This is a genomic window from Altererythrobacter sp. Root672 (assembly GCF_001427865.1).
In the GTDB taxonomy this organism is placed as follows: domain Bacteria; phylum Pseudomonadota; class Alphaproteobacteria; order Sphingomonadales; family Sphingomonadaceae; genus Croceibacterium_A.
Genome location: NZ_LMHH01000001.1, coordinates 2,246,684 through 2,304,354 on the forward strand (window position 1 = coordinate 2,246,684; position 57,671 = coordinate 2,304,354).

General features: G+C 64.4%; 40 protein-coding genes (2 of these 40 running past the window's edge). 14 read left to right on the forward strand and 26 right to left on the reverse strand.

Annotated features, from left to right (window positions below; genetic code table 11):
- The 3 genes in view from ASD76_RS10840 to ASD76_RS10850 are tightly spaced (at most 19 nt apart) and all read right to left on the reverse strand, a layout consistent with a single transcriptional unit that may run on beyond the window.
- Positions 1–797 carry the 5' portion of a polysaccharide pyruvyl transferase family protein gene (locus ASD76_RS10840; RefSeq protein ID WP_082553730.1) on the reverse strand. The gene continues 250 nt to the left of window position 1, outside the view, so only the first 797 of its 1,047 coding nucleotides appear in the window; the start codon lies at positions 795–797; its stop codon lies off the left edge, out of view.
- 19 nt (positions 798–816) lie between these two features.
- A complete protein-coding gene (locus ASD76_RS10845) occupies positions 817–2,310 on the reverse strand; it encodes a lipopolysaccharide biosynthesis protein (RefSeq protein ID WP_055922442.1) in 1,494 nt (497 codons plus the stop codon).
- Positions 2,304–3,416: a glycosyltransferase family 4 protein gene (locus tag ASD76_RS10850; RefSeq protein ID WP_055922445.1), complete on the reverse strand. Its 1,113-nt coding sequence runs from the start codon at positions 3,414–3,416 to the stop codon at positions 2,304–2,306. Before ASD76_RS10850 ends, ASD76_RS10845 begins: the two co-directional genes overlap by 7 nt.
- A gap of 234 nt (positions 3,417–3,650) precedes the next feature.
- Here ASD76_RS10850 and ASD76_RS10855 point away from each other — a divergent pair, with 234 nt between their 5' ends.
- On the forward strand, positions 3,651–4,352 hold the full coding sequence (locus tag ASD76_RS10855; RefSeq protein WP_055922448.1) for a serine acetyltransferase: 702 nt from the start codon (positions 3,651–3,653) through the stop codon (positions 4,350–4,352).
- Here the strand turns inward: ASD76_RS10855 and ASD76_RS10860 are convergent.
- Genes ASD76_RS10860 through ASD76_RS10880 form a run of 5 tightly spaced genes read right to left on the reverse strand, consistent with a single transcriptional unit; the run spans position 4,349 to position 10,901 of the window.
- A complete protein-coding gene (locus tag ASD76_RS10860) occupies positions 4,349–5,311 on the reverse strand; it encodes a glycosyltransferase family 2 protein (protein WP_055922451.1) in 963 nt (320 codons plus the stop codon). The two genes, ASD76_RS10855 and ASD76_RS10860, sit on opposite strands and share 4 nt — an antisense overlap.
- Complete coding sequence (locus tag ASD76_RS10865) at positions 5,311–6,660, reverse strand: O-antigen ligase family protein (protein WP_055922453.1); 1,350 nt, start codon at positions 6,658–6,660, stop codon at positions 5,311–5,313. Before ASD76_RS10865 ends, ASD76_RS10860 begins: the two co-directional genes overlap by 1 nt.
- The gene (locus ASD76_RS10870) at positions 6,657–7,631 is read right to left on the reverse strand and encodes an endonuclease/exonuclease/phosphatase family protein (RefSeq protein ID WP_055922456.1); all 975 of its coding nucleotides are present in this window, start codon (positions 7,629–7,631) and stop codon (positions 6,657–6,659) included. Before ASD76_RS10870 ends, ASD76_RS10865 begins: the two co-directional genes overlap by 4 nt.
- Positions 7,628–8,764, reverse strand: a complete 1,137-nt coding sequence (locus ASD76_RS10875) for a glycosyltransferase (RefSeq protein WP_055922459.1) — start codon at positions 8,762–8,764, stop codon at positions 7,628–7,630. The genes ASD76_RS10870 and ASD76_RS10875 overlap by 4 nt, the downstream gene beginning before the upstream one ends.
- Positions 8,765–8,768: 4 nt before the next feature.
- Entirely contained in the window at positions 8,769–10,901 is a 2,133-nt protein-coding gene (locus ASD76_RS10880) for a GumC family protein (protein WP_162249659.1), read from the reverse strand.
- 308 nt (positions 10,902–11,209) lie between these two features.
- Here ASD76_RS10880 and ASD76_RS18270 point away from each other — a divergent pair, with 308 nt between their 5' ends.
- Both ASD76_RS18270 and ASD76_RS18635 read left to right on the forward strand, forming a co-directional pair.
- On the forward strand, positions 11,210–11,347 hold the full coding sequence (locus tag ASD76_RS18270) for a hypothetical protein (RefSeq protein ID WP_156457644.1): 138 nt from the start codon (positions 11,210–11,212) through the stop codon (positions 11,345–11,347).
- 295 nt (positions 11,348–11,642) lie between these two features.
- Positions 11,643–12,938, forward strand: a complete 1,296-nt coding sequence (locus ASD76_RS18635; RefSeq protein ID WP_055922466.1) for a sugar transferase — start codon at positions 11,643–11,645, stop codon at positions 12,936–12,938.
- Between the two features lie 20 nt (positions 12,939–12,958).
- Here the strand turns inward: ASD76_RS18635 and ASD76_RS10890 are convergent, their stop codons facing one another.
- The 4 genes from ASD76_RS10890 to ASD76_RS10905 all read right to left on the reverse strand — a co-directional run bounded on the left by ASD76_RS10890 (position 12,959) and on the right by ASD76_RS10905 (position 17,703).
- Positions 12,959–14,020 carry a hypothetical protein gene (locus ASD76_RS10890; protein ID WP_055922469.1) on the reverse strand — a complete coding sequence of 354 codons (1,062 nt, stop codon included), beginning with the start codon at positions 14,018–14,020 and terminating at the stop codon, positions 12,959–12,961.
- A gap of 192 nt (positions 14,021–14,212) precedes the next feature.
- Entirely contained in the window at positions 14,213–16,309 is a 2,097-nt protein-coding gene (locus ASD76_RS10895) for a TonB-dependent receptor (protein ID WP_055922473.1), read from the reverse strand.
- Between the two features lie 39 nt (positions 16,310–16,348).
- Positions 16,349–16,540: a hypothetical protein gene (locus tag ASD76_RS10900; RefSeq protein WP_055922477.1), complete on the reverse strand. Its 192-nt coding sequence runs from the start codon at positions 16,538–16,540 to the stop codon at positions 16,349–16,351.
- Entirely contained in the window at positions 16,537–17,703 is a 1,167-nt protein-coding gene (locus ASD76_RS10905; RefSeq protein WP_055922480.1) for a PepSY-associated TM helix domain-containing protein, read from the reverse strand. Before ASD76_RS10905 ends, ASD76_RS10900 begins: the two co-directional genes overlap by 4 nt.
- A gap of 157 nt (positions 17,704–17,860) precedes the next feature.
- On the opposite strand from ASD76_RS10905, the gene ASD76_RS10910 reads away from it, so the two are divergent.
- Together ASD76_RS10910 and ASD76_RS10915 are read left to right on the forward strand one after the other, a co-directional pair.
- Positions 17,861–19,207, forward strand: a complete 1,347-nt coding sequence (locus tag ASD76_RS10910) for an aldehyde dehydrogenase family protein (protein ID WP_055923166.1) — start codon at positions 17,861–17,863, stop codon at positions 19,205–19,207.
- A gap of 247 nt (positions 19,208–19,454) precedes the next feature.
- On the forward strand, positions 19,455–21,299 hold the full coding sequence (locus ASD76_RS10915; RefSeq protein WP_055922483.1) for a hypothetical protein: 1,845 nt from the start codon (positions 19,455–19,457) through the stop codon (positions 21,297–21,299).
- A gap of 3 nt (positions 21,300–21,302) precedes the next feature.
- Here ASD76_RS10915 and ASD76_RS10920 read toward each other — a convergent pair whose 3' ends face one another.
- Both ASD76_RS10920 and ASD76_RS10925 read right to left on the reverse strand, forming a co-directional pair.
- Positions 21,303–21,779 (reverse strand): hypothetical protein, encoded by a 477-nt coding sequence (locus ASD76_RS10920; protein ID WP_156457645.1) that lies wholly within the window; start codon positions 21,777–21,779, stop codon positions 21,303–21,305.
- 11 nt (positions 21,780–21,790) lie between these two features.
- Positions 21,791–23,881, reverse strand: coding sequence for a toll/interleukin-1 receptor domain-containing protein (locus ASD76_RS10925; RefSeq protein ID WP_055922489.1), 2,091 nt, complete (start codon positions 23,879–23,881; stop codon positions 21,791–21,793).
- Positions 23,882–24,475: 594 nt separating this feature from the next.
- On the opposite strand from ASD76_RS10925, the gene ASD76_RS10930 reads away from it, so the two are divergent.
- Together ASD76_RS10930 and ASD76_RS17960 are read left to right on the forward strand one after the other, a co-directional pair.
- Entirely contained in the window at positions 24,476–27,874 is a 3,399-nt protein-coding gene (locus ASD76_RS10930) for a VWA domain-containing protein (protein ID WP_055922492.1), read from the forward strand.
- Positions 27,875–28,015: 141 nt separating this feature from the next.
- Positions 28,016–28,402: a DUF2501 domain-containing protein gene (locus ASD76_RS17960; protein WP_082553733.1), complete on the forward strand. Its 387-nt coding sequence runs from the start codon at positions 28,016–28,018 to the stop codon at positions 28,400–28,402.
- Between the two features lie 33 nt (positions 28,403–28,435).
- Here the strand turns inward: ASD76_RS17960 and ASD76_RS10935 are convergent, their stop codons facing one another.
- From ASD76_RS10935 to ASD76_RS10945, 3 genes are all read right to left on the reverse strand, one after another.
- Positions 28,436–29,731, reverse strand: coding sequence for an MFS transporter (locus ASD76_RS10935; protein ID WP_156457646.1), 1,296 nt, complete (start codon positions 29,729–29,731; stop codon positions 28,436–28,438).
- Positions 29,732–29,787: 56 nt separating this feature from the next.
- A complete protein-coding gene (locus ASD76_RS10940; RefSeq protein WP_055922495.1) occupies positions 29,788–30,594 on the reverse strand; it encodes a 2-keto-4-pentenoate hydratase in 807 nt (268 codons plus the stop codon).
- 93 nt (positions 30,595–30,687) lie between these two features.
- A complete protein-coding gene (locus ASD76_RS10945; RefSeq protein WP_156457647.1) occupies positions 30,688–32,199 on the reverse strand; it encodes an altronate dehydratase family protein in 1,512 nt (503 codons plus the stop codon).
- 90 nt (positions 32,200–32,289) lie between these two features.
- Here ASD76_RS10945 and ASD76_RS10950 point away from each other — a divergent pair, with 90 nt between their 5' ends.
- The 4 genes from ASD76_RS10950 to ASD76_RS10965 all read left to right on the forward strand — a co-directional run bounded on the left by ASD76_RS10950 (position 32,290) and on the right by ASD76_RS10965 (position 36,026).
- Positions 32,290–33,360 carry a LacI family DNA-binding transcriptional regulator gene (locus tag ASD76_RS10950; RefSeq protein WP_055923168.1) on the forward strand — a complete coding sequence of 357 codons (1,071 nt, stop codon included), beginning with the start codon at positions 32,290–32,292 and terminating at the stop codon, positions 33,358–33,360.
- A gap of 62 nt (positions 33,361–33,422) precedes the next feature.
- Positions 33,423–34,262, forward strand: coding sequence for a 5-dehydro-4-deoxy-D-glucuronate isomerase (gene kduI / locus ASD76_RS10955; RefSeq protein ID WP_055922501.1), 840 nt, complete (start codon positions 33,423–33,425; stop codon positions 34,260–34,262).
- Positions 34,262–35,017, forward strand: coding sequence for a 2-dehydro-3-deoxy-D-gluconate 5-dehydrogenase KduD (kduD, locus tag ASD76_RS10960; protein WP_055922504.1), 756 nt, complete (start codon positions 34,262–34,264; stop codon positions 35,015–35,017). The genes kduI and kduD overlap by 1 nt, the downstream gene beginning before the upstream one ends.
- Entirely contained in the window at positions 34,995–36,026 is a 1,032-nt protein-coding gene (locus ASD76_RS10965; protein WP_235506622.1) for a sugar kinase, read from the forward strand. Before kduD ends, ASD76_RS10965 begins: the two co-directional genes overlap by 23 nt.
- A 189-nt stretch (positions 36,027–36,215) precedes the next feature.
- Here the strand turns inward: ASD76_RS10965 and ASD76_RS10970 are convergent, their stop codons facing one another.
- Both ASD76_RS10970 and ASD76_RS10975 read right to left on the reverse strand, forming a co-directional pair.
- Positions 36,216–36,596, reverse strand: coding sequence for a cupin domain-containing protein (locus ASD76_RS10970; protein ID WP_055922507.1), 381 nt, complete (start codon positions 36,594–36,596; stop codon positions 36,216–36,218).
- The gene (locus tag ASD76_RS10975) at positions 36,593–37,942 is read right to left on the reverse strand and encodes a polysaccharide lyase family 1 protein (protein ID WP_055922510.1); all 1,350 of its coding nucleotides are present in this window, start codon (positions 37,940–37,942) and stop codon (positions 36,593–36,595) included. The genes ASD76_RS10970 and ASD76_RS10975 overlap by 4 nt, the downstream gene beginning before the upstream one ends.
- 225 nt (positions 37,943–38,167) lie before the next feature.
- On the opposite strand from ASD76_RS10975, the gene ASD76_RS10980 reads away from it, so the two are divergent.
- Positions 38,168–40,960 carry a TonB-dependent receptor gene (locus ASD76_RS10980; RefSeq protein ID WP_055922514.1) on the forward strand — a complete coding sequence of 931 codons (2,793 nt, stop codon included), beginning with the start codon at positions 38,168–38,170 and terminating at the stop codon, positions 40,958–40,960.
- A gap of 159 nt (positions 40,961–41,119) precedes the next feature.
- On the opposite strand, the gene ASD76_RS10985 is transcribed toward ASD76_RS10980, so the two are convergent.
- The 7 genes from ASD76_RS10985 to ASD76_RS17965 form a co-directional block, all read right to left on the reverse strand.
- Entirely contained in the window at positions 41,120–42,547 is a 1,428-nt protein-coding gene (locus ASD76_RS10985; RefSeq protein ID WP_055922517.1) for an efflux transporter outer membrane subunit, read from the reverse strand.
- Between the two features lie 8 nt (positions 42,548–42,555).
- The gene (locus tag ASD76_RS10990; protein WP_055922520.1) at positions 42,556–45,741 is read right to left on the reverse strand and encodes an efflux RND transporter permease subunit; all 3,186 of its coding nucleotides are present in this window, start codon (positions 45,739–45,741) and stop codon (positions 42,556–42,558) included.
- Between the two features lie 54 nt (positions 45,742–45,795).
- A complete protein-coding gene (locus ASD76_RS10995) occupies positions 45,796–47,064 on the reverse strand; it encodes an efflux RND transporter periplasmic adaptor subunit (protein WP_055922523.1) in 1,269 nt (422 codons plus the stop codon).
- Positions 47,065–47,298: 234 nt separating this feature from the next.
- Positions 47,299–47,898, reverse strand: a complete 600-nt coding sequence (locus ASD76_RS11000; protein WP_055922525.1) for a TetR/AcrR family transcriptional regulator — start codon at positions 47,896–47,898, stop codon at positions 47,299–47,301.
- 148 nt (positions 47,899–48,046) lie between these two features.
- Positions 48,047–51,352: an autotransporter outer membrane beta-barrel domain-containing protein gene (locus ASD76_RS11005; protein ID WP_055922528.1), complete on the reverse strand. Its 3,306-nt coding sequence runs from the start codon at positions 51,350–51,352 to the stop codon at positions 48,047–48,049.
- A 108-nt stretch (positions 51,353–51,460) separates the two neighbouring features.
- Positions 51,461–52,090, reverse strand: coding sequence for a class I SAM-dependent methyltransferase (locus tag ASD76_RS11010; RefSeq protein ID WP_055922531.1), 630 nt, complete (start codon positions 52,088–52,090; stop codon positions 51,461–51,463).
- 5 nt (positions 52,091–52,095) lie between these two features.
- Positions 52,096–53,787, reverse strand: a complete 1,692-nt coding sequence (locus ASD76_RS17965) for a DUF6065 family protein (RefSeq protein ID WP_321164429.1) — start codon at positions 53,785–53,787, stop codon at positions 52,096–52,098.
- A 276-nt stretch (positions 53,788–54,063) separates the two neighbouring features.
- Here ASD76_RS17965 and ASD76_RS11020 point away from each other — a divergent pair, with 276 nt between their 5' ends.
- Together ASD76_RS11020 and ASD76_RS11025 are read left to right on the forward strand one after the other, a co-directional pair.
- Complete coding sequence (locus ASD76_RS11020; RefSeq protein WP_055922534.1) at positions 54,064–57,504, forward strand: WD40 repeat domain-containing protein; 3,441 nt, start codon at positions 54,064–54,066, stop codon at positions 57,502–57,504.
- 5 nt (positions 57,505–57,509) lie between these two features.
- Positions 57,510–57,671, forward strand: partial view of a caspase family protein gene (locus ASD76_RS11025; protein WP_055922537.1) — the start only. 1,821 nt of this gene lie beyond the right edge of the window; the window shows 162 of its 1,983 coding nt (coding positions 1–162); its start codon is at positions 57,510–57,512; the stop codon falls past the right edge of the window.

Consider the following 57,671-nt stretch of genomic DNA (forward strand, 5'->3'; position numbering starts at 1 on the left):
AGCGTCAGCCGCCTGGCCGAGCGGGAGAATTGCGCGCGAAGCAGCGCCTCGACCCGAGCTTGCCGTTTCGCGTTCCTGAACAGGCCGGAGGGCTCCTCGATCCAATCGACGAGCTGGGAATTTTCGAGCGCTCCAAGCGAGCCCCGCTCCACGCCGGTGCGTTCGGAGTCGGTGCGGAGCAACAGGACCGTGCCGACTTGGGGAGACGCCCGTCGCTGCTGCGGCCCCAGATAGACGGCGCAATCGGGTACCAGCGGAGCCTCGATCCCGAGCGTTTCCCTCGCGAATTCACGGCTTGCCTCGTCGCGAACCATGAGCGTGAAGTTGCCGTGTTGCCGGCTAAGCTCCGCGAACTGCCGCGCGCGGCTCAGGTCCTGAAACTTGATCGATTGCGGCAGCTGAACGATCGGGCGACCCGGGAAGCGCCGGAGCAGGTCTTCGCGCAAGTCCTGATGCGCGGGCCACAGGTCGCCGAAGTTGCCGCCGCCGTTGATCAGGATCGGACCTGCACCGACCGCGGCATTGAGCGCCGCCTCATCAAACCCCTTGATCGTCGCGACATAGGCCGGGGGACGGCCGGCGACGTCCTCCAGCAATGCCCGCGCGCCGAGCCAGATGGCGCTGTCGCCGACATTCGAAAAGTTCGGAAAATCGACGAGCGCGTAATCTTGCCCTGGCGCGAGGATTTTCGTGATGGCTTCGCGCAGCAGCTTTCGCTGCCCGTCGATCAGAATCACGCTGGAACACGGGACAGTCCCTACAGCCGCCCCATCCTGCGAGCCGGGCGCTTCGGACATGTCGGTGACCTTCCTGGCGCTATTGTTGCGATGACTGGGCAAAGCGATTTCCCATTTGCTTAAAGATCTGCACGATTTCCTTCTCGGGCCCGTCGGGCATCCCCGCTGCGATCCAAAGGACCGCCAGGCTCCCGATGTAGAGGAACGCGCCAATCACGGTCAGCGCGATGAGTTCCATCAGTTGCCCCTGCCAGCTCAGCCCGGTCGATAGCTGCGCGTGCGCAAGCAAGACCCCGCCCGTCATGATAGCGGCCGCCGCCAACACTCGCAGGTTGTCCACCAACTGCGTTTTGTAACCCAGGCCGGTGATCGATCGGACGACGGCCATGTTGAAGCCGATCGCGATCGATCCGGTGATCGCGCGGGCCCACAAGATGCCCGGCAGGCCGGCGAGGAACATGCCGAGGACGATCAAGGGAACCCGCAAGCCGAAATTCTGAAGGTCCCGGACGAAGAGCATCCTCGTCCGCCCCGTCGCCATCGCGAGCGGTTGGGCCAGCGAGCCGATCGTCTGCAAGGCGAATACCGCCGAGAGCATCTGGACCACGAAGACCGCCGGCCGCCATTTCTCGCCAAGGAGCAGCGGGATCAGGGGGTCGGCGATCAGCGCCGCACCTACGCCGAGCGGGAGCACCGCGCAGGTCACGGTGGACTGGGCGCGGCGGTAGTTCCTTACCAGCCGCTCGGTGGAATCGGTGACACGGGTAAAGGCGGGAAACAGCGCCGAGAAAAGCGGCGTTGTCACTTCCTGCGTCGGCATCGCCGCAAGATTGCTGCCCATCGAGTAGTAGCCGAGTGCGGGCCTGCCAAGAAAACCGCCGATCAGCAGGTGGTCGATCCGCCAATTGGCGGTCCGCACGATGCTTCCAAGAGTCAGCCACACCGAAAAGCCGAGCAGCTCGCGGGCGTGCTTAAGCCCCGGCCGGGGCCGATAGGGCAGGACGGAATAAGAGACCACGACGCTAACGGCCTGTCCGATCACGGTCCCGAGGATCATCGCCCAATAGCTTCGGTAGATCAGCGCCAGCCCCACCGCGATCAGCAGCTGCGTCAGCTTCTTGGACACCTGGAGCATGAACTGCTGCCAGAAGATCAGATCTTTCGTCAGCAGGATCGATCGCGGATTGGCAAATCCGCTCAGCACGAGCGTGATCGACAGCACGTACATCACGTCGACCAGCCGCGGTTCCCTGAACAGGTCCGCAAGCGGGTTCGCGGCGAGCGCAAAAAGGCCTGCGGCGATCACCCCGCGGATGACCCCCATGGTGAGGATGGTGTTGCAGTGATCCTCTCCCGGATCCTCGTGCTGGACCAGAGCCGACGCCAGCGAGGTGTCGGTAATGGCCGACATCAGCAGGATCATCGCCATGGCCAGCGCGACGAGCCCGAAATCGTCCGGCGTAAGGATACGGGCAAGAACGACCGTGCTCAGGAACCCGAGCGCATTCACCGCGAGGCGCGAGGCGCCCATCCATCCGGCCCCGGCGAGGAGTTTGCCGCGGAACTCTACCATGCGGCCTCCCGATAGACGGCAAGCGTATGTTGGGCGATCTGGTCCCAGTCGAAGCGGTTGTTGAGGTCTCGCACATTCACGCCGAACTCAGCGGACGGTTGGCCCATCCTGTCGGCCAGCGCATCGATATCGCCCACCGGGAAGTAGTTCGCTTCTCCCAAGCCCAGATCGCGATTGGGCTGGATGTCGCTAAGCAGCATCGGGGCACCGCAGCGCCCCGCCTCAAGTGCCGTGATCGGCAAGCCCTCGTGAAATGACGGTAGAACGAAGAGGTCGGTGTTTTGATAAAGGGCCTTCAGGACCGGCCTCGGCTGCTGCCCCGTGAGGATGACGTTTCCGCCCGCCTCTTGCATGATCTTGCGGGCGTAGGCGGAACCGTGATCGGCCCCCCCGGCGATCACCAGTTTCCGCCCGGTCCCGCTCTTGCGGAACGCGTCGATCAGGTAGTCGAAGCCCTTCTCCGGCACGAACCGACCCACCGCGAGGATGAAGTTCCGGGCCGACACGCCGAAGCGCGACAGGATCTCGGACGAACCGAGGACATCGTCGCTCAACGCCGGAGCTCCGTTCGGTATGTAGCGGACCTTCGCCGCACAAGTCGGGTACTGGTGCGCCAGCCTTTCGGCCAGCGAGGGCGACACGGCGATCACGTGATGGGCGTAGTTCAGTCCCCATCGCTCGCCGGTCCGGAGCACCAACTTGGCGAACCGGCCCCATTTCGCGCGCTCGTAGTCATCACCGTGATGCGTCATCACGACCTTGAGCCCCATCAGCCTGGCCAAGGGCGTAAGGATCGCCGGGCCGATGGCGTGTATGTGAAGGACGCGGGCACCCTTCCAGCGAGCGTAGAACACCCCCACCGCGGTCGAGATGATCGCCTCCAAATGCGATTGCCGCGGCGACGGAAGCGGAGTGATCAGGACGCCCTGACACTGGTCCGGCGCCCCGTCGAGGTAGGGCCGGCGACCCAGCACTTCGATCTCAAACTCGGGCGCGCTTACCGCCACACGCGGGAGCAACTCCTCGCAGTGCGTTTCGACACCACCCATCACGCCGGGAATGCCGCGCAAGCCCGTCACGCACAGGCGAGAGCGTGCAGGATCCATAGCAACTCCTCGCCGTCCATTCGACGTTAACACAGCGGTACCGCAGCCTCCCTGTTGCAACGCAGCATACGGCCATGGGGCGGAATGCGTTCCGGCCATTTGAGGGCAAAGCGCCGAAGTGAGACTGGCTTGAGACGGGCTCACAAAACGCGCCAACTGAGGCCATGGCGCAGAACAAAAGGCGTAATAGACAGTTGGAAGTACGCAGATGCACAATGGTGCGGAAAGGTGGGTATGTCCGAGGTCTCGAAGATCCAACTACGGGAAGAGGAGGTCGATCTCGAAGCGCTCGCCAAACCCCATTCGCGCGGTTGCCTCAGATCGTTTCGGGCGCTCCGGCTCTATCTCACCGCCGACCTGCATCGCTACCACGCCGGACGCTTCCACTTCTGGCGCCACTTCCTGTTTACGCCCGGGTACAAGTACACCTTCTGGATGCGGCTGAGCGGCTACCTGAAGACTGGGCGCATCACTCGGCTGACGCTCTATCCGATCGCCAAGTTCATCCTGCTGCACTGCCGCTACAAATACGGGATCGCGATCCCTGAATACACCGAGATCGACCCGGGCCTGTTCATCAACCGCTTTGGCGGCATCTACATGCACGGCCACACCAAGATCGGGCATGACGTCACCTTGAGCGCGATGACCATGATCGGCCAAACCAACCGCGGTAAACGGGCCGGGACTCCCACGATCGGTAACCGGGTCTTCATGGGCGTCGGCGCGAAAGTGATCGGCAAAGTGACGGTCGGCGACGATAGCGCGATCGGCGTTTCCGCGCTGGTGACCCGAGACGTGCCCCCGAACAGCGTGGTGGCAGGTATCCCGGCCAAGGTGATTTCGGAGGAAGGCTCCGAAGGCTACGTCAATCGCACGGTTCCGGCCGAGCTTCTTGCGGCTTGCTACGCAGCGAACGGGAGGGCGCTGCCTTAGCTGGCGCCGATCCGCTTCCGTAAACGCATGACCTGCGCGGCAATCCAGTAGCCGGCCATCCTGATGCTGTCGCGCAGGCGGGGCGCGTATAGCGCCCGGAAGAACTCGGCCCCGAAGGGCACTCCGTTGCCGGCCGAGTGACGCGCGTAGAGCACCACTTCCTGGTTCGACAGGCGCTTGAGCAGCGAGCGTTGCTCGGGCGTAACGCCATCCAACAGTTCGGCTATAGTCGAGACGATGACCGGCACGTTCGAATGGCGCGTCGAACGTGTTACGCGATTGACCGTGTCCTGGTGGAACTCGGCGCTGGAGTGTTCGACGAACACCGCTTCTGAGAGCGCCAGCGCGCGAAGCCACATGTCCTTGTCCCCGCCACGCCTCGCGCCGTCTTCTGGAAACAGGCCGGCATCGACCAGAAGGTCGGTGCGAATGGCCGTGGCGCCTGTCCAGACAGGGCAGCGCTCGGTATCGAGCCAGGCCTGGATAAGCAGTTCAAGCGGAAGCGCCCTTCCTGGAACCAGCCGGTTGGAATGCCGGTAAGGCCGACGACCGGCCTCTTCGACTATCTCGAACCGGCTGAACGCGCACCCGACGGTTTCGGGACAGTCAGTGATCGCCGTGGAAAGCCCCTCGAGGTGACGATCGCTCCACAAATCGTCGGCATCGAGGAAGGCGACCCAGTCCCCCTTGGCCGCCCTGATCCCGAGGTTCCTCGCGGCATAGCCGCCAGGTCCGGGCGGGGAGCGCGTCAGAATGCGCACCCGTTCGTCCTGGATCGCGCGCACGATTTCTAGGCCGCCGTCGGTCGAGCCGTCGTCGATGACGATGATCTCTTCGGGTGGGCGGCTTTGACTCAGTGCGCTGCGTATCGTGGCTTCGACATGAGGGGCCTTGTTGTACAGCGGCGTGATTACCGAGAAGCGCGGTGCCGCGTTGCCGGGTCCTCGACCGGAAAGCATCACAAGCTACCGTTGAAGCGCAAGGCGCCAAGGTCGGCCGGATCGAACTCCCACTTCGGAGCTCGGCGGTAGTAGGCGTGCATCGTGTGACCCCAGAGATAGCCGTAGAGAATGAGCCCCTCAATCAACCAGAAGGGCATCGTCGCCATGTTGAGCAAGAGGAAGCTCAGATGCGCCGCCAGGAGCCGGGGCGCGAATTCGCCACTCCTCGCGGCAAGCACGAAACCGGTGCCGAGAAGCGTGGCGATGGCCCCCACGCCAAGCAGGCCACCGTCGAAAAGCATACCGACGAAGGTGTTGTGGGCGTAGATCTCAAAGTGATCCTCCCAGGCGTCCGGACCGAAACCGAGCAGGTGCTGGAGCGCGTTTCCGTCGGCCCAGCCGTAGAGATACTGGCTCCAGATATAGGCCCGGGCGCTCAGCAGGTCTTGGTCGGCTTGCGTGAAGGAGGCCGGCGGCTTCAGCAGATCGACTTCGCCCTGGAGCAGACTCTTGATCTCGACGAAGCGTTCGGAAGCTCCCAGCGCGTAAACCACGAGCGCGAGCGCAAGCATCGTCATCCCGATGATCACGGCCGCGCGCAACCTGGGTTCGACCCACCGGCCAACCCCCATCGCGGTGGCGTAAAAGCCGAGCGGGAGGATCCCGATCATGGCCGTGCGATAGTTGGCCACCCAGATGCCGGCGGCTGCAGCCACCATGGCTATGGTGCGGATCGTGAGGCTGGTGCCCTTGGCGAGGCAGGCCGCGAAGAACAGACCGACCAGCGCGACCGAGAAGGCGGCTTCGTGATTGTACCCGCCGATGTAGCTGATCGACCCGTCGGGAGCGACCTTGGGCATTCCCAGCACCACCGAGATCAGCTGCAGCAGCACGAGCGGGCTGAAGGCGAGCAGCACGGCGAGGCCGAATCCGCGGTCGCTCTCTCGGAGCGCCTGGTAGGTCGCGAGCGCGATCACCAGGAAATAGAGATACTTGATCAGCACATCGAACCCGGGAACCACCCGCGCGTTCGCCATGGCGCTGAGCAAGGTGACGCCGATGAGCAGGTAGATCGGCAACACCGCCTTGTTCAGCAACAGCGTCTTGCGGACGACCAGAAAGCCCAGCCCGACAACGAAGATCGAAAACAGCGCGTTGATCGACAGGCCCCCGGCGACCTGCGCGTAAGTGTAGACGTGCAACGCGGACAGCACGAGCCGCATCCAGATCGCAAAGACGACGAAGCGGGCCGCCAGCCCCTGCGCGATCCACAGCGCGAAAACGGCGCCGAGCGTGAGTACGCAGAGTGCCGGAAGCAGCGCGTAGGCCGGAAGCATCGGGGCTACGTCGGAGAAACTGTCGCTCATCCGCCTGCCACCGTCGGATTGGCGAACACCAGGTCGGCCCGGATGGCGTGATGGTCCGACCCCACGGCCGGCAGCACCTCCACGTTCTGCACCGACCACTGCGGCCCGGTGTAGACATGATCGATGGGCAGGAACGGAACCGGCCACGAAAGGCCAGCAAACCGCGCCGGGAAACTGAACGCCGCGCGGGTGCCCCGGCTGAGCGGTGCGAGATCGCTATCTAGCTGCCCCATGGCCGAACTCCACGGCGTCAGGTTGAAGTCGCCAGCCAGGATCAATCGCTGCGTCCCAAGCGCGGCGAGCGCGTCTGGCAGATCATTGCGCCATTCGGCCTGGCGCTCGGCGGGGAGCGGCCATGGCTGGTGATAAGTGACGATCGGAAACTGCGTCCCGTCCTCGAGCTTCACCGTCGCCCAGAGGAGCGGCGGGCCGAACGCCGCGCCATCGGCTGCCCGGGCGCGGTAGCGCGCTTCAGTGAGCGGCAGCCGCGAATAGATCGCGGCGGAGCAGCCTTCGCGGCAGGGGCTGTAATAGGGAAAGCGCTGCTTGAGCCGCTGGTGATAGGGCGCAACCGCGCCGTCGGTCTCCTGCAGCACAACGATATCCGCATCGCTGGCGAGCAAGGCGTCGATGGTCCCGACCGGATCGGAGTTCACCACGCCGACGTTCTGCGTAATCAGGGTCAGCCGCTGGCCTGAGGCGGCCGACGCATGCGCTCGTCCGGTAGTCGCAACCTCCGGGACTATCGCCACCGCCGTGACAACGAGGACGCAAGCAGCAACGCCCTGCATCAGGGCGGGCATCTTGCCCCGTCCCGGAATGAGGGCCGCCAGCGCGAACAGCGGAGCGAACGGCAGGAACGAGGTGAAGGCATCGATAGTCCCGGACAGCCGCCCGAGCGGCAAGGTCAGCACGATCGCGACGGCGATCATGAGGCACGCTTGGCGCCAGCGGATGCGCCCCGAAGTCATGACCGGATCGTTCCGTTCCCGATGACGGACTCGATGATCTGCCAGTAAGCCCCAACCGCCTTGTCGACACTGAACTCGGCCGCCCGGCGCCTGCCTCGCTCGCCGAACGCCCGGCTGACGCTCCGGTCCCCCATGAGGGCAATGGCTTCGGCCATCGCTGGAACATCATTGGCCGGGACCAGAAGACCGCCCTCACCCTCGGCCGCCTTGGCGCCGTCGAGACTTGTCGCCAGAACCTCCGACGGCCCAGAGCGGCAATCGGTAGCGACCACCGGCAGGCCGACCGCCATCGCCTCGACCAGCGCATTGGGAAAGCCCTCGGCATTGGAACTCAGCACGAAAAGGCCGGCGCGGGCCAGCAGTGCATAAGGGTTCTCGATGAAGCCGGGCATGACCAGCCGTTCGCCAAGGCCCACTCGATCGGCGAGCGCGCGTAGCTCCGCCTCAAGCGGTCCGGTGCCGATCAGCACCAGCCGCCCGCTCCGGCCGCTGCGAGCGAAGGCCTCAATCGCCAGGGCGAAGTTCTTGTTCGGAACCAGGCGCCCCATGGCGATGCAATCGTCGCCGCGAATGTCGATCGCAGGCTCCTCCGCAGCGAGCCTGGCAATCCTGTCGAGATCGACCGGGTTGAAAACGACGGAAATCCGCTGCCGCTCGACGCCGAAGTCGCGGACGAGCGTGTCGGCAACCCCGCTCGAGACCGCGATCACGGCCGCCGCACGCGGGTAGGTGAGCCGGACCAGGAACCGGCTCGCCCAAGCGAAGCGCCCAGTGGCGAGGTGAGCTGCCGTGTCGACACGTTCGCTGATGACGAAAGGCCTCCGTCGCACGATCATGGCGAAGGCAGCGGCAACGTTAGCTCGGGTCAGGAAGGAGACCGCAAGCTGGGCCTTCTCCCGCCTTGCCTCTCGGGTCAGCCCGGCGATGCTGAGGGGCAAGCTGTGCCGGCTGTCCAGTTGCCGGACGCCCATGTCGCGCGGCAGCTCGTACGCCCGGTCCTCACGATCGAGCAGCGTCACCGAGACGTCGTAATCGCGTCGATAAGGCGCAGACGCGGACAGGATGGTGCTGAACACTCGCTCCGCTCCCCCACCCGCCAGCGAGTTGATGACAAACACGACCCGTTTGCTCATCGGATCAGGCGGGTTCCTTCTCGTACTCACGGTAGAGATGCGTCTCGGCGCTCGATTTCGCCTGGGCGCGGATATCGACCATGTTGAGCACCGCCCCGGCCACGTCCGCCCCCGAACGCTCGAGCAGGTCGAGCGCCATGCGAGCGGTATGGACGGGCGTATCGCGCCAGCGCATCACGAACAGCGTCTTGTCGGCCATCGCAGCCAGCGCCCGTGCCTCGGCGATCTGCAGCACCGGCGCGGTGTCGATCACGACCAGGTCGAAGCGCTGCTCCAAGGTGTCGATCAGCTGTTGCATCTTGTCCGAGGCGAACATGTCGTAATCCGGATCGTCGCCGGTAAGTTGCGGAAGGACGCTCAACCCGGTTTCCAGGTCGATAATCAGCGCGTCCTCAAGCGTGGCGGTGCCGGCCAGGACTTGGGCCAGTCCGACGGGGCCAGGTCTGAACTCACGGCTCGACCCGCGCTGGCGCTCGTCGCAATCGACCAGCACCACGCGCTGGCCAAGCTTTGCGGTCGTCCGCGCCAGCGTCAGAGCGATCGTCGTCTTGCCTTCGTGGGGGATCGAGGAGATCACCGCGACACTGCGCGCATCCCGGTCGCCGCGGCCAATCCGCAGGACCGTGCGGATCGAGCGGAAGGTCTCTCCGAACAACGAGCCGCTGTTCGTGAGGGCATAGTCACTCGCCTCCAACGGCGCATGCACCGCGTGCGAGCCGCCGTTGACCGTAGCAAGATCAGGTGCCGACGCGAGAACTGGAACGCCGAGCGAGGTCTCCAGCTCGCGCCGGGTCCGCACGCCACGCTCAAGCATTTCAAGCAGCAGCACGATCACGGCCGACGCTGCCAGCCCGGCGAGGATGCCGACGAGCAGGTAGACTGAGAGATTAGGCGAAATGGCGGCGCGCGGAACCGGCGCGAGCGATACGATATAGGCGCTGCCGCGCTCGGTGCCCTGCGTCGCGATGGCTTGGCGGTAGCGCTCCAGCATGGCCGAATAGAGGACCCGCGCGGCCTCGGCATTGCGCTGCAGATCGGCCAATTGAACCGACGCGCGATTACCCGCCCGCACATTTCCGATCACTTCGCCGACCGAGCCGCTGAGCGAGCCGGCCTGGCTACCTACTGCCCTGGCCTCCGCTGTGAGGCTCCTGCTTAGACGTCCGGTTTCCTCGGCAATCTTGCTTCGGACTACTGCCAGCTCTTCGTGAAGCGGCGCCATCTCGGGATAGTTGGGCCCGTAGCGCACGCTCATCGAAGCTTCCTTGGCGACCAGTCGGGCTTCTTCGGTACGCAGCTGACTTATGACCGGAGAGTCGAGCACCCCGGCCACGTCGCCGGTGCGCCCGCTCGCGGCGCGCGAAGCGGCGGCGGCTTGCTGCGACTGAGCCTGGGCACGCATGCCGTTGATCGTGGCGATCTGTTGCTGCGCGGTGGCATTGTCGTTGTAGATATCGACCAAGTTGGTCTGGTCGCGATAAGTGGCGACGGCGGCCTCTGCCTGCTGGACATCTTCGCGAAGCATCTCGAGCCGCTCGGCGAGCAAGGCGACCTGCTCGTTGGTTTCCGCCGACAGACCCTGGCGTTGGGAGTCGAGATAGACCTTGGCCGCCGTGTTAACGATATCGGTCGGTGTCTGAGGGTCGCCCCAGGCAAAGCTGATCCCGATCGCGTAGGAGGTGCCCTCACGCCTGACGTCGAGGCCGTTGCGCACGACGTCGATAGCGCGGGCCCGCGCAGCCGGCAGGGCGTCCGCGCCAGGAGCCTGTCCATCGGCGGCGAAGCCGAAGCCCGGTCGCCGTGCGAGGTCGAGCTGGTCGACCACTCCAGCGGCGATGGTCGGCGATTGGAGGATCTGGACTTCGGTGTCGACCGTGGAGGAGTCGGTCATCGCAGGCCGCTCGCGTGTGGACTCCACGGGAACCAGGTCTTCCACCTGCCGCTCGATCGCAACCTGTGCCGTGGCGGAATAGGTCGGACTCGCGGCGGTATAGGCGATGATCGCGCTCAAAAAGGCGATCCCCATCACCGCAGCGATCGCAAGACCGCGCCGGCGAATGATCGAGGCGATTCCGCGAATATCGATCAGGCCGGGCTCAGGGGCTCGGCGACCGAAACTACTGGTGAGTGCGTCCATCATCGTTCCTTGAATGACGTCCGCCCTTCGACATCCTCAACTGACGCAAATCCTTGTGTCTCGCGAGCGTTCCACGGTCGGTCCAAAGGCGATGTTGCAGTGCGAAGGCGATCATTCTCGCTTTTTTTAGTTTCACCCCAGGAACTTAGTTTGGCCGCGCCCATTTCAAGCACAGAAGGAAATGCGACCAAGTGTTCAGCAATTCGGTTGAGCGCTTGAGCGAAGGGACGCTTGGGTGTATTCAAAACATAGGCCGCCGGTGACAGTGGTTTGAAAACGAGCGGCCAGAGGATGCTGGCAAAGATATCGTGAAGCTAGAAGACGTTAAGAGCCGCGCCGTGTTGTCGGCGCCCGATACCGTACCCAGGAAGTCGGTAATCGCGTTCGGCGCCGCGTTGGCGGTTGGCCTGCTCGCGTGGGTGAGCGTCTATCTGCTGATATTCTGACAGCCAGGATTAGGATCGGGGGCGCCGTTTTACCGGCCGAAGCGATCCGCTAAGTTGCTGTTACACGACGACGCCGGACCATTTTCGGCGTCGCGATTGTCGCTGATCGCACAATTTCCTCCGTTCGGCGCTACGCTCGGAACATTCCTGCCCATCGCTCGTGAAGGCCCCAACAAGGTCGGGGTCTTTTTCGGGTGCGTAGCTCTTGAACTTTCAAACTCTTCGCGATGGCTTCATTGAATCTCGGCAAGCCATCTCGCGGCGGCTGGAACCGCGGCGTCATGCGCGGGCGCAAATGGCGATGGTCCTGCTCGTCGGCGACGTGCTGGCGATTGCCGTCGCGCTCGGCCTTGCCGCGACGATCGGCGACTACTGGTCGCGCGGCTTCGACTGGCGGCCGGTCGCCCTTGCCGCGATACCGATCTACATCGTCGCGGCCACCAACCTTCGGGCTTACGCCATCGATGCGCTGCAATATCCCGGCAAGGGCCTCTCCAGGGCTGTCATAGCGGCCATCTTCACGCTGCTCGTCATTCTGCTCGTCGGATACTCGCTCGGAGGTATCGGGCGCTCCGGATTGGCCATCGCCTTGATCGTAATGCCGGCCGCGCTTGCGCTGTCCAGGCTGGTCGGAGGCACAATCGGCGAGCGCGTGTTCGAGAACCGCTACCTGACCGAACTGATCATCGTGGACGGGGAGGAAGTCGATGCCCCTCCCCACGCCATGGTGATCGACGCGCGCGATGTCGGGATCGAACCCAATCTGCGCGACCCTGTGATGCTGCTCCGCCTGGCCGAGGTCTTGGAAGGCGCGGATCGCGTCATCATCGCTTGCCGGCCTGAAGCTCAGTACGATTGGGCCATGGCGCTCAAAGGGGCGAATGTCCGCGCGGAAATCCTCAAGCGCGAACTGGAGATGATGGGCCCCATCGGAGTCGGCCGGCTCAGCGGCGGGTCTACCATGGTCGTTGCCTCGGGGCCGCTCGGTCGCCCCGACCAGATCGTCAAGCGCGGGTTCGATCTCGGCCTCACGCTTGCGGCGCTTATCATTCTGGCGCCTGTGCTGGCCGCGATCGCCGTCGCCATCAAGTTCGACAGCCAGGGGCCCGTGCTCTTCCGCCAGTCGCGCGTGGGCTGGGGCAACGCGCTGTTCACGGTCTTCAAGTTCCGCACCATGCGGACCGAGATGTGCGATGCCGATGGCACGGTTTCTGCCAGTCAGGATGACGAGCGGATCACTCGCGTCGGCAACTTCTTGCGGCGTACCAGTCTCGATGAGCTTCCCCAGCTGTTCAATGTCCTGCTGGGATCGATGAGCTTGGTCGGCCCCCGCCCGCACGCCCTTGGCTCGATGGCGGGACAGGAGCTGTTCTGGGATGTCGACGAGCGCTACTGGCATCGACACGCCCTCAAGCCCGGCATCACCGGCCTCGCCCAGGTACGCGGCTTTCGTGGAGCGACGCGCGAGCCCGCCGATTTGACTCGCAGGCTGCAAGCCGATCTCGAGTACATCTCGGGGTGGACGATCGGACGCGACGTCCAGATCCTCATGCGGACTGCGCTCGTCGTCGTTCATCCCAACGCCTACTGAGACGTCCTAACCCCGCGGGACTAGCTGGCAGTGACGATATGCTGCCGGTTCCGCGCCGGGACGAATTCAACCACCGGTGCGGGTCCGTTCTCCACGGTGATTAGCGCCGCCGACGGCGCCTCGATGTCCGCGCCCTCGATAGTGAGGCGCGCGACCGTATTGGTGTTGAAGAGGAAAACCGGCGCCGTGTTGCCTTCGCGGGCCCGGACCTTGGGACGGACGATGCGATAGGCGCCGACGTCGCCATGAAACGAGAAATGGGCCGTCCGCCCGCTGCCCCCGCGCGAGACCGGCTCGATGCTCTCGCAATCGTGCAGTTCGCCGCTGTTCCACAGGCGGAAATTGCGCTTGTTGCCTTCGGACTTGCAGCGCTCGAGCAGGACGGCAGCCGATTTGAGATCGAACCCGCCATCCGTGCAGCCGGTCGCCAGGCAATCGAGATAGCGGATCATGCTGTTGCCGCGTTCGTCGGTGAAGCCGTCACCGTTCCAGTAGCTGCCAGCCGCGCTTCCGGATTCACGAAATCCGTGAGCTGCCGCTCGCTGGTAGGTAATGTCGCGGGCTTGGTCGTCGAGCGCGAAGCCAACGCAATACGCATCGCCCCCGCTGTCCCTGCAGGTTGCGATCACATCCTCGATTACTCCGCGCGCCGATTGATAGCGCAAGCGACTGAAGCCGTGCTCGAGCTTTCCGGCCTGTACGTTCCGGATAACGAAATCGCTAAGCGACGCGTCGGCCACTCCGGACGCAACGGTGGTGTCCAGGAAGCGGTAGAGGTTGTCGGCCTTGCCGTTCTCGATGGTGAGCTGACTGATCGGCTTGGGAATACGCACCGCTGTCGCCAGGTTTTGAAAGACCCCGTCGACAATCCCCGTCCCGTCAGCGGCAATCCTGATGCCCTCCCCGCCAGCGCTACCGCTCGCCGATCCGCGAGTGCCGCTAAAAGTCTTGCCCTGGATGAGATTGGCGATGGTAGCTGCGCTGGCCGACGAATATCCGCCCCACTGGCGCGCGGTCAGTACGGCAGAGGAAACCGCTGCGATAGCGAGCAGGTTGCGTCGCGTAAGGCGTTCCCAGTTCACATCGCATCTCCTGAACCGCTCTTGGGCGCTGACGACGCAAGTCGTCGAACAGCAACGGCCGTCCTCGCAAAATGTTCTCGATTCAGGAAAACGGTCAGCCCGGCCGTGCCGTCAGGCCGACGCTCCGCACGGGAGCGCGAGGCATGCCGGCTTCGAAGATCGCTCCACGAAGCCGGCATCCCTGATCACACCTTAGAAGTCGGCCGAGATCGACGCCTTCACCGTCCGCGGCTGCCCCTGGAGAAGCGCATTGCTGAAGGTGTCGTAGGCCGAGGCCCAATAACGCTCGTTGGTCACGTTATCGAGCGTCAGGCGCAGGGTGACCGGGGTTTCGCCAGCAGCAAACACGTAGCGCGCGCCGAGATCGAACACTGTCCAGTCGTCGATCTTGAGCGTGTTGGCCGTGTCGACCCACTGGTCGCCGGTATGAGTGACGCGACCGGTTACGGTCAGGCCAGGCACGAAGGGCAAATCCCACTCGATGTCCGCGTTGCCAGTGAAGCCGGGCACGCCCTTAACCTCGTTGCCACCAATGAGTTCGGCATCGATAACCGATAGGCCCGAAATGATCCGCAGGCCCTTGGCGAGATCACCGTTGAAGGTGAGTTCGATGCCCTGGTGGCGTTGATCCCCGAGATAGCCGAAGCTGTCGTCGGGCAGCCGGCCTTCGCCGGGTCGTTCGATACGATAGAGCGCGAGGCCGGCGAACAGACGACCGAAACCGACTTTGCCACCGATCTCGTACTGCACCGACTTGCGCGGCGCGAGCATGGCGCCTGGATTGGTCAAAGTCTGATCGACCGGAGCCGTGGGACCCTGCTCGAGCGCTTCGATGCGGTTCGCATATAGCGAGAGCCCTTCGGTTGGCTTGACGACCAGTCCGATGACGGGAGTCACCGCGTCCTCGTTGTACTCCACGTCCAGAGCCGCGGTATCGTAAGCAAATGTCCTGGCGAGGATCGACTGCAAACGTAGGCCGCCGGTCAATAGGATGCGATCCTCCCACAGGCCGAGCGTGTCGGAGGCAAACAGGCTCCAAAGCTGGCTGCGCGTCCTCGGGAAGGGATCGTCGAGATTACCGCCGGGAAACACGGAACCCGGCAAGGGCACCTGCGTCGGATTGTAGAGGTTGCTGGCGAAGCCGGCGAGGAAATCGAAGGCATTGCGGTTGACCTGCCAGTTCGCGCTGCCGCCCAAGTTCACTTCGTTGGTGATGCTCGATCCGAACTTAGCGCGGATGCCGGCCTCGGCGGCTTCGTTGTTGTCGGTCCGTGGGACGTAGAGGGCACTGCCCGCGCCATCGCCGGTGATCGCATCCGTGACGGTGAGACCACCATAGATGCCGTCTTCACGGCCATCTCTAGCGCCAGCCCGAGCATAGAAGAGCAAATTGTCGGTGAGATCGTATTCGGCCGAGATCGTACCGAACAGGTCACGCATCTCGGTGTAAGTGAAGTCCTGGGCAAAGTTGCCGTCGGCTTCCGGAACCGCGGGCACCGCATTGACGCCCAGCGTGACCTTGGACCTCAAGCTATCGACCCGCACTTCCTGGTAGGCGAGGTCGAGCACCACGCGTGCCCGGTCGCTGCGCCAGTCGAGGGCTACTCCGAGCACCTGGTTGCGGCGATCCTCGCGGTCGATCGACACCTCGCCGTCGCGATAGGCGCCGTTGACGCGCAGGCCCCATTCGCCGTTGGTCCCGAAGCGACGGGAGACGTCGAAGCTGCCGCCAATGTGCGCATCGCCCGTGTAGCCCAAGGTCGCGCGGGTCAGCGGTTCATTGCCAGCACGCTTGAGCAGCAGGTTGACGCTGCCACCAAGGCCCGACCCACCCGGCGCCGCGCCGTTGAGGAAGGCGCTCGAACCGTTGAGAACTTGCACGCTCTCGAACAGCTCGGGAGCGATCAGCTGGCGCGGGGCGATGCCGTAGAGCCCGTTGAGCCCGATATCGTCGCCGAACAACGCAAAACCGCGAATGACAAACAGTTCGGCGGCATTGCCGAAGCCGAACGTCGAGCGGATCGTCGGATCGTTCTGCAGCACTTCGCCGAGCGTCTGCGGCTGCTGGTTGAGGATCAGCGATTCATCGTAGCTGCGGATCGAGAACGGCAGGTCTTCCGCCGGCCGATCGCCCAGCACGCCCGCGTTGCCGCCGTTGACTATGACCGTGGCGTTCTCAGCCTGCGCCGTGACGACAATCTCATCGCCCGCATCATCCTGCGCCCAGGCAGGCGTCGCCAGGACGGCCGCGATTACGAACGCGGGCAAGGCAGTGGAAAGTGCTCTCATTGGTTTAGACCCCTAGTATTCCAAGACGTTGAATGGTGTTCAGTTTCGGCGCGCCCAGGCCCACGTCAGCACGGCCGGCAAGGGGGCGAGGAGCAGCCAGGCAATCAGGTTGTGCAGGCCTTCGCCGGCGAGGCCGACGACCAGCCCGGTCAGCGTCATCACGGCGAGCGCGAACGGCACACCGAAGACGCCGGCAAGGCTGCGCGAGCGACGACGCGGCCGAACGGTCATGCCGCTTCTCCCGCAGTGCCGCCGCTATGTATCTCGACGATCCGCCGCTCGACCGCCCCTGGCTCACGCCGCAGCCAGAGCAGCACGCCGGTCCACAGGATCCACACCGTCGCCAGGGTCAGCACCGACCAGATCAGCTTGAGCGGCAGTCCGCCGTAGTCGCCAAAGTGCAGCGGCTGCGAAAAGAGCAGCGCCGTCAGGTACCAGGGGAGCGGCCGGACATCGGTCAGCTTGCCCGTCTCCGCATCGATCAAGGCCGGGGTCAGCATGCGCTCGGTCAGTGCCGTGTCGCCCTGCAGGAACACCGCATAGTGATGCTGGCTGCTGTAGGCCCCGCCTGGAAAGGCGATGAACTGCGGATTGTTGCCCGGTCGGGCGGCCCGAGCGGCGGCCATGGCCTTGTCGAGCGAACCGTAGCGCGAGGGCGGCAGCGGCTCCACGCCCTGGTAGGCGGCGGTCATCTCGGCCAGCTCCGATTGCTGCCAGAACTGGATCAGCGGGGTGGCGAAGGCGTTGATCACTCCCGTGCTTCCCACCACCACGATCCAGGCCAGCGCGACGATCCCGAGCAGGTTGTGATAGTCGAGGTGCTTGAGCCGCTGGCTACGAGACACGCGCAGGGTCCCGAACGGAAGCCGGCGCATGAACGGGGCGTAGAGGACCACGCCCGAAACCGTCGCCACGACGAACAGGATGCCCATGACGCCAAGGAACAGCATGCCCGGCAGGCCCAGGAACATATCGGTGTGGAGCTTGAGGATGAACCCCATCACGCCCTCGCCTTCGGAGACCTGACCGGCCGGTTCGCCCGTGGAGCGGTCGAACAATTGGATCGTCATGTCCTCGGCCGGAGAGTCGGGCGCCGGTCCAGTGGTGATGGTGAGGATCGGCGTCGTGTTGTCGAACGCCATGAACAGCGGCACCTCGCCCGGTCGCTGGTCGAGTGCCTTCTCCAGCATCGTATCGAGCGGCAGCAGGCCGGGCCCTTCACCCGAGGAGCCCTGCCCGGTCATCGCGGCGGGTTCATGGCCCAGCAGCCCGTCGATCTCGTCGTGAAAAATCAGCGGCAAGCCGGTGACGCATAGCATCAGCAGGAAGAGCGTGCAGATCAAGCTGGCCCACTTGTGCACCAGGTACCAGATACGGATGGTGGAGCTCTTCACGCGGCGCGCCTACTTGGTCGATAGTTCTTGCGTCAATGCTAATCATTCGCATTAAAGATAATGCCGTGAACGACGAGACCAAAAAGACACTCCCCGGCGGCCAAGAGACTCTCTAGAAGCCGCGCGTCCCCTAGGCCGAACACAGACGGAACCCATGATGTCCACCACAGCCGAAGCAGTCCTCGATACCTCCACCGAAATCTCGCGCGTGTTCGCGCTGCAGCAGGCGCATCAGTGGGATGTGAAGGCCTCGACCGCCGAGCAGCGCAAGGCCAAGCTCGCCAAGCTCAAGGATGCCGTCCTGGCTCATGCCGACGCCATCGTCGCGGCGGTGCAGAAGGACACTCGCAAGCCCGAGGGCGAAATCCGCATCACCGAGGTGCTCAACATCGTCGGCAACATCCAGCTCGCCATCGACAACCTCGATAGCTGGATGAAGCCGACCGAAGTCACCCCCTCGAAGAACCCCAACGACAAGGCCCTGATCGCCTACGAGGCGCGCGGCGTGTGCCTGGTCCTCGGGCCGTGGAACTTCCCGCTCGGCCTGACGCTCGGCCCGGTTGCCGCGGCGGTGGCTGCCGGCAATTGCTGCATGGTCAAGCTGACCGACCTTTGCCCGAACACCGCGCAGATCGCCGGCGTGATCATCCGCGAAGTGTTCGACGAGCGCGAAGTCGCGCTGTTCGAAGGCGATGTCAGTGTCGCCACGGAACTGCTCGAACTACCGTTCAGCCACATCTTCTTCACCGGAAGCACCCGCGTCGGCAAGATCGTGATGCAGGCGGCGGCCAAGCACCTCGCCAGCGTGACTCTCGAACTCGGCGGCAAATCGCCGGTCATCATCGATGACGGCGCCGACATCGAGAAGATCGCCGCCGATCTCGCCGGTGCCAAGCAGTTCAACGGCGGCCAGGCCTGCATCTGCCCGGACTATGTCTTCGTAAGGGAAGACCAGAAGCAGCGCCTGGTCGATGGCTTCAAGGCCAATGTCACCGCCAACCTCTACGAAGGCGGCGAGCTCAAGAAGGAGCGCATCGCCCAGATCGTCAACGGCGGTAACTTCGCCCGCGTGAAGGGCCTGTTCGATGACGCCGTGGCGCAGGGCGCGACGGTGGCAGCGGGCGGCGTGCTCGAGGCGGACGATCTCACGGTCCACCCGACCATGCTGACCGACGTCACTCCGCAGATGAAGATCCTGCAGGAGGAGATCTTCGCCCCGGTCCTTCCGGTGATGACTTACGAGAACCTCGACCAGGTGATCGAATACATCGAAGCGCGCGACAAGCCGCTGGCGCTGTACATCTACAGCAACGACGAAGCGAACGTGGACAAGATCCTCGCCCGCACGTCGTCGGGCGGTGTCACCGTCAACGGCGTGTTCTCGCACTACCTGGAGAACGGCCTGCCCTTCGGCGGCGTCAATCAGAGCGGCATGGGCAGCTACCACGGCTACTTCGGCTTCAAGGCCTTCTCGCACGAGCGGGCGATCTACCGCCACCAGTAACAACCGTTGATCAGATCCTCCCCGAGCTCGTCTCGGGGAGGTGGCGGGCGCCAAAGGCGCGTGACGGAGGGGTAGGCGGTCAGACGCCAGGTGGTTCGACAAGCTCACCACGAACGGGCCTTTGTTTAAACTCCGTTCGTCCTGAGCTTGTCGAAGGACTCCTCTCGCCATCCCGCTGCGTGGTTCGGTCGCTCACCCTCGCATTGACCCGGCGTTTCAGTTAGATTGAGCCCGCAGGGGGGCTCCCATGAACGACGGTCGAAGCGACGATGTGGCTGAACCTTGGGCATCGCTCCGACCGCAACTCTGTCTGACCGTGGGAGTGACGGGACACCGGCCAGTCAGGCTGGGGTCCGAGAACCTGGGCCAGTTGAACGAACTGGTGGCCTCGCTGCTGTCCGGCCTGGCGGACGCCGTGCAAAAGGTCGGGCGCGAGCATGGCGAGGCGTTCAGCGAGCAGCCCCTGTGCTTGCGGTTGGTGACTGGCCTAGCGGAAGGCGCCGATACGCTCGTCGCCAAATGCGCGGCCGAGCGTGGCTGGCGGATCGACGCCTGCCTGCCTTTTCCACGCGGCACTTATCTCGAGGATTTTGAGGAGCCGGAATCGAAGGAAACGTTCTCCCAGCTACTCGAACGCGCGACCGCGGTGTTCGAACTGCCCGGCGACCGCACCAACGAGGACGCCGCTTACGAGGCGGCCGGGCGGGTCATGCTGGAACAGGCGGATATCGTGCTCGCCCTGTGGGACGGCGAGCCCGCGCGAGGCCGCGGCGGGACCGCCCAGATCGTGGCCGAGGCGATCGCTCACCAGGTTCCCGTAATCCGGGTGGATACGCACAACGTCGAGCCGCCCATGCTCTACTGGTCGGGGTTGAGCGATCTCGACTTCGACCGACCGACCATCGACAGCGTAGCGCGAGCGCCCGCGGGGACCGTGCTGGCGGGAGTGGTCTCGGCCCTGTGCGCGCCACCGGACGACGATGTCGACCGACGAATGCGGGCAAGGTTCCTGCAGGAGCGCGACCACAAGCGCACGCCGGCCTGGCCCTATCCCCTTCTCCTCTCGGTAACCCGCGTACGGCGAATTCGGCGGACGGATCTGCGGCCTCCGCGGCCGGACCAGTGCGCGCTCTACTTGCAGGAGCGCTCCAATCCCTTCGGCAACGAGCGAGGGACTTACGCGAGCGCCTTTACGGACAGGCTTGTCCCGCGGTTCGGCACTGCCGACGCCTCGGCCACCTATTTCGCGCAGATCTTCCGCAGCGGGTTCATCGTCAATTTCGGGTTCGCCGTGCTGGCCGTGTTGCTGGCCACGGGCGGACTGCTGTTTCCCTCTGCCAAGCTGTTCCTGATCGCCACTGAGCTAGCCATCATCATCCTCATCCTGCTCAACACGCGGGTCGGCTCGCGCGCCGGCTGGCACGAGCGATGGATGGATTACCGCCACCTGGCCGAACAGTTGCGGGTGCTAGCGGCGACCGGGCTGCTTGGGGATCTCTACCTCCGCCACGGCGACGCTGGAGAGTCAGGCAGCATTCCGGGCTGGGTCCGCTGGCTCAGCCGCGCGACGGCGCGGGAGCTTGGCCTACCCTCGGTATGCGCCGACCAGCACTACCTCTCGCGCGTGCGAGCGGTGGCCCAGACGATGATCCAGGATCAGATCGAGTATCATTCCCACAACGCCCACCTGATGCACAAACTCGATCATCGGCTGCACAAGGCGGGCGAGTACCTGTTCGGCGGCACCATCGTCGCCTGCGCCGCGTGGATTACGCTCAAGCTGGGCGGCTTCGACGTGACCCACGGAAGAGGCGTGAACGTCACCTCGTTGGTGACCGCGGTCACCGCGGTTCTGCCGGCCATGGGCGCCGCGCTCTACGGCATCCGCATGCAAGGCGACTTCGCCGGGATCGCCGAGCGTTCGGCAGTCACGGTCAAGCGGCTCCAACGGCTCCAGAGAGTCGTTGAAGCCGATGTGCCTGACTTCGACCTGCTCTCCGCCCGACTCCGGCGGCTGCGCGAGATCGCCCTGGCCGACGTCGCGCATTGGCGCACGACCTACCAGGCACGACCCCTCACCCTGCCGGGCTGAGGATCAGCGATTGACGATCCGCGGGTCGAGGGCAACGAGCTGCCCATCCGGAGGAGCGGTCTCGACCCACAGGCTGAGGCAATAGCTGTAGGCCGCGCCGTCATCGTCGTTGTCGTCGATGATCACTTGCATGAGGCTGTTGCCGGGCAGCGCGTTGATATCGCTGTTGCCCCCGCCATCGCGGGTGATGGTCACCGCTTGTGCCGCTTGCTGCGGGAAGCTGAAATTCACCGAGTTGCCGTTGGTATCGGTGATCTGGCCGGAGAGGTTCACGGTGATATCCGTGTCCACGTTGTAGCTGCTGCTGTCGTAGGCCATGTTGTTAAGGTCGATGTCCCCGCTTGAGTCCACCACGTTGGAACTCACCGGGTTGGAGCCGGCTTGAGAATATATCGCGCTAACCGAAACGTTACCGCTGGCGTCGACGGTCCCTGTTACCGTCACGTCGAGGGTCAGGCTCATGTCGGGAAGGTCTGTCATGTCTGTCTCCATCAGGTTCGGAACAACTGGGGTAGAGAGTAGTCACTCTTCATCGACGACCCGTTGGGCAGGGCAGAGAGTTCGGATTTGTCCTTCAAGTAAGTGGCGGCGGCGATCATTCTTGAATCGGTGATCGTTGTGCCTGAGATCAGGTCTCGGGCGCGCGTAAAGTCGGCGCTGGCGCGGGCCCTGTTGCCGGACGAAGACCAATTGGCACCCGACAGCAGGTGGACCATGACGCGCGCCAGGCGCTCCTCATCCGACTGAGGGTTGGTGCCTACGCGGAAGTCGCGCTCGAAAGCCGTGATCTTGTCGCGGGCCGCGGCGCGATCGCCAAGCGCCTGGGCAATCGCGATCTCCCGCCAACGCGCCGGCATCAGGCAGTCCGAGCGCCATTCCATCACGCTGGCGTCGGTCGAGAGCAGCTGCTGCGCCTGCTGAAGCGCCCATTGGTTCGTTCCCTTGGCGCCGCGCCAATCCGCCAGCATCATCTGTGCTTCGGTCCGCACATTGGCGGACTTCACCGCCATTTCCGCCCACAAGCTGTTGGACGGGTCGCCGCGCTGCAACGCCTGCAGGGCCTCGAAGCTGGCATCGGCGAACTTCAGCGCCTTCGCCGGCTCCCCGGCCTCGAGATGGAGTTCCGCGATCCGCAACCAGGCCAGATAAAGCGATTGCCTGATCTCGCTGTTCTTGGGGTCGGCCGCGAGCACTTCGTTGTAGAGCTTCACCTCCTGCATGCGGTCGACGAGCGCGCCCGAGGGATCGAGCATCTTCCGCCGGACATCGGCCTTCCAGGCCAAGGCTTGCGCGATCAGGTAGGTCTGCTCGCGCTTGTCGGCCGACTTTTCGCGAAGCCGCTCGGAGGCAAGCTGGGCTTTCTGGAAGTAGCCCAGCGCCTGCGGCAGGCGGCCGTCATCCAGCTCCAGCACTCCGAGGGCCGAGTGCGCGTTGCTCAACTCCCCTTCCCACTCTGGCTTGAGCTGTTCGAGTTTGGCGAGCCTTTCTGCGTAATGGAGGTATTGGCCAAAATACTCGCGTGCCGTGGGAATATCGCCTCGCTGCCAGGCGACATATCCGATCCAGTAGACGCTTTGCGCATGGTCGAAGATGCGTTGGCCATTGTCCGGATCGCGGCGCAACTGTTCCGAGGTCGTGGCCGCCGCCTGCTTGTAGGTGGCGAGCGCCGCCTCCAGGTTGCCCTGCAAGTTCGCGACTTCGCCGACGAGGAGCAGCGCCCTCGCCCGGCGGCCAAGCGCATCGGCGTCGAGGCTACCGGGATTTTGCCTGGAATAGTACGTCAGCGCCCGATCACCGACGCTGTCGAGGACGTCCAGCCGACCGACCGGCTCGAGCTTGGAACGCAAGTCGGTCAGCATGTACTCGACCAGCCCGTCAGCTTCGGCCCGCTGGCGTTCGGCCTCGTTGCGCGACCTGATGGCGACGACCGTGAGCGTGCTCATCACTACCGCAAGCACCGATGCGGCCGCTGCGACGACGGTGAGGCGCCGGCTGCGCCGCTGGGCTTCGCGCTGGACGAGGTCGTCAAGCTTCAATCCCGTCAGGCCCGCGATGACCTTGAGCTTGGCCAGACGTTCGCCATCGCCTTCCGGCCGCAAATCGGCGGCTATCGGCTCCGCGGGAACGTCCGAGATCTTGCCGTCCGGCCCGACCTTGAAGCGCAAGGCTTCGGGAAAGCACTCCGCCTCCACCTTGTCGCTGGTGGCGCTGGCGCCCGGCTCTCCCGCCACGATGACGACCAGGATCCGGTCCTCGCCCCGGTGCTGCTTGAACAGCCGGATCTCCTCGTTGACCCAGCGCGACGCCGCCGCCGACGGGGACGCGATGACGATCAGGAATTCCGACGACAGCAACGCCTGCTCGATCTCGCGCGACAGGTCGCCGGCTGCCGGTAGTTCTTCGCGATCCTTGAATATCGGGACCAGTCGGCGCGGGACGATGCCGATCTCGGTGACTTTGCCCACCAGCCGCGAGGGAACGCGGTACGATTCAACCGCGCGATGAAGCCATCCCGCACGGGAGGCGTCAGCGTGACTATAGCTGATGAAAGCGCGGAATAGCATGTCGCCCGAATGCGTCACGGCACCTCCGCCTCCCGCGGTTGCGCCAGCAAGGCAATGGAAGACTACTTATTGTAGGCGGTTTTAGTCCCACAATCCACGTTCCATTTCCAGCCTCGGCCTACTTCAAAGCCATAATTATTCCAGTTATATCCAAATACTTGGAAGGTGCGCCCCGAAACTATTTTGATCAATCTTCGGTCAGCGTGGCCCCACTTACCTCACCTCATCAGCCGTTGAGTCGGGCCACACGCGCGGTGTGCGGTGTCAGATCGTCATAGCCAGGAGGCTATTCGTCAGGCATAATGCCGGCACTCCAAAAAGAATGACCGGGTCGTGGTTGGTTGTCCGAAAAGGACTTCGCGACGAGGATGCTATTGAGGGTCAGGATGGCCCCAAAATTCGCGCGGGCTATGCTTGCTTTCGCGGAGGTTGTTCTTGAGCGCAGTCCTTTGGCTAGATGATTCCTTCGAGATCCTCAGACGTCAAACGCAAATAGCCGACCAATAATCCGCCGCCCTTCGAGTCGTCGCTCTGTGTCCCATTCCTCCTTCGGAAGGTTGAGCCATGTCTCACATTTGCGGAACGGTTCCTGTCCTTAACCCCTCCCTTCATGTGGGACCCGACACTGGCACCGCGGCGACTTCACCCAACGTGTGGGAAAAGGACCTGACCTTCGCGCCGGCCCCAGGTGGCGGCACCAAGTTCGTCATCCTCCATTTCATGAACGTGACCCTTCCGGCGAACAATCGCCTGGAAGTCGACCTGGGCTACGACACTGACGTCTTCACATCGGCCAGCGGTGGCTCGTTCTGGACCCGGCCGATCAATGTCGGCGCGGTCGGGCCATCGATCAAAATTCGCTACATCACGAACGGCGCGCCTAACGGTGGCGCCTTCGTCGACCGCTTCGGCCGCGGCGAGAGCCTGCAGAGCACCGAGCCGGGCCACAACAGCATCACCAACTGCAACCCGTTCATGATCAACGGCTGGGTCGAACCCAACTTCCCGCACATACCCGGTTCGACCGCTCCCAAGTACGATCCGTTCTGGATCTGCAACAAGTCGGCCGCGCCCAAGTGGCAAAACGTCCGCTGCGCGCCGGTCGGCTCCCCGCAGGACAAGGTCGCCCGCAGCGTGGGAATGATCGTGACGATCCACCAGCCGAGCGGCGGCCATCCGGAGGAGAACGTCAGCACCTGTTCGGTCACGCTGATCGATTCAGACCTGGTCGTCCTCGCCGCCCACTGCATTTCGGACCATCCGTTCGAAGTCCCGACCAGCTCGGTGACCTTCGACTACGAAGTGGCCTGCGATGGCTCGCTGCTGCCCGCGTACAATGCGGTGTTCTACAAGGTCATCAAGCTGGTGAAGTTCCGCTTCACCGACGGGCGCGACTACGCGATCCTGCAGATACGCGGCACTCCGCCTCTACCGCCAGTGCCGGTGAGGATCACCAATCTGGGCGCCAACGAGGCGGTGTTCGGCGTCCACCACCCGAACGGCGCGGTGAAAAAGGTCTCTCCCTCCGCAACCGGCACGATGCCGATCACCTTCTTCGGCACATCGATCGGCGTCAATTTCGACGTCGCCGGGGGCAGCTCCGGATCGGGCCTGTTCGACGCCAACGGCAACATCGTCGGCGTGCTTTCCAACGGAAGCGGCTGCAGCCTGTCCTATTCGGCGCTCAAGACGATGATGGCCGACCCGATCGTCATCCCCAACCCTCCGACCCAACGCGCGGTCATGCTGGTGTTCGACCGCTCCGGCAGCATGGGCGAAGGGGCAGGCGGCGGGAAGATCAAGATCAACGAAGCGCGCGCGGCGGCCGAGTTGTTCGTCAACATGATCCGGACCACCGGCAACCGCGCCGGGCTGATCTCGTTCTCCACCGATGCCACCAGCCCGGTCGACTTCGCCCTGGCGCCGGTTTCGACCAGCACCAAGTCGCAGATCAACGGCAAGCTGGCGGCCGTTTCGCCAAGCGGAGCGACCAGCATTGGCGACGGCCTGGCGGTCGCCCGCGACCAGCTTGCTGGAACGAGCGGCTTGCCCAAGACGATCCTGCTGCTCACCGACGGCATGGAGAACCAGCCGCAGAAGATCGCCGACGTCAGCGGCCTCGGCGCGATCGAGATCACTGCGATCGGGTTCGGCGCCGAGAGCAACCTCGACGGTGCCAAGCTCAGCGGCCTCGCCCAGTCGCATGGCGGCCTCTACAAGCGCGCGGGAGATGGGCTGGAACTGAAGAAGTTCTTCGCCCTCGCCTTCGGGGAAATCTTCGAAGCCGGCTCTCTCGCCGATCCGCAACTGCACTTGCCGGCCAGCCTCAGGGTCGGGCCGTCGATCCCGTTCCATGTCTGCGGCGAGGAAGCGGTCACCATCGTGATCGGCTGGGACAACGAGGATGCTCCTCTGTTCATCGAACTCGAGTCTCCCACCGGTCAGATCGTCAATCTGAGCGCCGGTGGGATCGATACCGACGCCGGCACTTCATGGCGCTTTGCCCGGGTGCCCCTGCCGCAAGGCGGTGAGCGTGACGGCGTGTGGAAGACCCGCGTCTTCCGCCCCGGTGGCGGAGAGTTTCCACCTCCTGCCATTCCCGTGAACTACTTCGTCAACGTCAACGCACGCGGCGGCCCGAGCCTGCGACCGTTCATCCAGCCGCAGCGGATTTACACGGGTGATGTGCTTCATCCCAAGGTGATCCTGCAATTCGCCGACGAAAGCGTCCCGCCGGGCGGGAATGTCTCGCTGGCGGTACGGCGACCGGCGAAGAGCGTCGGCACCTTGATCGCCAACAAGGGCCTGGCGGCGGCGACCGTGATCAATGGCGATGTCGTGCCAGGACGCCAGGCAACACTGAAGAAGATCGAGCAGGACACCGGCGCACCCGCGACCGGCTATATTGAATCGAATTACGCTTTGACCGACGAGCCCGAGGGTTCGGAGATGTTCGAGGCCGCGGGGATTTTTGGCGCGAAGCTCGACAACGTGCTGGTGGTCGATGGCACCTACACCTTCCACGCCAAGGCCACGGTGGCGATTAACTGCACTACGACGCGCGAATGCCAATGGAGCTATCACGTCGCGGTCGGGATCGATCCGGGTTCCACGACGGTCACCACCCAGCCGAACGGAACCGGACCAACCGGGGGCGATAAGTGGCAAGTCATCTTCACACCAAAGGACAAGTACGGAAACCTCGTCGGGCCCGGAATGGGTGAGGACCTGGACGTCCTTCCCCTGCCCGGCGGAACCCTGGTGGGCGGGCTCGTTGATCTGGGTGACGGACGTTATGTCCAGGAAGTGGAGACCGAACCCGGCAGCGATGCCGACCCCGGACTTACCGTCGGTCAGCCCGATCGCGGTCCGGTAGTCGTGGCTCCGCCCTCCCGCATCCGTACGGGGTACCGGTACACGACCTCATTCGCCTGCGGGGTCGAAGACGGCGAATGCTGCGAATGCTCCTCGGTAGTCCCCGGACGCTTCGCCACCGCAATCACCGCTTACAACAGCACCGAAAAGGACGTCATGCTGATCCTCGCGGTCATCCCGACCACCTTTGCCGGCGCGACATCGGGACGGTGGCCGGATGCGGTTCCGGCTCGGGCCAAGGATCGCATCATCCTCAAGCCGGGTGAAGCGACGACGATCGACTGCTGCAGCATCGCCAAGATGCTTCTGGGAGCGACCGCGCCAGCAAACGGGGCGCTGACCTTTGGCGTCGTGGCCCTCGAAAGCAGCGCCAAGGTCGACGTCACCGCGACCTACACTGTCGTCAGTCGCGAAGGGGAGGCTCCCTCGATCGACGTCGAGCCGCTGCTCCCGAGCGAATTCCGGGTGCGGGAGTCGCGGCCCGTGCCGCCACCTCCGCCAGCCCCTCCACCTAAGGTTCGCGACGTGCCGCCACCCCGCCCGCAGGATGTTCCGAGACAGCGGGAAAAGGAGGAACGCCCAAAGGCAGAAGAGGCCAAGCCGAAGCGCAGCCCGAGGAAGCCGGCGAAGAAGTGAGCCCTCCGCGATTTCGGACGGTCGACAGCTAACGTCGCGCTGTCCGAAATTCGGGAATTTCCGGGTTTGCACCGATGGCGGTCCGTTACGCACGGGTCGATCTGTGACGCCCGATCAACAAGCCGAGGAAAGGACCCGATCATGCTTCTCCGCCTCGCCCTACCGCTTTGCCTGGCCGTCACCATGGGCTCGGCAAGTGCCCAAACCCTTCCCAAGATTCCGGGGGGAGCTGCGTCAGCGCTTGGAGGGGGCCTGCCCAACCTCTCCTCTGTCGGCGCCCCCAATGCAGCAGGCGTGCTGCAATACTGCGTGAAGCAGAAGCTACTTTCACAGTCTGGCGCGGGCGACGTACTTGGCGGACTGATGAAGAAGCCCGACGTTCAATCGAAGCCGGAATTCTCTGCAGGCGCAGCTGGCAACATCCTTACCGGCCAAGGCGCGTCGCCCCTCTCGATGGACTCGCTTCCCGCCAACCTGAAAAAGCAGGCCTGCGACATGATGCTGAAGCAAGGCGCCAGCTTGCTTTAGGATCATTCCGTCCAGTGCCGAGCTGCCGATTGGTCAGGCGATGTCCTTGGCCTCTTCCATCTGTGGCACCAGCAAGTGGATGACCAGCAGCGCACCCAGGTACGCAAAACCGGCGACCGCAAACATCGGCCAGTAGGTCCCAGTCGTGTCCAGGACCCAACCTGTGAACTTTGCCATGAGCATGCCGCCGATCGCCCCCATGGTGCCACCAATGCCGATGACGGCGCCCACCACCTTGCGGGGAAACAGGTCGGAAGGGAGCGTGTAGAGATTGGCCGAAAAGCCCTGGTGAGCGGCCGTGGCGAGACCGATCACAAGCACGGCTCCCCACACGCTGGCAATGCCGGGCGCCAGCATGACCGGCAGCACCGCCAGTCCGCAGACCAGCATTGCTATCTTTCGTGCGAAGTTGATCGTCTTGCCCTGTGCGATGAGCTTTGAGGACAGCCATCCGCCCGCCACGCTGCCCGCGTCGGAAATCAGGTAGATCGCGACCAAAGGCGGGCCGAAAGTCAGCAGGTTCAGGCCATGTTCGCGCGCGAAGAAGTCAGGCAGCCAGAACAGGAAGAACCACCAGATCGGGTCGATCATGAACTTGCCGAGAGCATAGGCCCAGGTCTGCCGGCGCTTGAGCAGGGGCAGCCAGGCGACGTCGCCCGGAGGATCGGCCGGGTCGCTCTCGATATAGGCGAGTTCGGCGGCAGACAGGTTCGCCTTCTCTCGCGGGCGCCGATAGACGATGAGCCACACCGCAAGCCACACGAAGACCAGCGCGCCTGTGACCAGGAAGGCGGCTCGCCAGCCGAAGTTGAACACCAGTATCGGGGCAATGATGGGCGTGATGATGGCGCCGATATTGGCGCCGGCATTGAAGATGCCGACGGCAAAGGCGCGCTCCTTTTTCGGAAACCACTCCGCCACGGCCTTGATGCCCGCGGGGAAGTTTCCGGATTCGCCGAGCCCCAGCATGAACCGCGCCATGAGGAAATGAGGGATATCGCGCGCGGCCGAAGTAGCCATTGCGGCGAGGCCCCAGATGACCGCCGCCAGCGAGTAACCGAAGCGCGCGCCGAGCTTGTCGATCAAGCGACCAAAGACGATGTAGCCCAGGGCGTAGGCCGCCTGGAAGGCAAAGACGATGTCGGCATAGGTGGTTTCGGTCCAGCCGAACTCGTCCTGAAGCGTCGGCTTCAGCACCGCGATCATCTGGCGGTCGACGTAGTTGATGGCAGTCGCGAAGAAGAGCAGCCCGCATATCGTCCAACGGACGCGCCCCACACGCGTTGCTTGTGCGGCCGGGGCCCCGTCCAGCTCGATCATCTCCGCCATCCTCATCTCCTCGCCGCGCCCCATGCTTGAGCGTCAGCGTCTGTCCCGATCCCGAGTTATTCCGGTGTGGCCGCCTCCACCCGGCAAGCCACGCTGTAGTCATCACCGAACTTCGCCTCGATCCGCTGGCCAGGGGTCACCTGGTGCACGCCCGTCACCGCGCCTGACGAGATCCATTGTCCGGCTTCGAGCGCGATCCCGCGCTTCGCCAGCAGCTCGAACAGGAACCGAGCGGCCCCGATCGCGCCGTCAGGAAAGGCGCGGGTACTGCCCGAGCCGGCCGAATGGCCATCGATGATCGTTGAGACGTCCCAGTCTTCGAAGCCGCTGCCTTGCCAGTCCGCAATTTCGGGTCCGACAACCAGGCCGTTGTTATTCCCGAAGTCGGAAATGACGGCCATCGGTCCGATCGCGTTGATTGCGCCGAGCGGCGAACTGGCGATCTCGATGCCGACATGGACGCGGTCGATAAGACCGGCTGCCTCTGCCAGGCTGAAGCTCATCTGACCCGGGCGGGGCGCCGACGCGACGCGAAGTAGGAACTCCGCCTCGCCCGCGGCAAAGCCTTCCGCAAAGACCGGCATTGAGGGTTCGCCGCCATCCGCAATCGCCAGCTGATCGGCAAATATCGGGCCGGCGAGCCGGTCCGCGCCGAATTGCTCCGACTGAGGCGGCATGACCCGGCCGACCTTCCAGCCGACCACCTTCTTCCCGAACGAGGCCATCGCCGCGTCCTGAATGGCATAGGCATCTTCAAGCGTCCGCGGCAGCGAGCCGGGGTATTCGCCCAAGCCCTTGGCTGCGCGGCGAGCCGCCAGAAAGCGGCCGGCAATGGTCGCCGATTCGTCTGCTGGAGATTTCACGAGATGCCTTCGTCCTCTTCCCACATGGGCGTAATGGAAACCGGTGTCATTGGCAAGCCAGACAAATGAAGTGATCGCGCGATGCTTGGTCGATCATAGCGTGATGCCGCGTTTCCAGATCGCAATCTCGCGCTCGTCATTGCGCTCGGAAGCGGTCTGCTCGCCTGAGGCCACGGCCGTGAGCTTGGTCAGCAGATCAGCTGCGACAACGTCCACACCGCTGTGCAAAACCTGTCCGGCGTCGAAATCGATCCACCCCGGTTTGCGGGCCGCGAGCGAGGAGTTGGAGGCGATCTTCAAGGTAGGTACCGCCGTGCCCAATGGCGTGCCGCGGCCGGTCGTGAACAGGATCACGGTGGCGCCCGCCGCAGCCAGGGCCGTCGAAGAGATCGCGTCGTTACCGGGCGCCTCGAGTAGAGTCAGCCCCTTGCGCCGCACCATCTGCCCATAGCGCAAGACATCGGCCACAGCCGCCCCGCCCGACTTCTGCACCGCGCCGAGCGACTTCTCCTCCAAGGTCGTGATCCCTCCGGCGATGTTCCCTGGCGAAGGGTTCTCCGAAATCGGCTGTCCGTGGTCGAGGAAGTGGCGCTTGAAGTCATTCACCACCGCGACGATGCCTTCGAACACGTGCCGGTCGCGCGCCCGTGCCATCAACCCTCGTTCGGCGCCGAACACCTCGGGTATCTCGGACAGGATCGTCGATCCGCCGGCGCCGTTGACGAAGTCGGCTATGCGCCCGACCAAGGGGTTCGCGGTCAGACCGCTGAAGCCATCCGAACCGCCGCACTTCAGCCCGACCACCAGTTCGCCGATCGACACTTCGGTGCGGCAGGCGAGGCGGGCATTTGCCACCAGCGCGTCGATAGCCGCCAAGCCATCGGCCACTTCGTCCCCCGACGACTGCGCAAGGACGGACCGCACGCGCGAGCGAGCATGGAGCGGTATTTCCGCCAGCAACGCATCGAGCTGATTTGATTCGCACCCCAGCCCGATGAGCAGGACCCCACCCGCGTTCGGATGGCTTGCCAGCGCCGCAAGCAGCGAGCGCGTGCCAGCCAAGTCGTCACCCAGCTGCGAGCAGCCGAACGGGTGCGAGAACGCGTGGATGCCATCGACTGCGCCGGCATGACGGGCGCGGGCGATCTCCGCAATTCGCCCCGCCGTCCGCGCCACGCACCCGACCGTGGGGAGGATCCAGATCTCGTTGCGTGTCCCCACCGGGCCATCGCCGCGACGATAGCCCTGGAAGACGGCGGATGTGGGAGGCAGCGGCTCGGGAGCGATGGGGGTGTATCGATAGGCCTCGATGTCCTCCAGCAACGTTGCCAGGTTGTGGGAGTGGACATGCTCGCCCGGTATCGCGTCGGCGGTCATTCTGCCGATCGGCCACCCGAACTTGCGCACTTCGGCGCCACGTTGAAGTGGCCTCAAGGCCAGCTTGTGCCCCACGGGAACCGGCTGCTGCACCGTCAGCACCTGCCCCTCGATCTCGAGCTGCTCTTCCACCTCCAGCGGGCGCAGGGCGATCGCCACATCATCGCTGCGATGGACCCGCAGGAGAGCGGTTCGGTCCAGGCCGGAGGCAAGAGGATCTGATCGCATCATATGGAAACCGGTGTCATCTATCCTCCACGAATGAATTCTGCAATAAGCCTCGCGGTGGTCGCAAAGACGGTTGGTCTGAAGGGGTTCATGGTAAAAGAGCAATCAGCTCGTAGCGCGAACGAAGCGCTCGGATCGGCGCGCGCTGCAAAGCCGACCATCAACGACGTGGCCCGCCTGGCCGGCGTTTCCAAGAAGACCGTCAGCAGGGTGATCAACCGATCGCCCTTGCTGAACGAGGAAACGCGGGAAAAGGTGCAGAAGGTGATCGAGGGTCTGGGCTACGTCCCAAACCCCCAGGCCCGCGCCCTGGCGCTGAGGCGCAATTTCCTGATCGGCCTGATCCACGACAACCCGAACGCCCAGATGGTGCTCAATATGCAGCAGGGCATCCTCGAAGGGCTGCGGGACACCGAGTTCGCCATGGTGGTGCACCCGGTCGATCGGAATTCGGCCACCATGGTCGACGATCTGCGCGAATTTCTCGAACGCCAGCGGCTGTTCGGGATCGTTCTCCTGCCGCCGATTTCGGAAGACGATGCCTTGGCGGATCTCTGTAACGAGCTCGGCGTGCGCTACGTGCGCATGGGTTCAGCGGAACTCGACGACAGCGAGCACCTCGTCGCCTCGAACGACCGCGAGGCCGTGCGCGAAGCGACGGCCTATCTGATCGAACAGGGGCACAAGCGCATCGGCCTGATCGAAGGGCCGAGGGGTTTCCGCTCGGCCAAGGAGCGGCGGTATGGCTTCGAAATAGCCCTGTCCGAGGCGCAGATCCACTTGCCCACCAGCCACATCGCCGATGGCAACTACACCTTCGAAAGCGGGATTGCCGCGGCGAACAAGTTGCTCGACCTCAACCCCCGCCCGACTGCGATTTTCGCCTGTAATGACGAGATGGCCGCGGCGGTGATCTTCGTCGCGCGCGAACGTGGCATCGCCGTGCCGCAGGATCTGTCAGTGGTCGGATTCGACGATACCCCGATCGCCGCGCACATCTGGCCTCCGCTCACGACCGTCCGTTGGCCGATCGTGTCGATGGGCCGCGCGGCGGCCGCGAAGCTGTTGAAGGGTGTCGGCGGAGAAGAGTCCGCGGCGGCCGAGGCGCGTTTCCCCTCGACCTTCGTTCACCGCCAATCGGTTGCGCCGCCTTCCGGCTGAACGGTGGTTGCCTTCAGCGATGACACCGGTTACCAAGAGGTCAGTTGTCAGGAGAGGGTAAGATGTTCGACCGCACTTATTACGCCACGCATCCCGATATGATGGAATGCGTTTCCAACGAGGAGCTGCGCGATCGCTACCTGATCCCGGGGCTGTTTCGCCAAGGCGAGTGCGTGCTCAACTACACTCACGCCGATCGCTTCGTGATCGGCGGAGTCTGGGTCGGGCAGGACAGCGTAAAGCTGCCCGACCAGACCGAGCCGGCCTCGGCCGCCGGGCATCCGTTCCTTGAACGTCGTGAACTAGCGATCGTGAACGTCGGCAGTGTGGATGGCTTCGTCACGGTCGATGGGGTGTCGTTCGTCCTGTCGAACAAGGACTGTCTCTACGTCACCATGGGGGCGGAAGATGTGCAGCTCTCGGGCGCCGATGCGCGGTTCTACCTCGCTTCGTGCCCAGCCCATAAGGCCTTCAAGACTCGCAAGCTTTCGATCGCCGACGCCAACTCGCTCGAGCGCGGCAGCCTGGAAGAATCGAACGAGCGCACGATCTTCCAACTCGTGATTCCTGGCGTGTGCGACAGCGCACAGCTGGTCATGGGCCTGACGGTGCTCAAGCCGGGCAGCGTGTGGAACACGATGCCGCCGCACATTCACGAGCGGCGCAGCGAGATCTACTTCTACTTCGAACTGCCGAACGAGAACGACCGCGTGTTCCATTACATGGGCGAAGGCGACGCCATGCGGCACATCGTGGTCGGCAATGAAGAGGCGGTGATCTCCCCGCCCTGGTCGATCCACATGGGCTCCGGCACGCGCGCTTACGCCTTCATCTGGGCCATGGCGGGCGAGAACCAGGACTATACCGACATGAACGTCCTCGACATCTGCCAGCTCCAGTGATGAGCCATCCGTTCGACCTTTCGGGCCGTGTTGCCGTCGTTACCGGGGCGAATACCGGTATCGGCCGCGGCATCGCCGTGGCGCTCGCCAGCGCGGGGGCCGATGTCGCGCTGGTCGGCCGCTCGCGCGCCGAAGAAACCGCCGCCGACGTTGTCGCCCTGGGCCGCCGCGCAGCGCTGATCGACGCCGATCTCTCGACTATCGAGCCGGTCGGCTCGGTGGTCGAGCGCACACTGGCAGAGCTCGGCGGGCTCGACATCCTGGTGAACAATGCCGGGATCATCCGGCGTGCCGATGCGGTCGACTTCACCGAAGCGGATTGGGATGCGGTGATCGACACCAATCTCAAGAGCCTGTTCTTCCTGTGCCAGGCCGCCGGCCGGCAGATGATCGCGCAGGGCCGCGGCAAGATCATCAACATCGCCTCGCTGCTGAGCTTCCAGGGCGGAATCCGCGTTCCCAGCTACACCGCGTCGAAGAGCGGGGTTGCCGGGCTGACCAAGCTGCTCGCTAACGAGTGGGCGGCAAAGGGCGTCAACGTCAACGCCATCGCGCCGGGTTATATCGGCACCAACAACACTGCGGCGCTGCAGTCTGACGAGACGCGCAATCGCCAGATCCTTGAGCGCATCCCCGCTGGCCGGTGGGGCGACCCCAAGGACATCGGCGGAGCAGCGGTGTTCCTGGCCTCGTCGGCTTCCGACTACGTCCACGGCCACGTGCTCGCTGTCGATGGCGGCTGGCTGGCGCGCTGAGACCATGCCGGGATCGATTGCCTGCTTCGGCGAGCTGCTCGTTCGGCTGACCGCCCCCGGACGCGAGCTGCTCCTCCAGTCCGCACGGCTCGATGCCCATGTTGGGGGTGCGGAGGCCAATGTCGCGGTCGGCCTGGCTCAGCTCGGCCACGGCACACGGATGTTGAGCGCGGTTCCCGACAATGCGCTGGGCCGGGCCGCCATAGGGGAACTCCGTCGGCAGGGTGTCGATACCTCGGGCGTCACATTCGGCCCCGGCCGCATGGGCCTATACTTCCTCGCCGCCGGCGCGGGCGTACGCGCGTCGCAGATCGTCTATGACCGCGAAGGCAGCAGCTTTGCGCTGCTTAGCGACTTCGACTGGGACAGCGCCTTAGCCGGGGTTGAGCTGCTCCACGTCTCGGGCATCACCCCCGCACTCGGCCCGGTGTCCGCTTTCCTGGCGCGCTCGGCCGTGAAGGCGGCCGAGGAACGAGGCATCGGCGTGTCGTTCGACGGCAACTACCGCGCGCAACTGTGGGAACGCTGGGACGGCGACCCGAAGTCGCTGCTGCATCCCCTGGTCGCCTCGGCGGAGATCTTGTTCGGAAACCACCGGGACATCTCGCTACTGCTCGGCCGCAGCTTTTCAGGCGATGGCGAGGAGCGGCGGCGTGAAGCGGCGGACGCCGCGTTCGAGGCCTTCCCGAAACTCAAGTACATTGCATCGACGGCCCGCAGGGTAACCAGCGCGGACGAAAACCACATCGCCGCGCGGATCGACAGCCGCGAAGGCAGCGCTCAGACCGAAGAAGTAACCGTGAGCGGTATCGTCGATCGGATCGGCGCGGGCGACGCCTTCGCGACAGGCATTCTCCATGGCCTCCGGCTGGGCAAGGACCTGCAGGTGACCGCGAGCTACGGGCTGGCCCTAGCCTGCCTGAAGCACTCCCTACCCGGCGATGCCAGCCTGTTCCGTCAGGACGACATCGACGCCTTTCTCGCAGGGAATTTCGACGTTCGCCGGTAACGCCGGCGGCAGCCTCCAAACCGGCTCACCTTTCCACCGTTTCGTCATTCCCGCGAACGCGGGAACCCAGTCGGCTCTTGTGGGCGCTCGCCCTGGATCCCCGCCTTCGCGGGGATGACGAAGTTAGGGAAGAGGGATCGCTAGCTCAACGCCCCCTCATCTTCGCGCCTTCGCGCCTTTGTGTGGGATCTAAGGATCCGGGTGCTTCAGCGGGTACGAGATGATCAGGTTGAGCGGTTCGCTGCCAAGCTGGCGGATGCCGACATTGTCGCCCGCGTAGAAGTAAGCGGCCATGCCCGGCCCAACCTTCGAGGTCTTGCCGTCCGAAATGACCTCGCCCTCACCGGACAGCACGTAATAGACCTCGTCATGGTCGATCGGGTGCGCACCGATCGCCGCGCCGGGGTGAAGCACGCGGCGGCGGAACTCCATTGTCCGGTTCGGAACCTTGTCGCTGATCCGGTAGGCGGTGCTCATCCCGATGGCGCCGTGCGGCGGAGGCTCGTCACGGACGACATCGGCCTCGGCCACGATCACGGCGGCGGGGGCAAGCAGCAGCAACCAGCTCATTGGCGCATTTCCCTATCACGGCGGCTCATCGGCTCTGCGACGTAGTCGTCCTTCTGGCCAGGATAACGTCCGCTCCTCGGCTCCATCGTGGCGAGGTTCCAGTCGCCTTCGACAAAGGGCGCGCGGGTAGGCTCAACCGTGGGGTAGCCCCCCACTTCGCTCTCGTCGTCGATGATGGCGCCACGCCCTTCCGCGACGAAGAACAGCACGCGCAAGTCATGCTCGTCGCGGTCCCACGGACGCGCTCCGGCTCTGGCGAGCACGTGCGTTTCCACGTCGCGCGCCTCGATCACATCGAGGTCCGCCGGCCACGGTGACGGCGCACTCGCCTCGCTCAGTTGCGCGCGGGTTTCACCATAGCGGCCGAACATCGGCAGCGCTGCTCCGTGCCGGTCGACGGCGATGTTGTCCTTCCCGAAATAACGCAGGTCCCCGTCCCCGCCGAGCATGAGGAAGGGCAAGCGCTCATCAGTCGACGGCCCGCCGCGCATGACATTGCCGACCGCGGAGAGCTCGCCCGTGACGTAGGGATGTCCGGCCCATTCCAGGGCCATCAGGTTGTAGTGGATCGCCCGCTTGCCCGGGTCGTAAATCAGGTTGTTGACCACGGCCGCCTGGACGCCGCCCTTGAGAAGCGGGTTCCGCTCCACGTTGTGGGCATAGACGTTGCGATAGATGAGGATCCCGGTGGCGTTGTCGTGGATCAGCGACCCTTTGGAATGTTCGCCCTTAGGGTGGCTTGAATCGGCCAGCCCTTCGGCCAGCAGGTTGTAGGAAAAGGTCACGTTGTGCGACGTGCCCTTCCGCCATTCTTCCACAGTCGAGCCGGTGAAGCGCGGACCGGAGGCGGAGAGGTTCTCGTCGATGCCCCAGGTCATCGTGCAGTGGTCGACGATCACGTTCCACGCACCGATGGTGGAGAAGGCATCGGCCTCCCACCCGCTCATCCGTGCCTGGCCGTCGGCGCCGGTGCGGATGCGGATGTGGCGGACGATCACGTCATGCGCCCGCAAGTCGATGCCGCCGCGGATGATCGTGATGCCCGGCGATGGGGCCGTCTGCCCGGCGATGGTGAGAAAGGGCTCGGTGATTTCGATCGTCGTCCGGCCAAGGTCGATCACGCCGCCAACCTCGAACACGACGATTCGCGGCCCCTTGGCCAGCACCGCCGCCTTGAACGAGCCCGGGCCATCGGCGTTGAGATTGGTCACGCGCAGGATCGCGCCCCCCCGTCCGCCGGGAGTTTGCGCGGCCCACCCTTGCGCGCCCGGAAACGCCTGCGCCTGCGCGGCAGTGGCCGAGAGTGCGCAAGCGAGCGCGACGATCGATAGAAGCAGCCGTTTCAATTCCCTCTCCCTGCAGCGGTCTTGACAGTTCCTGTCTACCGAGTCATCTCTGTCTATGACACCGGTTACTTAAACAGTTCAACCGGAAATGGATCGCCCGGAAAAAGGGTGGCCGAGAAGCAGGGAGAGGCAACGAATATGGGCACCATTGACTTCAGAGACGGCGAATCGGCCAAGGCCACCCGCCTTCTTCGCGCGCGGTCTAGACACCGGTGTCATGGACTGTTGACCGCGACTTCCGTGGTCGGCCTGCTGGCCCTTTCCTCGCCCGCGCTCGCACAGGATGCGCCTCTGCCCTCGACCGAAGAGAGCGGCAGCGAAATCGTCGTCACCGGCTTCCGCTCCTCGCTCAACGCAGCCCTTGATGCCAAGCGCGAAGCCAACGGCGTGATCGACGTGATCAAGGCGGAAGACATCGCCGACTTCCCCGACAACAACCTTGCTGAGTCGATCCAGCGTATTCCGGGCGTCACCATCAACCGTGACCAGGGCGAAGGCCGCAACATCTCGGTGCGCGGCCTCGGCCCCTTGTTCACGCGCGTCCGCATCAACGGCATCGAAGGCATGTCCACCACCGGCGGCGCCGATGCCACGGGCGGCACCAACCGCGGCCGCCAGTTCGACTTCAACACTTTCGCTTCCGAGCTCTTCAACTCGATCACCGTGCGCAAGACTGCCTCGGCGGACGTGGAGGAAGGCTCGCTCGGCGCGACGGTCGATCTGCAGACTGCCCGCCCGTTCGACTACGACGACGACCTCACCCTCGTTGGCTCGGCAGCCGTGGGCTACAACGATTTCTCGAAATCGTGGGATCCGCGCGTGGCCGGTCTGGTGTCGACCAAGTTCGCCGACGAAACCATCGGCGTGCTCCTGTCCGCAGCCTACAGCGAACGCGGCATTTTCGAAGAAGGGCCGTCCACGGTTCGGTGGGAACGGGGGACCGACAACGGAGGTTTCGCCACCGCGTCGACGCTTCCGACTGGAGCTACGAACTTCCAGTTCTTCCACCCGCGCATCCCCCGCTACGACAGCTATCGATACGAGACCGAACGGCTCGGCCTAACTGGCTCGGTCCAGTGGGAGCCGACAGATGAGACGCTGCTTTCGCTCGACGCGCTCTATTCGGTGTTCAAGTCGAACCGTGCGGAACAATACCTCGAAGCGATTTCCTTCAGCCGCTCGGGCACCGGGAAGCCGCAGACCGTCATCCTGCCAGGAGCGGTCGTGGATGACACAAACAGCCTCGTCTCGGGCACATTCAACAACGTCGATGTGCGCGTAGAATCGCGTTACGACGAACTCGAAACGCAGTTCCAGCAGTACACCGCGACGCTCAACCAGGAACTGGGTGAGCGGGCCCGCATGACAGTGCTCGCCGGATACTCGAAGTCCGACTTCTCGAACCCGATCCAGACCACGATCGCACTCGATGCGCTCAACGTTCAGGGCTACAGCTTCGACTTCGCCAGCGGCCGCAACCCGACCTTCGATTACGGCAACCTCAATGTCGAAGACCCCGGAAAGTTCGTGCTGGGCGAGATTCGCCTTCGTCCGCAGTACGTTTCTAACGACTTCAAGGTCGGCCGCGCTGACTTCGAATACGACGTCGCCGACGACATCAATTTCCGCTTCGGCGTCGACTTCAAGAGCTACGGCTTTAACTCGCAAGAGTATCGCCGCGCCAGCGAAACGGCGGTTCCAGCGCTGGCTGCAGGTCAGCTTGCCACGCTCAGCTACGTCTACAGCATGAGCAGCCGCACGGACACGGCAGGCACGCCCAGCAGCTTCATCGTCCCGAACATCGACCAGTTCGACGATGAGTTCGGTATCTATTCCAATACCGGCACGTTCACGCTCACGGGCATCACCAATACCAGCGCGCAAGGCAACTGGCGCACGGTCTCCGAACAAGATGCCGGTGGCTATGCCCAGACGACCTGGAACATGGACATGGGCAGCTGGCAGTTCCGCGGTGATGCCGGCGTTCGCTATGTCGAAACGACGCAGAAGTCGTCAGGCTATACCGGCGGCGCGCAGGCGATCCTGGTCACGGCCGACCGAAGCTATGGCAACTGGTTGCCCTCGACCAACCTCAGCGCTGAGATCGACGACTTCATCGTCCGGGCCGGGATGGCACGGGTGATGACGCGACCGAACCTCGGCACGCTCAACCCCACGGGAGCCTTCAGCATCTCGGGCGGCAATCGCACTTATACCCTCGGCAACCCATTCCTCGATCCGACCGAAGCGACCGACTACGATGTCTCGCTGGAATGGTACTTCTCGAGAGAAGGCGCGTTGATACTCGGCCTGTTCTACAAGGACATTTCGACCTTCGTCGCCAACACCGCGCAGCAGGTTCCGTTCAACGAACTCGGATTGCCTGACTCGCTGATCCGCAACCCCAACGGCTCCTACATCATCCAGCCGACCGATCTCGTGACGGTAACCCAGCCGGTCAACAGCAAGGGCGGTTCGCTGAAGGGGCTTGAGATCGGCATCCAAACGCCTTTCACGTTCCTTCCCGGCCTGCTGCAGAACTTCGGCATCATGGCGAACTACACTTACGTGAGTTCCAACATCGAATATCCGCTGTCGACGGCACAGGGCGCGCCGGTGGTGATCCAGCCACTGACCGACCTGTCAAAGCACGCGGCGAACGCGACGCTGTATTACGAGGACGAGAGCTTCAGCATCCGCGGATCGCTGTCCTATCGCAGCGGCTACCTCCAGGCCGGCGGCGTGCCGGGACGCAACGGGGTGCCGGTCGGCAATGCGCCGAATTTCAATCCGAACTCCGGCCAGCCAACCTTCAACGACGTCGAAGGCGTACATTCGACGCTCAACCTGGACATGTCCGCTTCGTACAACATCAACGACCATTTCTCGCTGACGTTCGAGGCGATCAACCTCACCGACGAATACGTCGACCAGTACATCGACAGCGCCGCCGACCGCCTCAGTGTCTACCATCACACCGGTCGGCAGTTCTACTTCGGCGGCCGCTACAAGTTCTGAGCGGGCCAATAGGCCTGGGTCGCCCAGCGACCCGGCCGACTTGGCGGGTTCGAACCCGAGTGGCGCAAGCGAAGTGCTCCCAAGCTTGCGCCACTCGGCCTTCCAGGCCGAAGGCCCCTACCCGCAGATCGCATTTGGACTGAGCACTCCCGGCCGCTCCTATCCCTGGTCGCCAGCCGGGCTCGATGCCCAGCCACCACCCAAGGCGCGGAACAAGTCGATCTGAGTGCGCGAGACCAGGGCATCTTGGCTCGCCAACTGAGCTCTCGCCTCCGCCAGGGTACGCTCCGCATCGAGCCGCGCCAGCGAGTTGATCGTGCCTTCGCGCTGCTGGGCGCTGATGATGCGCACGGCGCGTTCCGCCTGTTCGCTGGCCGATTGTAGCGCAGCCCGGCGCTCGAGCGATCGCGCGTAGTTGGAGAGGGCGGTTTCGGTCTCCTCCAGCGCCAGCAGCACGGTTCCGTCGAACGCCGCCAGCGAACCTTGCGTGTCCGCCTCCGCCGCCGCGATGCGCGCGCGGGCCGGCTCCTGATTGGGGAAGGCCCAGCTCAGCAGCGAGCCGAGCGCCCAGCGCAGCGGACCGCCGGTGAACAGGTCGCCGAGATCGGTCGCAGTCGACCCGATCGAAGCGCCGAGCGTGATGCGAGGATAGAGATCGGCGGTGGCGACCCCAATGCGCGCGGTATCCGCCGCCAAGCGGCGCTCGGCAGCGCGGACGTCGGGCCGACGGGCCAGAAGGGCCGCGCCGTCGCCGACGGGAATCGCTTCACGGATCTCCAGCCCGATACTGCGCTCGCCAGCGATGGCCGGCAGTGCGGCCGGGGTACGGCCCGTGAGCGTGGCGAGGCGGAACAGAGCGGCCTGCCGCTCGGCCTCGAGCGCGGGGATTTCCGCGGCGCGCTGTTCACGCAGCGTAGCGATCTGGGCAACGGCAAGCCCGGTTTCGAGCCCCGCATCATGCCGCCGCGAGGTCAGCGCAAGCGACTGGTCGAGCAGTCGCACGATATCGTGAGCGACCCGCAAGCGCGCCGCGCCCGAAGCGGCATCGGCATAGGCACGCGTGGTATCGGCCACCACCATCACGCGCACCGCGTCGGCGTCGGCCTGGCTCGCAGCGAGATCGGCGCGCGCGGCCTCGACCGAGCGGCCGACACGGCCGAACAGATCGAGCTCGTAGCCGACCTCGATGCCGGCATCGTAGCTCCACCCTTCCTGGTCGGCGCCCGCGGGCACCTGGCCTTCCGGCAGGCGGTTGTAGCTTCCTCCGGCCCCGATCGACGTCTGCGGCAGCCGGTCCGCTCGCGCACCGCGCAGGCCCGCTCGGGCGCGTTCGATGCGCGCAGCGGCTTGTCGCACGTCGGTGTTGGCCGCGAGCGCGTCGGCGATCAGGCCGTCGAGCACAGGGTCATCATAGAGCCGCCACCAGTCCTCAGGCAGCGGGCTCGGCGCCACTGGCGGAGCACCCGCAGCAATGAAGGGGCCGGACGACGCAGGAGGGGGGGAAGTTACGGCGTAGTCCGGCCCCACCGCGCACCCCGTAAGGGCGAGCGCGGATAGGGAAGCGAGAGCGAAAGAGCGGAAAGTCATCCGGGCACCTACTCGGCAGGGGTCGAAAGGGGATCGTGGCTGCTGGAGCGCCAGCCGTCGCGCAGCCGGGCGATACGCTCGCCCAGGCTGCGGCTGACCACGTAGAAGGTCGGGGTGAAGACGAGGCCGAAGCCGGTCACGCCGAGCATGCCGAAGCACACCGCCGTGCCAAGCGCCTGGCGCAGTTCCGCCCCCGCCCCGGTCGCGATCACCAGCGGCACCGAGCCGAGGATGAAGGCGAAGCTGGTCATCAGGATCGGCCGCAACCGGGTCTTGGCGGCCTGGACCGCGGCCTGCGCCGGGGTCAGACCATCCTGCTCCTCACCCTGGCGGGCGAACTCGACGATCAGGATCGCGTTCTTCGCTGCCAAGGCAATCAGCACCACCAGGCCGATCTGCGTGAGCACGTTGTTGTCCATGCCCATCAGGTTGACCCCGATCATCGCCGCGAGCAGGCACATCGGCACGATCAGGATGATCGCCAACGGCATGACCAGGCTTTCGTATTGCGCCGCGAGGACGAGGAACACGAGCAGCACGGCTAGCGCGAACACGAGCGTGGCGGTGTCTCCGGCGAACTTCTGCTGATAGGCGATGCCGGTCCACTCGATGTTGTAGCCAGCGGGCAACGTGGCCTCGGCAACCTTCTCCATCGTCGTCAGCGACTGCCCCGTCGAGAACCCTGGCGCCGTGTCGCCGTCGATCGCGACCGCCGGGGCGAGGTTGTAGCGAGTGACGCGGTACGGCCCGGTAGTGTCGCTTAGCGTCGCGACCGAGCCGATCGGCACCATCGCCCCGTTGTCCGAACGCGTCTGCAGGTTGGCGACGTCCGAGGGACTGTCGCGGAACGGTGCGTCAGCCTGCGCGGTCACCCGATAGGTGCGGCCAAGCAGGTTGAAGTCGTTGATGAACGCCGACCCGAGGTAGACTTGCAGCGTCTCGAACACGCGCGCTGGCGGCACACCGAGGATCTGCGCCTTGTCACGGTCGATATCGGCGTGGACCCGCGGAGTGCCGGTGTCGAAGAAGGTATAGACACCCGCGAGGCCCTGCTGCTGGTTCGCCTGGGCGATCACCGCGTTGGCGGCGTCTTGCATCGCACGGTAGCCTTGGCCGTTCTTGTCCTCGAGCATCATGCGGAAACCGCCTGCCGAACCGATCCCGCGGATGACCGGCGGCTTGACGATCATCAGCCGCGCCTCGGTGATGTCGGCAGTGGCCTTCTGCGCCTTGGCGATCAGCGCATCGATGGTCTGGTCCTTGCCGGCGCGATCCTCGAAGTCATCGAGCACCCAATAGGCCGCAGCCGAACTTGCCGACTGCGTTTCAGAGGTGCCGTCGAAGCCCGAGAGCATGACCGTGCCCTTGATCCCGTCGATCGGCAGCATGCGAGCGGCGACCTTCTTCATCACCGCATCGGTGCGCGATGTGGCCGAGCCCGGCGGCAGCTGGATCACGGTCAGGAAGTAGCCCTGGTCCTGCTGCGGGACGAACCCGGTCGGTGTCATCCACAGCGCCGCACCCGTCAGCGCGATCAGTCCGGCGTAAGCCATCATCACGCGCCGGGGCATGGCGACGAGCTGCGCGGTCCAGCGAGCGTAGGACTCGCTGAAGCGATCGAACCAGCGGTTGAACGCCCCGCCTGCGCGGTCGGCCAGTTGGCGCCAGTAGGCCCCGTCCGGCGCGGGCTCATGCTTGCGCAAGAGCAGCGCGGACAGCGCCGGCGAGAGCGTGAGCGACACGATCAGCGAGATCACCGTGGCCGACGAGATCGTCACCGCGAACTGCTGGTAGAACGCGCCCGACATGCCGCCGATGAACAGTGTCGGCACGAACACCGCGCAGAGCACCAGCACGATGGCGATCAGCGCGGCGCCGACTTCGTCCATCGAAGTACGCGCGGCCTCGAGCGGGTTCATACCACTCTCGAGATTGCGCTCGACGTTCTCGACCACCACGATCGCGTCGTCGACCACGATGCCGATCGCCAGCACCAAGCCGAACAGTGAGAGGTTGTTGAGCGAGTAACCGAGCATCGCCAGCACCGCGAACGTACCGATCAGCGAAACCGGGATCGCCAGCACCGGGATCAGCGAGGCGCGCCACTTCTGCAGGAACACCACGATCACCAACACGACCAGCACGATGGCTTCGATCAGCGTGTGGATCACGGCATCGACCGATTGCTGGATGAATTCGGTCGGGTTGTAGACGATCCGGTATTCGAGGCCGGCGGGGAAGTCAGCGGAGAGTTCCTCCATGGCCGCCTGGACCTGTTCGGACGCGGCCAAGGCGTTGGAACCCGGCTCTTGCAGCACGGGGATGATCACGGAATCGCGATCGTCGAGATAAGCCGAAGTACCGTAGTCGTCGGCGCCGAGTTCGACGCGCGCGACATCGCCGACGCGCACCTGGCGGCCTTCGGCGTCGGTGCGGATCACCACGTTCTCGAACTGCTGCGGGTCGGTGAAGCGGCCCTGCGTCTCGACGTTAAGCTGGAAGGCGCTGCCAGGACTCGGCGGCTGGCCGAGCGTACCTGCGGCGACCTGCACGTTCTGCGCCCGCAGCGCTGAGACGATCTCTCCAGCCGTCAGGTTAAGTGCAGCAGCGCGGCCGGGATCGATCCACACGCGCATGGCGAGTTCGCGGCTACCGAACAGCCGCACGTCGCCTACGCCCTCGATCCGGGCGAGGCGGTCCTTGATACGGGTCTGGGCGTAGTTGGAAATATACTCGCGGTTGAGCGACCCGTCGGGCGAGATGAGGTTCACCACCAGCAGGAAGTCGGGCGTGGTCTTCTTGGTGACGATGCCGAGGCGCCGCACTTCGTCGGGCAGACGCGGCTCGGCGATCGCGACCCGGTTCTGCACCAGCACTTGCGCCTCGTCGAGGTCGGTGCCCTGCTCGAAGGTGACGGTGATCGTCACCCGTCCGTCGCCGGTCGACTGGCTGGAGAGGTAGAGCATGCCGTCCACCCCGTTGATTTCCTGCTCGATCGGATTGGCGACAGTATCCGCCACCGTCTCGGCCGAGGCGCCGGGGTAAGCGGCAGTGACCGTCACCGTCGGCGGCACGACTTCCGGATACTGCGACACGGGCAGGAAGAAGTACGAGATCGCGCCGATAAGCGTGATGATCACGGCAATGACCGCGGCGAAGATCGGCCGGTCGATGAAGAAGCGGGACAGGCGCATTTCGGGCTCCAATTGGAAGCGAGGTCGGACGTGACGGGCTTTGGAGAGGTGTGCTTAGTTGGCGACCGTCGCCGCGCCAGGAGGCGCCTCGGCGGTCGCGACGGCAGGCGCTTTCGGCTTGGGCGGAGCGATCCGGTCGAGGCGCGCGGTCACCTTGGCACCCGGCATCGCCATCTGCGTGCCTTCGATCACCACCCGGTCGCTAGGCTCGAGACCACCGCGAACAACGCGCAGGCCTCCGTCGATCACCGGACCGAGCTCGACTTCCTTGGCGGAAACCGTGCCGTCGCGGGAGACAACCAGCAGCAGTTTGCGGGTCTGGTCGGTCTGCACCGCGGTGTCGGGGACGAGCAGCGCCTTCTCGGTGCCCCCAGTCGCCAGCCGCATGTTGCCGAACATGCCAGGGGTGAGGAAGTTGTCGGGATTGCGGACCACGGCGCGGGCGCGGATCGTGCCGGAGTTAGGATTCAGGCCGTTGTCGGTGAAGTCGAGCTCGCCGTTCCACTTGTAGTCGGCTTCGTCCTGCAGGCGGATCTGCACGTCGGCGCCGCGTTGCAGTCCATCGCGCTTCGACTTGAGGAACGAACCTTCCGAACCGTCGAAAGCGAAGTAGAGCGGATCGGTGGCAACGATCGTGGTCAGCAGAGTAGCTGCCGGGCCATCACCGGCTGCAACCAGGTTACCCGGGTCTACGCGACGGTCCGACACGCGCCCGCTGATCGGCGCACGAACGGTAGTGAACTCAACGTCGAGGCTCCGCGAGCGCACTCGCGCCTGCGCCGCGGCAAGCGAAGCGTTGGCTGCGGTCACCCGCGCCCGCAGCGCATCGATCTCGCCCTTGGCCACGGCATCGTCCTCGACCAGGCGCAGCCCGCGGTCGAGATTGCTGCGGGCGAGCAGAAGGTCGCTCCGTGCGGTTGCCACGCCCGCCTGGGCTTCGGCCAGTGCCGCCTGGTAGGGCCGCGGATCGATTGTGAACAGCGGCTGCCCCTGGCGGACGAACTGCCCGTCCTGGAAGTGCACCGCGGTGATCTGGCCCGAGACGCGCGGACGCAGCTCAACGCTGCGGCTCGCCTCGAAGCGGCCGATGTGTTCGTCCCACTGGGTGATCTCACGCTGCAGCGGCGTGGCTACGGTCACGACCGGCAGCGGCGGCGCAGCCGCGGGCACGGCGGTGGCGCGCAGCAGATACCAGGCGAGCCCCACCACGGCGGCAATCAGCACGATCCAGCCGGCGCGGCCGATCCGCCCGCGACGGGTCGGGATCTCATCCTCCTGGAGCGCTCTCAGTTTGTCCATTTCGATCGGGGTCAGGTCGTTCATCGGGCGGTCCTCAGAAGGCGCACACCACCGCTCCGGAAAGCGCGGGCTTTTTCCGAAAAGTGATGCGAACAGACAGGCAAGTTTCATCGAGGAAGCCCCGCGAGAGTCGTAGTCGACCCGCGCAGTTCTGCCTCGCAGCGTTCTGTACCGATAAGTATGTAATCTGACGTTCAGGTCAAGCGATATTTCTATACCGCTCGATATTTTTTTCGCAATGCAGCAAAAATCGGGGCGTCAGCGCCCCGGCCAAACCGCCAGCGTCGCGTCCGCAACTTGCTGTAGTTGCTCGCGGCTAGCCCCTGCACCCGCCTGCACGGAGATGCCCTGCAGCACCGCAGTCAGGTATTGCGTCATCGCCTCGGCTTCGACCGGAAGCGTGAAATCGCCTTCGTCGATCGCCCGCTGCATCCGATCCACCATCGCGCCGCGCGAGGACTGGGCCCGCGAGCGTACGTCCTGCTGGATCGGTGAGTCTTTGCCCCCACAACTGACCGAAGCGATCACGCCCAGGCAACCGGGGCAGTCGCTGGTGATGTTCTGGATCGTCCCCTCGAGCAACCGCTGCGCCACTCCGCGCCCGCTCGGGGCCTCCAGCGCGTTCCTGACATAAGCCAGCTTCTCGCTCTCGTAGAGATCGAGCGCGCGCTTGAAGAGTTCTTCCTTGTTGCCGAAAGCCGCGTAGAGGCTCGGCCGGGTGATGCCCATCGCCTCGGTGAGGTCGGTCATCGAGGCGGCGTCGTAGCCCTTCTCCCAGAACACGCGCAGCGCGGCAGCCAATGCCTCTTCGACATCGAACTCGCGCGGGCGTCCTCTTGCAGCGGCGGTCATTTCCATATCACTCGGTATATAATCTATTTTGGCCGTTAGCCAAGCCCGACGCTGAGGATGCGCATTTGTTGCCGGAAAACCGGGACTTGGCGGAGATTTTTCCAAGCGCTGCTTGTCCTCTGACAACGCATGGGTTCGGTCGGTGTTCTCGATCCTACCAAGTAAAGCGCATGCCGACATTGGCGTCTCGGCTGCTGTAATGCTCGCCGCCAAGGTTGGTCCCCCAGCCGACCCGAAAGTGCAAGCTAAGCGTCGGCGTCACAAGCACGCCGAGCCCTCCGCCCAACTCGAGGACCGACGCCTGGCTATCGGAGATCAGCGACCGGGTGTTGAAGGTGATCCGGTCTTTCTGGGAGAAGTTGTGCCACACGTCGGCCGAAAGGAAGGGCTGCAGGACCGAGCCTTCATGCACGACTTCACCTTCGAAGCGCATGCCCACTCGGGCCGCAAGCGCCTCAAAGGCGTCGAACTCGATCCGCGAAAAATCGTCGTCCGACGGACTGAACTTGACGCGCTGCCAGACAAGTTGGGCTTGGGGCTCCAGCGTCCAGTTGCCGAAGACGGCAATCGGATAGGCGCCCTCCAGCGACGCCGCCATGCTGGTTCCATCGAACCGCGCCTCGATCCCGCGGAACGATTGGCCGCTGGCGTCGAGCCAACTGTAGAGGCCCACGAAATCGAGATACCAGCCGCTCTGCCCTGCATAAGTGAGGGTTGCGCCGACACCGTCGCTGTTGGTCTCCAGGGTTCCGGATCGCTGCCGTAGCCGGGCAAGGACATTGCCTTTCACGTCACCTGAGGACTCTGCGTGGCTGAAGAACAGGCCGGCACGGATCTGGCTGCCATCGTCACGTAGATCGGCAAAGACGTCGACACCGGCCTGAAGCAGCCAAAGATCGCCATCGAATTCGGGCGAAAGCTGGAAATCGGTGCCCTCGACCACCTGGTCGCCGGTCTGCCGGAAATCCGTCTGGTGGTAGCGGCCCCAGACGCTCGACACCAAACCATCGCCAGCCAGATAGGATTGATCGCCCTGACGGTCATGGAACCTGCCCAGTTCGGCCAGGGCCACGTGGTGAGCGGCCGCCGGTAAGGCCGTGATGTTCGGCACTTCAGGACGAATGATCGGTGTTGGTCCCGGCGTCTGAATCGGCGGTGGAGTCGGCGTTGGGGTTGGGGTCGGCGTCGGCGTCGGCGTTGGTGTCGGTGGCGGGGTGGGCGTCGGTGTCGGAGTGGGCGTCGGCGGCGGAGTTGGTGTGGGCGTCGGTGTGGGTGTTGGCGTTGGTGTCGGCGTCGGCGTCGGCGTCGGCGTCGGTGTCGGTGTCGGCGTTGGCGTTGGTGTCGGCGTCGGTGTTGGCGTGGGCGTCGGTGTCGGCGTCGGCGTCGGCGTTGGCGTCGGCGTGGGCGTTGGCGTCGGCGTTGGTGTCGGTGTTGGTGTTGGTGTTGGTGTGGGCGTCGGTGTCGGTGTCGGCGTCGGTGTCGGTGTCGGCGTTGGCGTTGGTGTCGGCGTTGGCGTGGGCGTCGGTGTCGGTGTCGGCGTTGGCGTTGGCGTTGGCGTTGGCGTGGGCGTCGGTGTTGGCGTCGGTGTTGGCGTGGGCGTTGGCGTCGGGGTTGGCGTTGGCGTCGGGACAGTAGGTCCCATTTCGGCGGAGCGCAGGAACCAACTTTGCTCTGAGCCAGGCAAAACGCCGCCCCGGAACAGCAAGTACTCGAACATCCCCGCGGCTACCGGTCGGCCCAGCGCGAAAGCTGTTGTCGTGGTCGTGGCCCCGGCCGCAGCCACCCCTATCTGTGCTGTCGTGGTGGCCCCGCCCACGGCTTCGACCACGAGGATGCCGTCCAGAATGGTCAATTCCCCAGGACCGTTTAGATTGGTGATGAGAAGGGCTGTCTGGCCATAACCCTGCGCGCCACTGCCATCGATCACCAGGCGATCCGACGGCGAGTTGTCGTCGCCAAGCACGGTCTGCAGGGCGATGGACCCTGCCTGGCCATAGTAGTTGCCCTTCACCACGAACCGGTCGGTCGCGATGTCGCCGCCGTTGGTGAGATCGATCAGGCCGAGGTTCTCGACCAGAACCAGCCTGCCGGAGAGGGCGGGCGCAACGGTATGAGTTCCGTTGCCGGCAAAGACCGTACTCGTCGCGTCGATGTAGAGCCTTCCGGCCCCAGTGCCGCTGTCGCCCATGGTGAGCGTGGCATAGTTGGCGAAAGTCAGTTCCGACTGATTGGTGAGGACGAAATCCTCCCAGTTGACGTACCGGGCGACATCGTCGGCCTGGGTATCGTTCCAAATCAGCTGATCGGTTCCCAGCCCGCCATCGATACGCAGGCCGGTTTTCAGATTGGCCGTGGTGAGCGTGGAGAAGAGGGCATAGTCGCCCCCCGTTCCCATATCGAGCCCGCCAATGGTGCCCGCCGACCACAAGAAGCCGTCGTCGCCATCCTGCGCCTGGACCGTCTGGCTGATCAGGCCGCCCGAAACCGTCCCGAAGTCATTATCGGCACCGAACAGGACTTGCCCGTTGATCGTCCCTCCGGCTTGCTGGAAGAAATCCTCACCGGCCGCGAGGTCGATCGTTCCGCTGATGATGCCACCGTTACCGTCCGCTCGATTGACCAGCGTGTCATCGCCCTCGCGCAGGAAGATGGCGTTGTTGATCGTGCCCGCATTGTCGACGAAGTCCTCCGAGCTGCCCAGGCTGTTGATGTCGCCGCTGATGATCGCCCCGACCTGGTTGACCACGTAAGACGACCCGTCGCCCGAGATCGTCAGCCCGTTGTTGATCGTACTTTCGTTGATGACCGAGTTCTGGCCGTCACCCGTCAGGCTGAAGGTATTGTTGATCTGCCCGCCCGTACGATTGATGACGAAGTTCTCGATCATCCCGGTGAGAACGAGCCCGTTGTTGAAGAACCCGCCGTTGTCGATGAAGTTGTCGGCTCCGACGATGTCGACCGGGCCGGAGATGCCCTTGCCGGCCAGCAGGATGACCGCGTTTTCGCCGTTGCCGTCGATGTCGATGCCGGAATTGAAGTTGCCCCGCTGGATGATCACAAGCAACTCGTCCCCAGTGGCGCGGAACGTGCCATTGAGCGTGCCGTAGTTGTCGAGAACCTTTGCGTTGCCGGCAATCCCGGAGAACGTGACGGCGGTGCCGGTGTTCGACTGGATCGTCCCGTAATTCGTCACGTAGCTTGAGGAATCGCCAAGATCGTTCAAGCCGTTGCCACCCACCGTGGCGCCGCTTTGCACGGTCACGTTCGCCGACACGTCGGTGATCGTCAGCCCGTCGTTGTCCGTGTCGGTGCAGATGACGTCGGTGCCCGGCGGAGGATTGTCGGGTTCGCAGGCGGCCATTGCTCGATTGGTCGTCAGACAGAACAGCGCCGACGTGCCGACGGCCCCAAGCAGGACGTGGCGAAGCGAGTGTTCTTCCGATCGGCGCCCGAAAGTCACATCAGCAACTCTCACCCACTACATGTTCACCCTATCGGTGAAGCAGCATTCCCCCATTTCTCTAGAGTGTTCAAAACGTTGCGATCCTTGGGCACTGATCCGATAACGCTAGAGTGCCAGCGTGGTTCCGTCCTGCAACGGGCGGCGCAGCATCCAAATGCGCCGATCAACGGTGAACGGGATGCCCAGGTCCTTGCAGAAATCGTGGATGGTCCAAAGCACGTCAGGGTGAGTGCGAGCGCAGTCGTCGCCGCACAGGATGCCGCCCGGCTTCACTCGCGGGTACCAGTGGACGACGTCCTCGTGAAAACCCGGGTTGTGGTGAATGCCATCAAGGAACACGAGGTCGAGGCTGGCGAACGGCCAATCGGCGAAGTCCCGTGGGCTATGGCCGCGGATCGCGGTGATGTTGGGGCAGTCGCGGACGTAGTGGTCGAAGTTCTCGCGCGTTCCCCAATCACCGCGAGGGCGATCCGTCTTCCCATAGTCGGGGCCCGAGATTGCACCGTCTCCAGACTTGGCCGGCGGCGAGAAGGGATGCTCAACCGGATCCCAGATATCCACGCAAGTCACCGAAACCGAAGGATCGACCGATTTCGCCCAACACCAGCTCGACCGCCCGCAAAAAGGTCCGACTTCCAGCATCGCCCCGCCGGGCGGAATAGAGCGCGCCAACCCTTCGAGGATCTGCAACTCCGGCTCGGGCATCCAGCCGGGAATGTCGAGATTGTAAGGCACAGGCGTCAGTCCGGGTGGCTGGCGTAGAAGTCGTTGGGCCAGTGAAAGTTGGTGTGGGTGAAGGTCACGCTGAAATCGAGCGCCGTCACCTGGTGCCACCAGCCCAGCGGGATGAACAGGGCGTCTCCGGGCTCCAGGATAACCTGGTGGACGTGTACGCCTTCAAGCGCGGGATAGCGCTCTACGATGCCGGGCTCACCCAAGTCGCGGATGCGGCTGTAGACGTGGCGATCGTTGTAAAGTTGCGGAGTAAACTCTGGCGCCACCAGCAGTACTCGCTTTCGCCCGGTGATCTGAAGCAGCAGATTGTTGGTCAGGTCGTGATGCAGCGGCGTGAAGCTGTTCGCGGAACCGATCCAGGGCATGCCATGCACAGCCCCGCCGTCACGCGTGAGCAACTTGTCGAGGAACCCCAGGTCCCGATGCAGCGCCTCCAGCGCGGCGGCGTTAGCAGCCGAGTTGTAGGCTGTTAGGTAGAGGTCGTTGCCGTTGCCGTTGCCGTCCTGCGTGATGCGATCGATGAACTGGTCAAACGGCATCTTCCGGCGATGGTCGGTCATGTTGCGCTCGAAGTCGGGGTCGGCGCTTCGATCCGCCTGTACCTCGATCTCGCGCGGTCCGATCAGGTCTTTCAGGTAGGCTGCCGTCCACCGGCCAAGCGCTGGCCAACCCGCCAGTTCGCTGTCGAGAATGACCGGTTGGTTGGCGGCGTAATGTTGGACCAGGAACTCTTCGGGCGAGATGCCTCGTTTTCGTTCGATCACCCGCGGCGCCAGTGCCCTCAAACGTTTCTGCGACGTCAGTATCCACTCGTACTTGGCGGCCAGGCGATCGCTCTCCGCGTGCCCATTGGCAGGCGGTTCGGGCTGGGCGACCGGACAGGCTGGCTTGGCCGGTGTTTCGCGGTGGAAGGCCGCCACGCCATCGAATTCGGCAAGACGCAGCTTCGACTGGTGATCGTCGATCCCCGGACGACCATCAGACAACATGCCTCGATAATAGAACTTCTGCCACTTGGCGCTTGGGTTGTCCGGTGGGTTTGCGGCCATTTCGACGTGAAAGGCATCGCGTGACCGGCTCCACTCTTCGAACTGGCGCTTGAGTTCAGGCTCCTCGTCAATCGCCACCACGCGGGGCCGGACCGATTCCGCCAGGTGACGCTCCACCGGAAAGAAGAAGCAAAAGGGCTCGTTCTCTTCGAAGCGCACGATGTGATTGGGACGAGTGAAGCGCCAATTCATCGTAAAGCTGTAAGGGGACCAATCGGTCTCGATGATGCCGCCCAGCGGGGCGATGCCATCCTTGGCGTGGTTGGGAGAGCCCCCTACCCAAAGGTTGAAACCCGGCGGTGTCCGCAGGATCCCTTCGACATGAAAGGTGAACGTGCCCTGCCCGAATAAAGCGACCGGCGCCCGATGGGCTGGCGTGCCTGGATCGGGCCTGACTACGACATCGGCTGGTGCGCTACCGCCGTTCCATTCTGCCTCGAAGCCACAGGGGCTGAGAATCTCCCAGCCATGCGCATTCGCGATATTTAGTGGCAGGCAGCGATAAGCGAACCGCTCTGGCGTTTCATCCATCCACTCCCGACGTGGCGACGCAGCCCGGATCCGCGGCTCCCATCCCGGATAGACATAACACCTGAGGTCCATGGTCCCGCAGCAATTCCTTCTGCTGGTCCGTCCCAGCGCAAACATATCAACGCCAAAACGCGATCCGCAAGTACGCTGCCTTCGGGGCGGACCCGGAACGCCAGCCGCGCCGACATACGCTTACCACATCTAAACGTCCGGGTGGCCAAAAATTCCGCTGGAAGTTTCGTGAGTTAGGCCGTGCGGAACGGCCCGGCTGAACGGCAACGCCGTCCTTTTGGTCTGACAGCGCCGTCGCAATCCTTGCGTCCCCCATGAGAGTGGCGGATAAAGTCGGGATCTCACCCCGTGCGATGTCGCCTCTCTAAACAGGGGAAGTCCATGGTTCGCAGAATCGGTTTGCTTCTGTTCTGCGGATTCTCGCTGCTCTCGGGATGCTCTCAAGGCGAAACCGAGCCCTCGCCCATCAACCAGGCGGCCAGCGACATTGTACCTCGGATCGTTACGCAATTGGGCCACCAGATGCCGGTCGATGCCGTCGCCTGGGTCGATCAGGGTCGGCACCTCGTTTCGCTCGCCGAGGATGGTTCGCTGGTTTTCTGGAATGTCGCGACGGGCGCGATCCTCGACCACGCCCAGGTTCCGACGGCGCAGACCCACACGCTGGGGATCGCCGGCCTGTCGTTCCAGGAACTGAAACCCGGGCCCGAACCGCAGACGCTCTCGATCGTCTATTACATCGGTGAAGGGATCAACGGTTCGACCGACAACGTCTGTCCAGAGGAAGCCCGTGGCGAGGGACGCTGGTGCAGCTATTCGCTCGATCTCGCGACACGCGTCGTGCGTCCCGACAAGAGCGTGCCCACCCCCCAGGCCTATTCGCGGGAGCGGCAAGACGACCGCGACCTGAACTTTCCCCTCTCACCGGACGGCAAACTGCGACCCGAGCCCAGTCACGGCGACGGCCAGCGCGGCCTGTTTGACGAGGTGGACGAGAACCTGGTGTTCGAAGATCCGACCTGCATATCGATTGACCGATGCCGCTACGGCGTCAACCTCTTCCCCGCCGGGGGAGAGGCAGGGGCAGAGGGTGAGCCGATCAAGCTCACCGGAAGTCCGCGCAGCTACTTTCTCGACGCTGAGGTGAGCGCCGACGGGCGCCGGCTAGTGCGGGTCGAGGGGTTGAATAACGATCTCCAGGCCCGCGTCGAAACACTGGACTTGGTCAGCGGCGCAGGTGGTCGCGCCTTTCTGCCCGAGCGCGCCTATCACCGCGTCAATTGGCTGGGTGAACAGAACTACGCGTTGTTCAGCGAGGGCTATGACGTGACCAACGACATGCCGGTTGCCCAGGAGGGTTTCCCACCTGCCCTTGTGGTCGATCCAGCCTGTGCCGCGGCCGGGACTTGCCCGGCGATCGACAGCTACTGGCAAATGCAGGCCCTCGATGATGCGGGCGACTTCATTGGTCTCGGCAGTCTCGAGCCTTGCTACCGAGCCCCGCGGATCGGCCCCATCTGCCCTTCGGTAAATGGGTTCGACGATAGCGGCAACGAGTCGTGGAATCCGGTCGCGGGCGGCGTGTCGATCCACACCCCCGGAGCGCCTGGCTGGCGCCTGATGGATCAGCCCGATTGGCAGGGGCAGACGATCACCGCGATCGAGCTCTCGCCCGACAGGGAGCGGCTCGCGGTCGCGACGCGGGTGTGGGATCGCGGCGACAAACCGGGCGCCCAGCAAGTGCTGCGCTTGTGGATCGTCGATCTCTCCGACGGCGCCCTTGTCGGCAACCCGCGCGAACTGCTCAAGATCGTCAACCCGGTCACCGACGTGAAGGCCGGGGGCGGTTCGGGCTTTACCGAGCGCGAGACGATCCGGAATCCCTCGTTCACGCCCGATGGCAAGCGCGTGATCTTCACCCAATCGCCCACCCACCTCGCCTTTCTCTCGGATCTCTACATCGTCGATGCCGTCGGCAATGCGGCGGTCCGTAAGGTCTCCGGCTTCTCCCGGCGTGCCGTCGCCGCGGGCAACGGGCGAGTGTTCGGCCTCGATACGCAAGCGCTGCTCGACATCGAGACCGGCAAGCCCGTCGCCAGCGATATCGGCCAGACGCCGCTGGTGAGAGCGGGCTGGATCGAGCGCAGCCAGCTGTTGTGGGCCGCGACCGACGATGGCGCGATCAACTTCTGGGACGGCAAGAACGGAGCGCTGCAGCTGACGCTCTACATGTTCCCCGACAACCGCTACTTCGCCATCACACCAGGGGGCCGTTACGACACCAACCTCGGACCCGATACCAACCTGATCCGGTGGATGGTGCCCGATGCTCCGTGGCAGAGTCTCGGCCCGCAAACCTTCATGCGCGATTTCTACGAGCCGGGTCTCTACGCCAAGCTGCTCGATTGCCGGGCAGCGAACAATTGCTCCGATGTGTTCAAGCAATTGCCCGCGATCGCCGAGCTCAACCGTGTGATGCCCGAAGTGCGGATCAGCGACGTGAGGGCGGGAGAGGAGCCGAGCGAGGCTATTGTCAGCGTCGATGTCCGCGAGGGCGTTGATCCCTCAGCCGCGAACGGCAAGACCCACTCGGGCGTCTACAACCCGCGCCTGTTCCGCAACGGCCGGGTCGTCGCGATGAACCCCGACGAGCCCGATGCCGTCACCGACACGCTGGAGAAATGGCGCCAGCTCAACAATGTCGGCCAGAGGGTCGGGAGCGACGGGTGGCTTCGCTACGAATTCCATGTCCCGCTACCCACCGGCGCCGGCACCGAGGAGCAGGTGTTCTCCGCCTATGCCTTCAACGAGGACCGCATCAAGAGCGAGACGGCGTCTTACACTTACACCCGGCCGCCCGTAGCACCGCGCCAGCCGAGGGCCTTCGTGGTGGCGATCGGGATCGACGACTACGACACCGACCGGTTCAAGCTCAATTACTCCGTGGCCGATGCCCGGCTGATCGCATCTCGCCTGCACGACATTCCCGGCTACGAGATGCGCCGCCTGGTGCTGGCTGGCGAGAAGACGGCGGACGGGACACGCAAGCGCGTCGACAACACCACGATCATGCGCGTCCTGTCGTTGCTGATGACAGACGATGGCCGGGAGGAAGGTCTGAAAGCGCTCGCTGCAGAAGATGGCGTCGATGCCTCGATGCTGGAGCAGGCGACGCCCGACGATATCGTGATCGTCTCGTTCTCGGGCCATGGCTGGGCCGACAAGCAGGGCAACTTCTACCTGATCCCCACCAACGGCTATTGGCCCGAAGGATCTGAGACACCCAAGCTTGGCAGCGTCTTCGCCACTTCGGACCTGACGATGTATTTCCGGGCGATGGACGCGGGAGACATCACGCTGATCATCGACGCCTGCCACTCCTCGGCCAGTGTCGCCAAGAGCGGCTTCAAGCCGGGACCCATGGGCGACAGCGGCCTCGGCCAGCTCGCCTACGACAAGGGCATCCGCATCCTCGCCGCGACCCAGGCCGACGATGTCGCCATGGAGGACGCCAACTTGAAGCAGGGCTTGCTGACCTACGCGCTGGCGGCCGAAGGGCTCGGCGAAACCGGCGGCCGGGCAGACCTCGACCGGGACGGCCAGATCCGCCTCAACGAATGGCTGCTCTACGCCGTGCAAAGGATGCCCTCGCTGGCGGAGGACAAGCGCGTCGGCCAGATCGGAGCGGCGAGCGGAGGTGCCCGCGCGATCACGTTCAACGATCTGCCCGCCGACGCGCCCAAGCGCCGCGTGCAGCAGCCTTCGCTGTTCGATTTCAACGCGCAGGCCAGCCCCGTCATCCTGCGTAGGGCAAGCCTGTGAGCGGAATGCGACGCCTGGCGGGCCTGGCTTTCGCTGTGCTGCTGGCTGCCTGTTCGTCGTCGGAACCACCGTCCTCTGTGCAGGACGACCGGAACATTCACGCGCTGTTCGTCGGCGTCGACCAGTATCGCTATTCCGACGACGCCGGCTTTGCCGACCTCAAGGGC

What these genes read in the sequence shown, in the direction of transcription:
- ASD76_RS10845 (WP_055922442.1), bottom strand. Translation starts at nt 2,310, where the DNA reads ATGGTAGAGTTCCGCGGCAAACTCCTCGCCGGGGCCGGATGGATGGGC.
- ASD76_RS10850 (WP_055922445.1), bottom strand. Translation starts at nt 3,416, where the DNA reads ATGGATCCTGCACGCTCTCGCCTGTGCGTGACGGGCTTGCGCGGCATT.
- ASD76_RS10855 (WP_055922448.1), top strand. Translation starts at nt 3,651, where the DNA reads ATGTCCGAGGTCTCGAAGATCCAACTACGGGAAGAGGAGGTCGATCTC.
- ASD76_RS10860 (WP_055922451.1), bottom strand. Translation starts at nt 5,311, where the DNA reads ATGCTTTCCGGTCGAGGACCCGGCAACGCGGCACCGCGCTTCTCGGTA.
- ASD76_RS10865 (WP_055922453.1), bottom strand. Translation starts at nt 6,660, where the DNA reads ATGAGCGACAGTTTCTCCGACGTAGCCCCGATGCTTCCGGCCTACGCG.
- ASD76_RS10870 (WP_055922456.1), bottom strand. Translation starts at nt 7,631, where the DNA reads ATGACTTCGGGGCGCATCCGCTGGCGCCAAGCGTGCCTCATGATCGCC.
- ASD76_RS10875 (WP_055922459.1), bottom strand. Translation starts at nt 8,764, where the DNA reads ATGAGCAAACGGGTCGTGTTTGTCATCAACTCGCTGGCGGGTGGGGGA.
- ASD76_RS10880 (WP_162249659.1), bottom strand. Translation starts at nt 10,901, where the DNA reads ATGGACGCACTCACCAGTAGTTTCGGTCGCCGAGCCCCTGAGCCCGGC.
- ASD76_RS18635 (WP_055922466.1), top strand. Translation starts at nt 11,643, where the DNA reads ATGGCGATGGTCCTGCTCGTCGGCGACGTGCTGGCGATTGCCGTCGCG.
- ASD76_RS10895 (WP_055922473.1), bottom strand. Translation starts at nt 16,309, where the DNA reads ATGAGAGCACTTTCCACTGCCTTGCCCGCGTTCGTAATCGCGGCCGTC.
- ASD76_RS10900 (WP_055922477.1), bottom strand. Translation starts at nt 16,540, where the DNA reads ATGACCGTTCGGCCGCGTCGTCGCTCGCGCAGCCTTGCCGGCGTCTTC.
- ASD76_RS10910 (WP_055923166.1), top strand. Translation starts at nt 17,861, where the DNA reads ATGTCCACCACAGCCGAAGCAGTCCTCGATACCTCCACCGAAATCTCG.
- ASD76_RS10915 (WP_055922483.1), top strand. Translation starts at nt 19,455, where the DNA reads ATGAACGACGGTCGAAGCGACGATGTGGCTGAACCTTGGGCATCGCTC.
- ASD76_RS10920 (WP_156457645.1), bottom strand. Translation starts at nt 21,779, where the DNA reads ATGACAGACCTTCCCGACATGAGCCTGACCCTCGACGTGACGGTAACA.
- ASD76_RS17960 (WP_082553733.1), top strand. Translation starts at nt 28,016, where the DNA reads ATGCTTCTCCGCCTCGCCCTACCGCTTTGCCTGGCCGTCACCATGGGC.
- ASD76_RS10935 (WP_156457646.1), bottom strand. Translation starts at nt 29,731, where the DNA reads ATGGCGGAGATGATCGAGCTGGACGGGGCCCCGGCCGCACAAGCAACG.
- ASD76_RS10945 (WP_156457647.1), bottom strand. Translation starts at nt 32,199, where the DNA reads ATGCGATCAGATCCTCTTGCCTCCGGCCTGGACCGAACCGCTCTCCTG.
- ASD76_RS10950 (WP_055923168.1), top strand. Translation starts at nt 32,290, where the DNA reads ATGGTAAAAGAGCAATCAGCTCGTAGCGCGAACGAAGCGCTCGGATCG.
- kduI (WP_055922501.1), top strand. Translation starts at nt 33,423, where the DNA reads ATGTTCGACCGCACTTATTACGCCACGCATCCCGATATGATGGAATGC.
- kduD (WP_055922504.1), top strand. Translation starts at nt 34,262, where the DNA reads ATGAGCCATCCGTTCGACCTTTCGGGCCGTGTTGCCGTCGTTACCGGG.
- ASD76_RS10965 (WP_235506622.1), top strand. Translation starts at nt 34,995, where the DNA reads ATGGCGGCTGGCTGGCGCGCTGAGACCATGCCGGGATCGATTGCCTGC.
- ASD76_RS10970 (WP_055922507.1), bottom strand. Translation starts at nt 36,596, where the DNA reads ATGAGCTGGTTGCTGCTGCTTGCCCCCGCCGCCGTGATCGTGGCCGAG.
- ASD76_RS10985 (WP_055922517.1), bottom strand. Translation starts at nt 42,547, where the DNA reads ATGACTTTCCGCTCTTTCGCTCTCGCTTCCCTATCCGCGCTCGCCCTT.
- ASD76_RS10990 (WP_055922520.1), bottom strand. Translation starts at nt 45,741, where the DNA reads ATGCGCCTGTCCCGCTTCTTCATCGACCGGCCGATCTTCGCCGCGGTC.
- ASD76_RS10995 (WP_055922523.1), bottom strand. Translation starts at nt 47,064, where the DNA reads ATGAACGACCTGACCCCGATCGAAATGGACAAACTGAGAGCGCTCCAG.
- ASD76_RS11000 (WP_055922525.1), bottom strand. Translation starts at nt 47,898, where the DNA reads ATGGAAATGACCGCCGCTGCAAGAGGACGCCCGCGCGAGTTCGATGTC.
- ASD76_RS17965 (WP_321164429.1), bottom strand. Translation starts at nt 53,787, where the DNA reads ATGTTTGCGCTGGGACGGACCAGCAGAAGGAATTGCTGCGGGACCATG.
- ASD76_RS11020 (WP_055922534.1), top strand. Translation starts at nt 54,064, where the DNA reads ATGGTTCGCAGAATCGGTTTGCTTCTGTTCTGCGGATTCTCGCTGCTC.